Genomic DNA, 46,272 nt, shown 5'->3' on the forward strand with positions numbered 1-46,272 from the left:
TCTTCTTCTTTTTCTGACTCCTGACTCCTGACTCCTAACTCCTAACTCCTAACTCCTGACTCCTAACTCCTGACCGGTCACTGAGCGAAGTCGAAGTGCTGACTCCTGTTAAAAAAATTCTTGGAAAAATATATGGATATTTCAGGAATAGGCAGTTATAATGAGTTCTTAGATACAAAACGAAAATCATCTAATGTTCCTCCGTCCCACCCTACACCCCCTGCATCCCAACACCCTGAGTATCTAAAGTCTTTGAGTTTACCAGGGGAAGGGGCTAGTTAGTCCGACGTGAGAAACTATCAATTTACACCCTCAATATTTACCACCTAAAAATTCCCGAGTCAAACAGTAATTTTAGGTTTAGATTTAAAATATTTGTATCCAACTGGGTGTATAATTCGTAGTTTGATTTCAATATCACACTTGTAAACAAGCCATTTATCCGTCTGTAGAATATGACCAACGACATCGATCTGATCAAGCGTCTTGGCCCTAGTGCGATGGATCAGATCATGCTTTATCTGGCCTTCAGTGCCATGCGTACAAGTGGCCACAGGCATGGAGCATTTTTAGATGCAGCCGCAACAGCAGCCAAGTGTGCAATTTACATGACCTATCTAGAGCAAGGACAAAACCTGCGAATGACTGGTCATTTGCACCACCTTGAGCCGAAACGAGTAAAAATCATTGTTGAAGAAGTCAGACTTGCTTTAACTGAAGGCAAACTGCTAAAAATGCTGGGTTCACAAGAACCGCGCTATCTGATTCAACTTCCCTATGTCTGGATGGAAAAGTATCCTTGGATACCTGGAAGATCCCGCGTCCCCGGTACGAGTTTGACCAGTGACGAGAAAAAACAAATTGAACAAAAGCTCCCAGACAATCTTCCTGATGCTAAGTTAGTTACCTCATTTGAATTTATGGAGTTAATTGACTTTCTCCATAAGCGATCGCAGGAAGACCTACCTCCTAGCCATCAGATGCCCTTGAGTGAAGCATTAGCCGAACATATCAAGCGTCGTCTACTCTATGCAGGAACGGTAACACGCATTGATTGTCCCTGGGGAATGCCCTTTTATGCTCTCACCCGTCCGTTCTATGCTCCCGCCGATGACCAAGAACGTACATACACAATGGTAGAGGATACGGCTCGGTATTTCCGCATGATGAAATATTGGGCAGAGCGCAAACCCAACACAATGCGGGCTGTGGAAGAACTGGATATTCCACCTGATTGGATTGAGCCGGCAATGGAGGAATTAGACGAAATTATTCGGTCTTGGGGTGATAAATATCACAAAGAAGGCGGAGTGCCGATGATCTTACAAATGGTTGTTGGTAATAAAGATGAATAGAAAACAAAATTTTTATGTTGCGTAGGGTGGCATATTTACCAACCCTACCTTGTGAATCTATTTACTCATGGGAATTGAGGGTCAAGGCGAAGGTCTACGGCTTAGACTTTGTAGACACAGCCCCAAAACCACTAGATCCTTCACTGGCACTAATACAAGTATTTAATGCTTGAGCAGGACTCAAATCAATTTCCCGACGTAAACCAACTACACACTCAGCAAAGGTTACTGGTAACAAACTGCGACCACAGGATGTTAAAGTAGCTGAATTTTCTGAACCCTGATAACTTTTACTAATGCTAACTACACAGGTTGCTAAATCCTGTGGACTGCGAGCCTGACGACAGGAAGAAAGGGCATCCACAGGTGTGATTTGTGTAAGCTTATGAATTTTTGCGACACATGAAGATAACTCTCGTGGGCGAATTGTTGAAGCACAACTTTGAGATGCTGATGTAGCTGTGACTCCCACACTCAATAGTTGAGCAGCACAAACCCGATAGTCATTCTCGTATGAATCCGTAACAGCCAGAGTAGGTAAACTACTGATTAGTAATCCACCTATAGTTATAAATGATGCTGTAAATCCTCTGAAGGAATAACTGTTTTTTTTGTTCCCAAAGTTACTCATTTTTTTTTCGCTTTTTAACATAACCGTTTTCGATTCCACCAAGGTTATGCTACCGTAGAATCTAGTCCCAATTTTCTACCATCAAGGAATGTCGGTGCTTTTCCCCAAAAATCCACCGAAAAGTGGTGAATTCGACGGATTAATTTCTTTGAATATTAGCGGTAAATAAAAGACAATTTAGCTATAAAATGTCTATGCTTTTGGGAAATATGCCATAATGGTAGGTCTGAATAAAATTTTAGAAGGATTAAATTAAGGAAACTCATGTCCCGATATAGAGGACCCCGCCTCAGAATTGTCCGTCGTTTAGGCGAATTACCAGGCTTAACTCGCAAGAGTGCTAGACGTGCTTATCCCCCAGGACAGCATGGACAAAACCGTAAAAAGCGCTCTGAGTATGCTATCCGTTTAGAGGAAAAGCAAAAACTCCGTATGAACTACGGTTTAACTGAAAAACAAATGCTGCGTTATGTCCGTAAAGCTAGACGAGTATCTGGTTCTACCGGACAGGTGTTACTGCAATTGTTAGAAATGCGCCTGGATAATACCGTTTTCCGCATGGGTATGGCTCCGACAATCCCCGCCGCCCGTCAATTGGTAAATCATGGTCATGTAACTGTTAATGGCAAACCAGTAAATATTGCCAGCTATCAATGTCGTCCTGGTGAAGAAGTGGCTGTGAGAAACAGAGAAGCTTCTAAGAAGTTGGTGGAAGCTAACTTGCAATATCCCGGTTTGGCTAATCTTCCTAGTCATTTAGAGTTTGATAAAACTAAGTTGGCTGGTAAGGTCAATGGTGTAATTGAACGGGAATGGGTAGCACTACAAGTTAATGAACTACTCGTGGTGGAATACTACTCACGTCAAGCGTAATAGTCAGTGGTCAGTGGTCAGTGGTCAGTGGTTATTAAAAAAGCAACAACTGACAACGAACAACTGACTAATGACTAGCCGCCAATTTGCGACATGGTACGGGTGTATGTGCCGACAGTACCAGAGTCGCGTTGCTTAAAGTTTATTTCTGATTTGATATTTAAAATTTGTCTGACTTGTGATTGTAATTCGGTGTTGCTAATACCAGCACGCAAAGCGGTTTTTAAGTCAATTTGACCTGTTTCGTTTAATAAGCAGGGACGTAGCCAACCATCGGCACTTAAACGCATTCGATTACAGCGATCGCAAAAACATTCTGACATTTGGCTAATAAATCCTATTGTACCTTTAGCGCCAGGAATTTGAAATACATCGGCAGGTCCGTTACCACAAACTTGGGATTCTGTCAACCCCCAACGTTGCCGAATTGATTGACGTAAATCGGCTGAAGATACCCAACCGCGATTTTCAAATAAGTCTCCGTCACCAATCGGCATAAATTCAATAAATCGGACGTGCCATTGTTTATCAATAGTTAAAGCAGCTAAATCTAAAATTTCATGGTCATTAACGCCAGGAATGACGACTACATTTAATTTTAACGGGTCAAATCCTACATTATACGCGGTTTGGATACCTTGCCATACTTGTTGCCAACGTCCGCGCCCATGATTACCAGTAATTTCTTCAAATATATGTGAATCTAAAGAATCTAAACTAATATTAATTCTTGTTAAACCTGCATCATAGAGGCTTTGAGCAATGGGAGCGAGTAAAAACCCGTTTGTGGTTATTGCTAAATCTTCGGTTTGGGGAAGATGAGCAATTTTTTCAACTAAATCAACTATATGGGGACGGAGTAAAGGTTCACCACCAGTTAAGCGAAAACGAGTAAAACCGACAGGGATAAATACTTCTTGAATGAGGGTAAGCAGTTCTGCATCAGTTAACAATTGTTGCTTGACAATATAATCAAGTTCTGCACCTGATGGCATACAATATTGACAACGAAAATTGCAGCGATCAATTAAACTGATGCGGAGATAGTCCACCTTGGTTATAATGTCGCTAGTTGTCATATTCAAAAAAGGGTTACAAATCAAACTATTTTATTATAGAGCCTTAATCATAAAATGTCAGATCCCCGACTTCTTAGAGAAGTCGGGGATCTAATAATAATTTGAATATATAATGATCTTGGATAATTTATATTTTTTTAATGGGCATTACTCAAAATAAGAAAATGGAAAATAATAATTTTCAGGTTCAAGAATACGTTAACCAAATGTCTTTACTATTGGATTTACCAATAAATGACGAATACAAAGATGGAGTAATTGCCAATTTTGATAAAATCACAGATATTGCTGAAATTGTTAATAACTTTCCCTTACCAGAAGAAATTGAAATTGCACCCATTTTTGAACCATAAATGAACCATGAAAGATGCTGTATCTATTGCCGAAAATGTGTTATCAGGTCAAGTTAGCGCAGTGGATATTACCCAAGCTGCATTAACCAGAATTGCTGATAGAAATAATCAATTAAATTGCTTTACAAATATCACCGCAGAAACAGCTTTACAAGATGCAGCCAATATTGATCAAGAAATTGCAGCAGGGAAAAATCCCGGTATTTTAGCTGGTGTCCCTTTTGCGGTAAAAAACCTTTTTGATATTGCTGGTTTAACAACATTAGCAGGTGCAAAAATCAATGCCGAAAATCCTCCTGCTACCCAAGATGCAACCGCAATTCAGAGATTGAAAAAAGCTGGGGCGGTATTAGTTGGGGCGTTGAATATGGATGAATATGCTTATGGATTTGTCACAGAAAATGCCCATTATGGTGCAACCCATAACCCCCATGATTTAAACCGAGTTGCGGGAGGTTCTTCCGGTGGTTCTGCTGCTGCGGTTGCTGGGGGTTTAGTTCCTTTTACTTTGGGTTCAGATACTAATGGTTCTATTCGTGTTCCTGCGGCTTTATGTGGTGTTTTTGGGTTTAAACCTACTTATGGAAGATTGTCTCGTGCAGGTGTAAAATTATTTTCTAGCAGTTTAGATCATATCGGTCATTTTGCCAATTCAGTCCGAGATATTGCCACAATTTTTGATGTTTTACAAGGTGAAGATGAAAAAGATCCAGTTTGTACAAAACGTCCAGTTGAACAATGTTTACCACAACTAAATCATGATATATCTCATATTAGAATTGCCGTTGCCGATGATTATTTTACCCAAAATGCCGAAATAGAAGCTTTAGAAGCCGTTCAAAAGGTTGCTAATGCTTTAAATGTAAGTAAATATGTAACTATTCCAGAAGCAAAAATTGCCCGGGCTGCGGCTTTTATCATTACCGCTTGTGAAGGGGCAAATTTACATTTAGATCAATTAAAAACTCGTCCCCAAGACTTTGATTTTGCAACGCGAGATCGTTTTTTAGCAGGTGCATTAATTCCTAGTAATTGGTATTTACAAGCGCAGCGTTTTAGAAGCTGGTATCGAAATCAAGTTAGAGAACTATTTGAAAATGTAGATATAATTATTGCCCCAACTACACCCATTACTGCGCCCTTAATTGGTCAACAAACTATGATCTTAAATGGTGAAGAAATTCTGATTCGTCCTCATTTAGGTTTATTCACTCAACCATTATCTTTTATTGGTTTACCTGTTTTATCTGTTCCTATTCAACAAGAAAATTCTCTACCTTTAGGAGTACAATTGATAGCATCGCCCTATAATGAAGCTTTAATTCTACGGGTTGCAGCAACTTTAGAGAGACAGGGTTAATTTCTGTATAAATCCTAAATATCGCTATTATGAAAACTTACGACTGGATTGTTATTGGTGCAGGAATTACTGGTGCTGCACTTGGTTATGAATTAACGAAAATCGGATTTTCTGTCCTTTTGTTAGAACAAGATCAAATATCCCAAAATGCTACTCGTTATAGTTATGGAGGAATTAGTTTTTGGTCAGGAAAAACACCAATTACACAACAATTATGCGAAGAAGGGATTAACCGTCATCGTATTTTATCACAGGAATTAAATGCAGATACTCAATTTAGAGAATTAGATTTATTAATGACTATTCCTGTGGATATGAATCCCGAAATCATGGTTAAAGCTTATCAAGAAGTTTTAATTCCTCCTCGTTTAATTACTACTCAAGAAGCTTGTGAATTAGAACCTTTATTAAATCCTCAAGTCATATCTGGTGCATTAACTGTTAAACATGGTCATGTTCACCCAGAAAAAACTACCCAAGCTTACATCCAAGCTATGGTAAACTTAGGAGGAGAAATCCAATTTGGGAAATCTTTAGAATTAGTAACTACTCCCACAAAAAAATGTACAGGTGTAAAAACAAATACTACTACTTTTCATGGTGATAATGTTGTTGTTTGTGCTGGGGGAATTACTCGTAAATTACTAAAATCAATGGGTATTACTACAAAAATATATTTTTCTCATGCAGAAATAATTGAAACACCTCCTATAGATATGCAATTACACAGCTTAGTATCACCAGCAAATCTGCAAAGATTTCAACTAGAAATAGAATCTACTCAAATTGATGAATTATGGGATAATCCAGATTATGAAATAGTACCGCCTATTTTAGATGCTGGTGTGGTGCAATTTCTTGATGGTAGTTTACGCTTAGGTCAAGTTAGCAGATTTTTAACAAATCCGCAAGGGGAAATTAATTCAGAAGCGAGTGAACAATGGTTACGAGAAAGTATTACAAAAATATTACCAAATTTAGGAAATTTACCAGGAACATGGCATCATTGTTTAGTCGCATTTACTCAGGATAAATTACCTTTAATTGGTGCTATTTCTGAATTTTCAGGATTACATCTATTTTCTGGTTTTAGTAGTCCTTTTATCTTTGTTCCTCCTTTAGCTGTGCGGTTTGCTAAGTTTGTATCTGGTGCAGAAGATGAGATAATTAAACAGATGTCTCCTTACCGTTAGTCTTTTTCGACTATATAGGATTTTAAAAATTGAATATTAACTCTGTTCTTATTTTCTTTCTTCGTGTTCTTCGTGTCTTTGTGGTTCATTTAATTCGTAATTTTCGGACGCAAAGGGAATTTTCATGAGTTTTGCAGCTTCTTGTAATAGTGCTTTTTGTTCATTGTGAATAACTTCTAACCGTTGGGAAATTTCGGCTAACCTTTGTTGTTTACTGTGAGTTTTCTTAATTGGGAAAATTCCGAATTTAGGAAATGTTATCCAGAGAGTTTTTAATAATTTTTGTAGTAATATAAAAGGAATTTTAAAAATTGACCAACTAGCCGTTTCTATAATTTTAACAATTGCTTTGATAATACTCCAAAGTACAGCAATTGTAAATAATAAAATTATTACACCTCTGACTGGGTGATTTATTCCCCATGTGAATATTTCTAATATTTGGAAAAACCAGGGATATTGTGATAAGAAATCATGAATAGCAGTATTAATATTTTTTTGGATTACTTCTGATGTATTGTTAGTAATTTTCTCGACATTTTGCCAATTATTTTCTAAATAAGCTTTAGTATGATCTGTTGTTTGTGTGGCTTTTTGTTGTACAGATTGGGTGAAATTATTAACACCATCTTTTAGCATTTGCCAATTTTTAGTAACTCTCTCTGGTAAGTTTGGATTTAGCTGCATAGGCTTCAAATATATTAAATTCAGATCCCCGACTTCTTTAAGAAGTCGGGGATCTAGGATCTGGTATAATTCTAATTAGCAAATAGGTCTAAATCGGTAACTGCACCTACACTGCTGGAGGATACCAGTTTGGCATATTTGGCAAGTACGCCTTTGGTATATCGAGGTGGAAGTGGTTGCCAATTGGCGCGACGAGTGGCTAATTCTGCGTCTGATACATTGAGTTGTAACAGGCGATTATTGGCATCTATGGTAATGCTATCACCTTCTTGGACTAGGGCGATCGCACCGCCTACAGCCGCTTCTGGGGCAACGTGACCGACTACCATACCGTAAGTACCACCGGAGAAGCGTCCGTCGGTAATTAAGCCTACGGAGTCTCCTAAACCAGCACCAATAATGGCGGAGGTGGGGGCTAACATTTCTCTCATACCGGGGCCACCTTTGGGTCCTTCGTAACGGATAACGATGACATCACCGGCTTTGATTTTTCCAGCGAGGATGGCATCTAAACAGGATTCTTCTGATTCAAATACTCTGGCAGGTCCGGTAATGACGGGCTTTTTGACTCCGGTAATTTTGGCTACTGCCCCTTCTGTGGCGAGGTTGCCTTTGAGAATGGCTAGGTGTCCCTGGGCATACATAGGATTACTCCAAGGACGAATTACGTCTTGGTTTGTGCGTGGTTCGGCGGGGATATCTGCTAGGACTTCGGCGACAGTTTGCCCGGAAATGGTGATACAGTCTCCATGAAGTAAGTCATGGACTAGAAGCATTTTCATGACTTGGGGAATACCGCCGGCTTTGTGTAGGTCTGTGGCGACATATCTACCACTGGGTTTTAAATCACAGATGACGGGAACTCGTCCACGAATGGTTTCAAAGTCGTCTATGGTTAATTCTACTCCAGCAGCGCGAGCGATCGCTAGAAAATGTAATACTGCATTGGTTGAACCACCTACCGCCATAATCACGGAAATGGCGTTTTCAATGGATTTACGGGTGATGATTTGCCGAGGTAATATCTGCTTGCGAATAGCTTCAACGAGGACAACGGCTGATTGTTCCGTACTGTCGGCTTTTTCTGGGTCTTCGGCGGCCATGGTTGAGGAATAGGGTAAACTCATGCCCATTGCTTCAAATGCTGAAGACATGGTATTGGCTGTAAACATCCCTCCACATGACCCTGCACCGGGACAAGCGCCGCGTTCAACAGCTAACAGTTCATTTTCGTCAATTTTGCCGGCACTGTATTGGCCAACGGCTTCAAAGGAACTGACAACGGTTAAATCTTTACCCTCATAATGTCCGGGTTTGATTGTTCCACCGTAAACAAAGATAGCAGGGATATTCATCCGCGCCATTGCTAACATTGCCCCAGGCATATTTTTATCACAACCGCCAATTGCTAATACACCGTCCATACTTTGGGCGCTACAGGCTGTTTCAATGGAATCAGCGATGACTTCCCGTGATACTAGGGAGTATTTCATCCCTTCTGTTCCCATAGAAATCCCGTCACTGACAGTAATTGTGCCGAAAATTTGGGGCATTGCGCCGGCGGCTTTTACAGCAGTTTGCGCCCTTTGTGCCAGTTCGTTAATCCCCATGTTACAGGGTGTGATGGTGCTGTAACCATTGGCAACACCGACTATGGCTTTGTTAAAGTCTTCATCTTGGAAACCGACAGCCCGCAGCATAGCCCGATTAGGCGATCGCTGCACCCCTTGTGTGATAGCTTTACTTTTAAGATTTTCTGACATCTATTTTTTTCCTTCTTTACTGTTATTGCTTAGTCTTCAGTATTCCTTATACCAAATTAAGATGTAGCTGCATAGAATCAGATTTTCGGATTTATTAAACGCAGATAAACGCAGATAAACGCAGATAAATATGGATTAATTTTTGGATTTTATGAGTCTGTGCAGTTTTACATATACAACAAATTGCAGATTAATGAGGTAAAGGTTCTAAATTCAAAGCCAGACAGTAAGTCAGTTTTACTCCTTCTTCCTTCTTCCTGACTCCTGACTCCTGCCATTAAAAGGGCAAAAACTGTAACAGGACTGAACCTAGACTCCCTGCAAAATCCATAAAGCTGGGTTTGCCTGTATTAATTGTTTCTGAATAAGCTGTTTTTAATTCTAAAATAAATGCTTTGGCTGTTTGTGTTCCTTCACTATTCTTTTCTTTTTCAAATAGTTCTATTGCTTTTTGAGCATCTTGTAAAGCGTTTTTTCTGTCTAAACTTTGGTAACTAGCAACACCACGAGCTAAATATGCTCCGGCATAGTCTGGTTTAAGTGCGATCGCTTGGCTAAAATAATCAATAGCTGGTTTAAGATTCCCCCTTTCTGCTGCTGCTACACCCCAAGCATAAAAATCCTCTGATTTAGCAATTTGCGAAGGTATTCCTACCGCACCTTGAAAATTTGTGCCTGTAATATTCGCACCTTTCAATTCGGCATTCATTAAATAGGTATCTCTTAAATCAGCACCAGTTAAATTTGCACCACTGAGTTTAGCCTCACTTAAATTCACACCAAATAAACTTGCACCGCTTAAATTTGCACCCCGCAAATCCGCACCAGCTAAATTTGCCCGACTTAAATTCGCACCCACCAGATTAGCGCCGTTTAAATTTGCCCCAGCTAAATCAGCCATTACTAATCCAGCGTTACCAAGAGAGCATTTTGGACACTTTTTACTTGCTAATAACTGTCTAATATCCTCATAACTTGCAGCTTGAACTGCACCTGATAAGCTCACACTGAGTAAAAATACAGATGTTGCCAAAATTTTACTGTTCATAATTTATTTTTGTATTCATCCAAGTTTTTGGTTTAGCATGGTCAGTTGTTAGTTGTCAGTCGTCAGTTGTCAGTTGGTAATTATTTCCCCCTGCCCTATTCAGCCAAGTTTAAACCAATAATACCGATAATTATAAAAGACATAGAGATAATTTTTACAACCGTAAAAGACTCATCAAACCACATCACACTAATCGCAGCAATTATCAGAGTACCCAAACCTGACCAAATAGAATAAACTATACTCACCGGAATAGTTCTCAGAGAAAGAGTTAAAACGTTAAACAAAGTCCATAAAACACAAAAATAAAAATTGAGGGGATAACCTTAGTAAATTCTTCTGAAAGTTTCATACAAGTTGTCCCAGAAACTTCAAAAATAATTGCTGCTATCAGATAAAGCCAACTACTTAACATAACCGTTATCTCACTTCTGTTAAATGGGAATATTTACTGAATAAATTTTGCCAAAACAAAAATTAAATTCTCAATTCTTTCGTGATAAAAGTTATAAATATTTCAGAGAGAACAAGAAGCAACAGAGAAGAGAAAAACTCATGTTTAAACCTAAGATTTAAACTGGTGTAAATTAGAGTTTCTTATCTGTTCCCTGTTTTCCATTCCTTTTTTTTTGTAAACTTTAAATTTTAACGATATATTTTAACCAAAGGCATTATTTCAAAACCTGGAAACAATTGCTGTTTTCTCCGCTAGTTGATAAAATCACATTGCTAGTTATTTACCTTTGACAAATGTTCAAAATTTTTACTCATTTTCGCAATTTAGCAATTGTTAGCTTTATCTGCCTGATATTAAGCTGGTCACTTCCCGTCCAAGCTCAGACTAAAATAGACCCCCAACTAGAAAAACAAGTTCTAGAAATTATCCGCAAAAACCCACAAATCATTATTGAATCTGTGGGAGCATATCAGCAGCAACAGCAACAGAACGTCCAAAAATCACGGCAAGAATTTATCAATAATTTTCAAGCAAATCCTCAATCCGTAATTGGTAATTCTCCTACTATTGGTGCAACCAAATCAAAAACGGTATTGATAGAGTTCTCAGATTTTGAATGTCCTTATTGTGCCGAAGCACATCAAACACTCAAGGATTTATTGGCAAAATACCCGAATCAATTCACCTTAGTTTATAAACATTTTCCCCTGTATCAAATTCATGATCAAGCATTACCCGCAGCTACAGTAGCTTGGGCAGCATATCAACAAGGTAAGTTTTGGGAATATCATGATGCCCTGTTTACCAATCAAAAACAATTGGGTGAAACTTTATATTTAGATATTGCCAAAAAGCTCAATTTAAACCTCATAAAATTTGACAATGATCGCAAATTAGCTAATAACGCCATTCAAAAAGACCTATTATTAGCTCAACAATTAGGATTGGGTGGCACACCATCTTTTATTATGACTAGTCCAAATTTTGCTGGGCCTGTAAAACTCACAGAAGTAGAAGAAATATTGCAAGGTAAACAATAAAATCTGATTTTAGGTAATAATTTATACCAGTTTTATGGTTGTTGCCAACAAATCTGCACCTTTAGCTAGAGGTGGCACGTATTGATTAACTGTTCTAATTGCAGTAAGTGTAAGGAGTAGTCTTATGAGAAGTGATGAGGATAACTTTTCGCTTCTCAATTCCTATTTTGAGATGACAATAATCTAAATTTTTTGCCGTTTCAGGAAGAGAGAAATTCAAAACCTGTCTAGGATGGAGAAAAGAAAAAGCATGGATCGAGAAATATAATGTGATTTATGACACCGCTGCACCTGCGGGACATTTACCCATTGTGGGACACATTGGGGAGATTAATGGGAGTGCTATTCTTTTCTCTCGCATCTAAACTAAACTTGTAAACTTTAACATCTCAAGCTTTCCGTATTTCACTACCTAGCACTGCGGAGTTATTCCTTTTCTGTCACTTTAGCTTACCCTCGTGAAAACGGGAGTTAAAAATAAGAAATTAAATCATTTTTTATTCTTCTTCAATGTAATTTTTTTAGAAAATAAATTATTAGTTAAAATAGAATCAAAGAAATTATTTTCTTATTTGAAGAAGATGATGAAAGTAAGTAGGTGTGCATAATAAAAGCGACATTTATTACGTTTTGTAAAATGGCTAAAACTCAATCAGAATCTCGCGTTGAGATAACTTTACATACCGTTACATACCTTTAAATTTTCCTGTTTACCTACTTAGTTAGCTTATTAAAGAAGTTAATCAATCAATTTTTATTCAAGCCAACAGCAATATAAACACTCACGCCACTTTATCTTTTTTTTGAAGTTGGTTAAAAGTATATCTAGCTCTAGTTTTGAGAATGATAAATCTGTCCCAGTAATTTGTCCAAAGTTTCAGACTCTTCATTTGATAATTTAATTTATTGTCAGCATTTTTCATTAATAAACTCAATGACTTGAGGTACAACATCGTACTAATGAGGAATTGCTAAAAACCTCATTAATAACTCTTTTTATTATTCACCACCAGAAAAAAACACTGGTAAAATAAACGCTGCTATAATTCCCCCTAAGACAATCACCTCAATTATTTTCAATAATAAACCACTCGTCATGAACTGATTAATTTCTTCCTTAAGATTATTGGAAAAATTGCCCAACCAAACACAGAGACGACTATACCAGTTAGCAGGACTATCTTCTGGGCGGAACTTCCAGGATAATATTGATAATAATAATGGCACACCACCAACTTTAGCTGACATCAAAATATGAATTGCTAAACACAAAATTATGATTACCCAAGCTATGAGATGAGCATAATACCAAATATGATCAAGTTCTCCTAGTGGTAGCCATTCTTCCTTCATCATTCTCCCAGATACCACCACCAAAACAGCAGCAAGCAACATTTTAGTATTTACTAAACGTTGTAGACTTACCCACCAAATTGGGTTACCAAATTGACTTAGGTTTTGGATGGAATCTGGTTGTAATAGTCGTCTTTTTCCAGCATGAAAACTATAAACAGCAAAAAATGGGAATAAAATCAAGAAAAATACTGCCAATGTCCCATGAATATCCTGTATAGGATTGATTTTAGGAATCGGTATATATCCAAATCTTTTATCAAAAGTATTGTAAACTAAGAATCCGCTAATAATTGCACCAATTCCTAAAATCCCGCTTATACCATGCAGGATTCGGAATATTAATGGTTGATAGGGGGCTGAACGATTCATAAGTTAATGTAGTAAGGTTTCCAAAAAGCTAATTTTAGCTGAGTATATTAAAACATAGGATTTATATTACAGCAAATTGCAGATTAATTAGGCAGAGGATCTAAATTTAAAGCCGAATAGTAGGTTGGGTTGAATGAAGTGAAACCCAACATTAGCGGTAATATAGTAAGAGTTGTTGGGTTTGGTTGCGTCAACCAAACCTACAATAAATGTTGTTTTACTGAATCCTGAATTCTGCTATATTCCCTCTGGAAACTCAAATAATATGAATATCAAAAGTCCTCTCCGTTATCCTGGTGGAAAATCAAGAGCAATTAAAAGCATCGCTGAATGTCTACCAAAAAAGTTTTGCGAATTTAGAGAACCTTTTGTTGGTGGTGGTTCAGTTTTCATTTATCTCAAACAACAATTTCCCAATTTAAAGATTTCTATTAACGATTTAAACCCAGAATTATTTTTATTTTGGTATTTTGCAAAATCTGATTTATCAAAATTAGTTTCCGCAGTTCGTCAAGTTAAAGAAAATTCTCAAGATGGAAAATTACTTTTTGCCAAATTAGCTCATGTAAATGTTAACACATTATCAGACATAGAAAGAGCAGTCCGGTTTTTTGTTCTGAATAGAATTACATTTTCTGGAACTATAGAATCCGGTGGATTTTCTTTAGAATCCTTTCATAAAAGATTTACAAATTCATCAATAGATAGACTAGAAAAACTAGAAAATATCCTAACAAAAGATATCCAAGTTACTAACTTAGATTATAGCCATCTGATTAACGAACCAGGAAAAGAAGTATTCATATTTTTAGATCCTCCTTATGTTAAAGCTGAAAAATCTAAATTATATGGTAAAAAAGGAGATTTACATACAGGATTTGATCATCAAAGATTTGCTTCAAATTTAAAACAATGTCCCCATAACTGGTTAATTACATACGACGATTGCCCAGAAATCAGAGAAAACTTTAAATGGGCAAATATCATTGAATGGGAATTACAATATGGCATGAATAATTATCAACAGAAAAAAGCTGCAAAAGGCAAAGAACTATTTATTAGTAATTATTAGTAATTATCAGATCCCCGACTTCTCCAAGAAGTCGGGGATCTAAACCTCTAAACCTGATAAAATCACATCCAGTGTCAAAAAAAGCCGAACAATGGATTCTACTATTTGGTCTAACTTACTCAAACAATTATTAGAACGTCAATCATTATCCCGGACTCAAGCCGCAGAATTGATGCAAGGATGGATAAATGAAACGATTCCCCCAGAACTATCAGGGGCAATTTTAATGGCCTTGAACTTTAAAGGCTTATGTGCTGAAGAATTAACAGGAATGGCCGGAGTATTAAAATCTCTGTCTTCCGTACCCATAAATAAGGGCGGGGAAACCCCGCCCCTACGGTTAATTGATACTTGTGGTACAGGTGGTGATGGGGCATCAACCTTTAATATTTCCACCGCTGTCGCCTTTGTAGTGGCTGCTGCGGGTATACCTGTGGCTAAACATGGTAGTCGTTCTGCTTCCAGTCTGACAGGAAGCGCGGATGTTTTAGAAGCCTTGGGAGTAAATTTGACTGCTGCCAGTGATAAAGTCCAAGCAGCAGTACAAGAGGTAGGAATTACATTTTTATTCGCCCCTGGGTGGCATCCAGCCCTGAAAGCCGTTGCCCCATTACGGCGAAATCTCAAAGTGCGGACTGTGTTTAATTTACTAGGACCTTTAGTAAATCCCCTGAATCCTACTGGTCAGGTAATTGGTGTTTTTGATCCTCAACTGATAGAAACTGTTGCTGAAGCTTTAAATCTCTTAGGGACACAAACAGCAATGGTTCTGCATGGACGAGAAAAATTAGATGAGGCTGGTTTGGGCGATATTACCGATTTGGCAACTTTAAAAGATGGTAAAGTATTGCTAACTACTGTTGATCCCCAGGAAGTGGGTGTGATTCCTGCTACCATTACCGCTGTTAAGGGTGGTGATGCACAAGAAAATGCGGTGATTCTTAAAAAAGTTTTGCAAGGGAAAGGCACACAAGCGCAACAAGATATAGTGGCGTTAAATGCTTCCCTGGCATTGCAAGTAGCTGGTGCTGTTCCCTGGTTAAATCATGGTCAAGGGGTGACTGTAGCTAAAGAAATTTTACAAAGCGGTAGCCCTTGGACAAAGTTGGAACATTTAGTGGATTTTCTGAAGGATTAGCTTCTGAGTGGGATTGGGGACGAAATTCGACGACGTTACGTTTGATAGTGACATCGTAATTACCGAAGAAGTCATGTCCTAAAAGTCCTGTTTCTAGTTCTGTACCAGCGATCGCTACTGGGACCCTATTTACTGTCATACCCCCGGCTTCCATAGACTCAAGATAGCCAATAGGAAATTCCACAGCTTTAGCACTGGCGGTATTTGCTGTAGCCTTGCCGACAGTGACTACACCTAATGCCGCTGCTATCTTCTGGGTAATTACAGTCCCACTCGCTCCCGTATCCACAATCATCTCAAACCGCTGTGTCCCATTGAAAGTAACTTCAATAATTGGTGTACCACCAAGTCGCCGTTTAATTGGGGCAATAAATACCTCATGACGGCGAGGGAGGATGGGTGGTGGTGAGAAACTAGGCTTAGATAAGGATGGTTTTAGAGCTTTATCAGCGGGACGGAGGGAAACTATCACAGTAGTCTGTGGTTTGGGAACATCAATCACCACTGATTGCGGCTGAGTTACAGAAGATGCTAAATTTTTGGGGTAAGCTTTCCGGCGAGCTAAGGCAACTTGACGGCGATATTCAATGATTTGACGTTGAGCAAAGGCAAAATTGCTACTATTGCGCCTAACTTGCTTCATCAGAGCGATAGCGAAGCGCTGCTGCAAGCAGTTCGCATCTTGCCACTGACTCACCACCAACTTCCAATCATCCACAGATACAGCAGATTGGCTGATACTTTTAGCACCAGCAGCTTTATCTAGTGCCATTTCCAAAGGACTTAATTGGGTGGAAGCAGATGCTCGTGGCGTTGAATTTGGACTAGCTAACAGTTGTTTACGTTGACTGGAAGAACGGATAGCCGCCAAACTCCCAGTTGACAAAGACCGTTTAGACTCACCAGTTATCGTTGTCTGCTGATCTTGATCACAGGCAACAGTCAAAACCGTTAAACTAACGGAACAAAAAATGAGGGCTGTCCGGGACAAAAAATACTGAAGCATAGTGAATGTTTTAACCGCCCTGGCTGCTCTTCCCAAGTGTACTCCCCCCACCCAATTAAAAATGCTTGACTATTGAATCATTTAATTTTTTATTAATTCCCGTCAAAAATCTAAAAGCCTCAACTCATGGGATAATAAACAGTCGCAGTCGGACACCGGGAAAAAAATTAATTCAAAATTGGGAACAAGTGACTGGGAATGTGTGATTACTCCTCACCCCCTGCCTCCCCTGCCTCCCCTGCCTCCCCTGCCTCCCCTGCCTCCCCTGCCCCTTTAACCTATGTCCCTATCTGACGTAATACCTGCTCTACTTGTCTTAGCAGACGGTTCTGCTTATCGCGGTTGGTCCTTCGGTGCTATGGGAACCGCCATTGGTGAAATCGTGTTCAACACTGGCATGACCGGATATCAAGAAGTGTTAACCGATCCTAGTTACTGTGGTCAAATCGTTATTTTTACCTATCCCGAACTAGGCAACACTGGTATTAATTCTGAAGACGAAGAATCAAATCAACCCCATGTTAAGGGAGCGATCGCTCGTAACATCTGTCATAAACCTAGCAACTGGCGTTCCACCCAATCCCTACCCAACTACCTCCAACAGCACCAAATTCCCGGTATTTACGGCATAGATACCCGCGCCCTCACCCGGAAAATTCGGATGTTTGGAGCCATGAATGGCGGCATTTCCACAACAATTCTCGATGAAACAGAATTGTTAGAAATGGTACAATCAGCACCCAACATGACAGGATTAAACCTAGTCAAAGAAGTCACCACACCAAACGTTTACGAATGGAATGAAGCCACAACCACCCCTTGGGAATTTAACCCCGAAGCAGTGGCTAAAATTGGCCAAACCTTCACTGTCGTCGCCCTAGACTTTGGAGTCAAGCGGAATATCTTACGCCGTCTCGCCAGTTATGGATGTCGCGTCATAGTTGTTCCTGCCGATACACAACCAGAAGAAATTCTCAAATACAATCCAGATGGTATTTTCCTCTCCAACGGACCAGGAGACCCCGCCGCCGTCACAGAAGGCATCACCACCACCAAAGCCTTACTAGACAGCCAAAAACCCATATTTGGCATTTGTATGGGACACCAAATTTTAGGTCATGCCCTGGGAGCAGAAACCTTTAAACTAAAATTTGGACATCGCGGTTTAAATCAACCTGCCGGCTTACAAGAAAGAGTGGAAATTACCAGCCAAAACCACAGTTTTGCCCTGAACCCAGACTCCCTACCCACAGCCACAGTTGAAATCAGCCATTTGAACCTCAATGATCTGACCGTAGCTGGAGTCCGTCACAAGACCCTACCTGTGTTTTCCGTCCAGTACCACCCAGAAGCCAGTCCTGGCCCCCATGATGCCGATTACTTATTTGAGCAGTTTGTCCTAAAAATGCAAGCAGCACGGCAATAAATTTTGGATTTTGGATTGCCGATTTGGGATTGAACTCGCATTTTAGATTCACAAATTTAGATTTATGCCAGCAGAGGTAAGGCATAAACCACAAAAAATCTAAAATCTAAAATCTAAAATTCCCCGGTCATGATGGACATTGGTAATTAGTAAAAAATTTTGCCAGTTCCCAACATAGACAAATTGCTCAAAAACCATCTATACTAGAACGTTTACTTTTAGTAAAAAGAACGAGGAGAAAATCATAGCTGAACCACTAAATCTAACCGTGAGCCTGAGAGGTACACGCGAAGTCCGCGATAGCTGTCAGCTATTCCGCCTCACAGGTTTATTAGACGCTTTCTCTGAGCCGACATTCACTAAAGTAATTGGCAGTAAAATTGAGGAAGGCCCAAAAAACATCATTTTGGATCTCTCACACATTGACTTTGTGGATAGTTCTGGCTTAGGTGCGCTTGTAAGACTAGCCAAACTGGCTAAACCTGAACCTGAAAGTAAAGGCAGTTTCCAAATTGTCACTAATGCTCGTGTCACCCAAACGGTTAAGCTTGTTCGTTTAGAAAAGTTTCTCTCCCTACAAGTTTCAGTTGATGCAGCCCTAGAAAACATCCCAGCAGATTGATTGCTTGAATGGAAAATCTAAATTAAGCTATCCGATGTCAAATCTGGATAGCTTAATTTTTGGATTATTATAGCTGTATGCACTTGAATGAGATACAGTCAACAAATCGTCAAGCCTGTAGGGGCGCAGGGCCTGCGCCCTAGATTATACTGCATCGCGTGATTACCGCCATACCAAAGAAGAACCCCTATTTAATGTATGATGTTGAGAGTAAAGCAGTTTTACCCCTGACTCGGTGAATTGGTAAATTCTGCTGTAAATATAATTTAAGTTGCTTTAGATAATGCCGGCAAAAATTGTCTCCCGATGTAGTGCTTTTTTAAGGAATGATTAATCTGTGAAGTCCAAGGAGGAAACAGGCGAACACGAAGAAGATGAAACCGCTACACAGCATTCATCAGAGATTTACCCTTGGTTGGTAAATGCCACGCAACTACCCCAGCAAATATCCCCATCTCAAATAAAACAGATATCTCCTTCAGCATTAGCCTACTTGGGGGATGCAATTTACGAATTATATGTTAGAATGTTTTATCTGTGGCCACAACAACGATTGGAAAATTACCATCGTTCCGTAGTGGATCAGGTAAGAGCAGAAACACAAGCGCTACATTTGCGAATGTTAACTCCTTACTTGAGGAGTAACGAATTAGAAATTGTTCGCAGAGGTCGTAACTCTGCTACGAGTCGTCATAAACGACTAAATCCCGAAATTTATCAACAGGCAACTAGTTTAGAAACCTTAGTTGGCTACTTATATCTTACTGATTACCCCCGTTTAACCGAGCTATTACAAAAACTTCCCCTAGAGAAATAGTGAGAAGCTACATCTGGCGATTGTTACTGATTTGTACTGGTTCATTAAATTGATGTCATCGGGCTGTTCACTCATTTAAATCAAATCTCAATACTGTTATGACAAGTCAACCAAAGAAAAATCATTCCGGCGGACAACCAAAACGTGGTCAGCCAGTAAAAATTAAGGGTAAGCGCGTTGTGCCTCAACCTAGCCGTAATCAAGGCAAAAGTGATGGTAAACCCATTTCCGTTAAACCCCGGACATCTCGCTATGGTTCTGAACCATCCCCAGAAGTGCGGGTAGACAGAGACGGTAAATCCTATTCTGCAAAACCTCGCTCTCGCTACGGTTCTGAACCATCCCCAGAAGTGAGGGTAGACAGAGACGGTAAATCCTATTCTGCAAAACCTCGCTCTCGCTATGGTTCTGAACCATCCCCAGAAGGTAGAGGAGACAGAGACGGTAAATCATTCTCCGTTAAACCTCGCACATCTCGCTATGGTTCTGAACCATCCCCAGAAGGTAGAGGAGACAGAGACGGTAAATCATTCTCCGTTAAACCCCGGACATCTCGCTATGGTTCTGAAACATCCTCAGAAATTACCTTAGCAAATGAAGGTAAATCCTTTACTGGTAGACATCGTCCTTCTTTTCAATCTTCCCAGCAACTTCCAGAAATTGCATCCACAGAAGAGAGTGATCTCATCTATGGTCGTCATCCAGTTTTGACGGCGTTGGAAAATGAACGCAGTATTAACCGTCTTTGGATTACTACCCGTCTTCGTTATGATCCCCGATTTCACCATTTGATCTTGCAAGCCAAGGATAATGGCGCTGTTATTGATGAAGTTGAACCAATGCGGTTAGACCAAATTACTGGTCGCGCTAACCACCAAGGGATAGCGGCTCAAATTGCTCCTTATGCCTATATTGAATTAGAAGACCTGATTGCTAAGTCCAAATCTATTACTGATCCTGTAATTGTAGTTGCTGATGGTATTACTGATCCCCATAACTTAGGGGCAATTATTCGCACAGCGGAGGCTATTGGCGCTCACGGTTTGGTGATTCCCCAAAGAAGAGCAGCGGGAATTACTTCTACTGTAGTGAAAGTAGCAGCAGGTGCATTAGAAACCTTTCCTGTATCTAGGGTTGTCAATCTGGGTCGCGCTTTAGAACAGTTGAAAGAAGAAGGTTTTTGGATTTATGGAACTGCGGTTACAGGTAGCGAACCATTACAAAGTGTAAAATTTAGCGGGCCTGTGGTTTTAGTTGTGGGTGGTGAAGGCGAAGGTCTGGGGATGTTGACACAACGTTCTTGTGATGTTTTGGTGTCTATTCCCTTACAAGGTAAGACTCCTAGCCTCAATGCTTCCGTGGCAACTGGTATGGCACTTTACGAAATTTATCGTCAAAAATCGCAGAATACACTGTATCTTGATAAAATACAGACAATTGCTTTGAAAAAACAATAGTACAAAAGCTGATCTCGTAGATATTTATCTGCGAAATCAGTAAATGTAAAAGACAATAAATTTAATCTATTTGCACACGGCCAGTTATCACGTTTATAAATCGGCGAAAACTATGACAGCAATTTGGCATAACTTCCAAGAGAGGTTAATTAGTACATTCAATGGACTCGGTCTTGCTTGGTGGGTAGAAGTTGTTACACAGAATCCCCGTTGTACATACTACTTTGGTCCATTTTTCAGTTCTGCGGCAGCTACTAAAGCCAGTAATGGTTATGTAGAAGATTTGGAGATTGAAGGGGCGCAGGGAATTATGGTAAATATCAAACGCTGTAAACCTACTGTTTTAACAATTGCTGAAGATTTGGGGGAATGGATAGACCGTAAAGTAAAGCCTGTCTTTAGCGGTCAAAATTAGTCTAATTACCAATTCCAGAGGCTGTTATCGTTCCTGGGCTAATCCTGGGAACGAGTTATGCCTAATTTAAACTTTCACGATTTGGGGGTTGGTTGCTAACCAATTATCAATATCTCCTAATAACTGTTGGGGTATTTCCCAAGGAAAGAGATGGGCTGTGTTGGGGTAACATTGCCATTTAGAGTTTTTTAGGTGTCGGGCTGTTTCTAAACTAGCATCAGCGTTAATGTGGCGATCTTGTTCACCAGCAAGCACTAAGCTGGGACATTGGATTTGCCAAAGGTCTGGGGTGCGATTATAACCCGCTCTAATGGCGCTGTAGAGGGCGTTGGTGGCGGCTGATGAGGTTTGTAAGTAGGCTGGTAGGGCATCCTTAGCTATGTAATTGTAGGCTGTGGATGTGTGTTGTTGAATTAGGTAGCGAAAGAGCGATCGCTTGCCAAAAGTATTAATATTCCATTGCCAACTCGGTTTTATATAGTTTAATATACCTGCAATGCCTGTATAAATATTGTCTTGCCAAGAAATTTGGGGATGATTGCCCCAAGGTCTAGCAGCTGTGGCTACTAAAATTAAGCCTGTGATGCGTTGGGGTAGGCGCATGGCCAGTTCCATTGCTAAAATGCCTCCTAGCGACCATCCCAATACTAAGCATTTTTCTATTTTTAACTGGTCTAAAAGGGCTTCTAGGTCATCTAAATGGTCTTGCATTGCAAATTTGCCCTGAAACCGACTTTTGCCATATCCGCGTAAATCTGGAGCAATGGTTTGGTAGTGTTGTGATAAATGATTTGTGAAGACGGAAAGGCTACGTCCCGAACCAGGATGACCATGTAAACCAAGTATGGGAAATCCTTGACCTTGGGTGTAGAAGTTAAGTGGTACAGTTCTAGGTGTGTGATTTCCCATAAATCTCTGTTGTATAGCTATATAAATTATGTTTCGCGCAAAGGCGCAAAGTAAAGGGCGCAGGCCCTGCGCCCCTACGGTTATCTATTTTTCGATGTAACCGCCAGCGTAAGTAATTACACACATAGTTCCATAGGTGATGTGATTGCCGTAAGCAACGCCAGTGGTTTGAAAAGCTGGGTTAAAAATGTTTTTTCGATGTCCACGAGAGGGAACTCCATCATCAATTATCAATTGCATGATAATATCCTGGGCAGTTTTTTGACCGTAGCTGATATTTTCGCCGGCGGTGGTTTGCCATTGACCATAACGATTTAAACGGGTAAAGGGATCACTGCCGTCACTACCATTATGACCGATTCCACCTTTTACGCCTTGGTCTTTGACGTGATCTTTTGCGGCTATAGACATTCCTGTAGAGGGATTTAAGACAATGATTGGAGTGGTAGACTTGAGGGAAGCGATCGCCTCATCAACAGCTATAACTCCTTCTCTGGTTTGTAAATAGGAATTTTCAGCGATTTTGATTTTTGTGCCTTCAAATTTCTGTTTCCAGCTTTCTAGAAGCGGTACATAAGCGGCAGGATTTGTCCGTACCAAGTTCATTTCGGCAATTACTTTCTGTTCTAAATCGGAGAAAATGGTCAAATTTGCCTCAGTCATTGATTACCTACAACTGTAAGATAGATGCTATGGGTTAATCATAAATCTTCCGTGCAAATCTTGAGAATCAGAAATCTATTTTTCTATATAACCGCCAGCATAGGTAATCACACAGATAGTTCTGTACTGTTTATGAAAACCGTAAGCCACACCAGTTACCCGAAAAGATGGATTAAAAATATTTGTCCGATGTCCACGAGAAGGTACACCATCATCAATTATTAGTTGCATGACAATATCTTGGGCTGTATTTGGTCCATAACTGATATTTTCGCCGGCGGTAGTTTGCCATTTACCATAACGATTGATGCGAGTGCTAGGTTTGCTACCATCACTACCATTATGACCTGTTGCTCCCTTTGGTCCTTGGTCTTTAACATGATCTCGCGCACCTAAAGACATTCCTTTCGAGCTACGTAATGCACCAACGGGACGGACGGATTTTAAAAAAGTTATAGCTTCATCAACAGGTTTTACTCCTTCCTGGGTGATTAAATAGGTATTGTAGGAAATTTTGACGCGATTCCCCTGAAACTGTTTTTTATAATTTTCTATAATAGGTATATATGAACGAGGATTGGTTCTAACTTTGTTAGTTTCAACAATTACTTGTTTTTCTAAGGTGGAAAGGTAACTCCCTTTTGTTAGTAAAGTTTGATGATTTTTCTTAGCAACTAGTGGCAGAGTAGATTCCAGTGGTTTTAGTAGTTGACTAGAAAAAGCAATTGCCAGTGTAATAGGCAATAATACCAAAAATCTCAGATAACCCATTCATAACCTCATTTTTTTTGGGTAATTTTTACAGTAGTTGTCTGTGGGAAAACTACTTGTTATCTGTTGTAATATTTTTGGCTATTAAATGTAAAGGTTTATTGGTAAATAAAATTGTACAATTCCTGAATCAGTTTGGGATTTTAGACTACAAAACCTAATTTATTATAAGTTTATTGACGATCAGTTTTACTCTCCCTAAATAGTTATGATTTTTCACAGATAACGATCATCGGAGGTAAAAAATGCGATTCCCAAATTTGTTCTTGTTACTGTTTATCTTTTCTACTGGATTTATTTTACCTGCTTTTGCACAAACTCCTTCTAGACCATTTCAAGACGAAGGTACTTGTACTTCTGGACCAACAAGCGGAACTGGAGGAGGACGTAAATCTTGCAATGGATCTGTTGTTTGGCCAGATACAGATGCAGAAAGACCTAGTGGTAAATACGCTATTGATGTCAACACAGTTCAAGTTACTACGACAGATAAGCGGGGTAGTGGCAGCGGTTGTAGTGCGCCTACATTTACCTATGAAGACGTTAAAGTTCAAGTACCGGGAATTGGAGAAACAAATGTAAGAATAGCCACAAAAGTTACAGTAAGTTATAATGCTCGTGGTAGTAGCGGAACTGGCACGCGAGGTAGAATTGCTTGCAAAATAACTGGGAAATATAATTCCTTATAACTGGAGTTTAGACTAAGACATGACAAAATGACCCAGAAGGACTGAGTTTACAAATTACATAGCTCAAACTAGAAAAATTAAGAGGTTAAGCCGATTTAGGTTGTTCCTTCTTTGGTCTAGGGGTAGTCTTTTTGACGGTAGGGTAGCGAATTCTGGGTAAGCGGATTCTCCCAGTAGGCCAGCCGGGAGACTTTCCACGTGGTTTGGGGGAAACAGCCGGTGTACCAATCGCGGCGAAAACTCCTCCCATGTACTGAGCAACCCTTCCAGGAGATAAATTGGTTTGTTTTTTCTGCCAAGGTAATGGATTATCAGCAACAACATCACGGGCTAACCGTTCGGCTGACGCTCACGGCGAAGCCAAAGTTGCCAAGTCATAAGTGGTAATAGGTCGCTCCACTTTTGGTGGGTCGTTAACCTCGACAGTTTCATCTGGTGTCCACCATGTACTTGAGTCATTCAACTTAAATTTTGCACCATGAGAACGGGGACGACCTTTGCCGCTATAAGGTGGTGGTGCATCATATACCACTCGATTGGGACCTAACCGCATTAATTTATCTGCTACGGGTTTTTTCTTGACATTGGTTGTTCTTGATGCTCATAGGTTCTGTCCTTTAACGTCGGTACATCTATTCTCGCCCAAGCTGTATTATCTCCCGCTAAGATTATTCTTTCTGTGGGATTGAGTTGTTCTATATACAATTTCATTAATTCTGTTCTTGGGGGATTGCCATCCTGTATTGTACCCACAATTGGTCAATTATGCTGAGGTCTAGGTGTGGGAAATTTAAGAGTTCATCACTTGTAAACCAGTCACCATACTCTTTACCTACAGCTTTAATCATGACGTTGTAAGGACTTGAATAAATATGGATTCTAAGCCATAATAAGTTCATGACATGGGAAATTTTATTTCATGACGAGTTTCTACCTGAATTTTCTGAACTAACTACAGAAGTACAGGAAGAACTTCTTGCACACACAAAATTACTAGAATCCGCCGGTCCACTGCTACGCAGACCTCATGCTGATACACTTAAAGGTTCTCGGCATAAAAATATGAAAGAACTTCGTTTTATGTAGATGATGGTGTATAGCGAATAGCTTTTGCTTTTGATCCAGAAAAGAAGGTAATATTACTTGTAGCTGGTAACAAAGCTGGAATAAGTGAAAAAAGATTTTACAAACAATTAATTACAAAAGCAGATAACCGATTTAACTCCCATCTTCAGGAATTAAAAGACAAAGGAGAATAAAAATATGGCAACAAAACTAACTGACATAATGGCACAATTACCACTTGAACGTCGGGCAAAAATTGAAGCTCGCGCTCAAGAACTTATTTTGGAAAATATGACACTTCAAAATATGAGAAAAGCCAGAAAATTAACTCAAGAATCTATGGCAGAATTATTAGGAATCCGTCAAGATAGTGTTTCTAGATTAGAAAAACGGGCGGATCTTTTACTTTCTACATTACGTAGTTATGTAAAAGCAATGGGAGGAGATTTAAAACTTGTGGCAGAATTTCCTGATAGACCATCTGTGATTATTTCTGCATTAGGAGAATTAGAAGATGAAGATTCTGTACTAGAATAATCGTCTTTTTCGGGGACAGTAAAAACGATTTACCCTAGAGGATGTTTGAAAAGTTTTTAATGTATAAATAAACCCCTCTCCAAACTTCTCTCCGACGCAGGGAGAGGCTTTGAAACCCCCATTTCCTTTAAATAGTATTATCTTCTTTATTTAACAAGTTGTGGTAAGCATTCAGTCGTCAGCTATCAGCAAGAATTGAATTGATAAGCATTCTGAAATTAATTACTGATGTCAGTCTCCCTATTTAAAAACCCCTAAAATCCAGTTTTAGCTGACTGCTGACCACTGATAGCTGAATGCTTACAAGTTGTGTCTGTTTCTTGTTAAAGATTATTCATAAACCATTGCCTTAACAGAACGGTATTATTTTGCGTCTTGTCTGTTTTCGTTGTATCAGTGGTGGTGGTTTCTGGGTTTTGTGTTATAACCCAGTTGTGAAAATGAACTCAAACGAAAGACTACTCTATGGAACCAGATAAGCTGGCGCGATTGAAAGAGTACGGTGAATTTATCCTCCGCAAAGTTGACTCAGTTCCCCAACGCCCTTCCCAGGAGGAAGATTGGGTTCCCACTAGTCTTGATGATTGTCTGTTGCGGTTGCGAGAGGCGGCACAGAAAACTGTGGAACTGGCCAACTCACCGGTGAAAATTGGTGTAATGGGGGAGTTTAGCAGCGGCAAAAGTTTGCTGCTAGGTAGTTTGATTGGTTATGCGGACGCTTTACCTGTGAGTGAAAATCCGACAACAGGTAATGTCACAGCTATTCATATTAAGCCCCAAGATGATTTTGCGACTACTCAGGTAGATAATTATACGGTGGAATATTTATCCCATGAAGGGGTAAATGAGTGCTTACACTTCATTCTCAAAGAAGCAAACCGTCGCGCTGTGTCTGCTGGGGTGACACCTTTACAGGTGGCTAAAATTAAAACTGGTAAGGATATCAGTATTTGGTGTGAGGAAGTTTGGAAAAGCTCAAATAATTTAGAGTTGCGTTATTTGGTGCGGGAGTTAGTGTTATTTTTGCGGGCTTATCAGGCTTATGGTGAGGCTTTATGCGGTCGCTTTTACCAAATTGATGGTATTACTGCCCGTGAGGGTTTACAACTGGCAGAAATGCCAATGGCGATTCAATCTCTCAAGTTTGAGGATTTACCAGCAGCGAATGTTCGCTTACCAAATGCGCCACAACGGTTAGGAACGCAATTATTACAAACCAGTTTTCCTTTAATTCGTCGCGTTGATATTGAAGTGAAGATATCACGGGAAATTTGGGATGTTACGGGTGCAGAAGAGTTTGTGCTGTTGGATTTTCCGGGGTTGGGTGCTGCTAATTCTGGGGCTAGGGATACATTTTTATCGTTGCGAGAATTGGCACAGGTACAGACAATTCTAGTTTTACTTAATGGTAAATCGCCGGGGAGCGATCGCGCCAATAAAATTTTCACAATGATGCAGCAACAACGCCCAGGACAAGACCTCAAGGATTTAATTCTTGTCGGTGTGGGACGTTTTGATCAACTGCCTTTAGAAAGTGAAGGTGGAGAAAGAGAACTAGATTTATTAATTAATCATCAATCTAATGCTCAACCTTTACAAACAAATGCAGTTTTCCAAAAATTAAAAGTTCTCAAAACTATTATTGATGGGGCGGAAGCATTTACTAGTCAAAAAGACAGAATTGTTTTATTATCACCTCTGTTAGGATTAGCTGAATTAGCTAAACGTTCTGGTCAAGTGAAAGCAGGTTCTGAGGAATTTCTTGCTAATTTAGATTATCCAGAATATCTAGAAAGACCGAAAAAGTTACAACAGAAATGGGGTGATTTAAGTGAAGCTTTATTAGCAACAGATGGGAGAAATCAATTAGGCAAACAATTGGGTTATTTTGCTCAAGATGGTGGTATTAGTAAATTAAGAGAATTGATTCAAACTCATGTCGCTAATCACGGTTTAAAGCAATTATATGAAGATACCCGTCGGGCTGCTGATGGTATCCGTCAACAACAAGAATATCTCAAAGAAATTATTGCCGAAATTCACGAACAAGGTATACCCACAGTTGATACTCCGGCTTTACTAGAATTAAGAACAGCCATAGAAAGTTTAGATAGAACCTACAGAAACTTTCAGAAAGATTTAGGTAAAGAACAACTGAAAGATAGAAGAGGAATTGTAGTTAGTGATGTCATTAAAGATGAACTAACTTTAAAAGTTTTGAATTGGAGTCAGTGGACATTACTATTTAATAAAATCCAAAATGGCACAATTACCTTAGCAGAATTTAAAGGTGCAGCGGGGAAATTATTTGATAGAGGAAATCGGGTTAATACCTCCATACCGACTAAGAGTGATGACTTTTATCCAGCCTTTGAGAAAACAGTCAGAGAACTGGAGAATTTTGCGAGCGATCGCATTCGTCAAGCCGTGATAGACTTATTAAGCTCATTGGCACATGAAATTACCCTAGAACGGGAAAAACTGCAAACCATTCTTCAGCCAGAAATGGAACCAGAAATTGAATCAAAATTTGGACTTGAAGAAGCAGATTTATTTTATAAACTGTTATTAGGATCAGATCCTCGTCAATGGAAAGAAGCCATTATTGCCGAAATTAATAACCATAATCAAACCATCAAACCAGAAAGTATTTTTCCCCTAGCTAGACAAGACGAAAAACACAGTGTAGGACAAATTTTTGATTGGTCTCCCGAAAGAAATCAAAACCCATCCAGAAGTGCCAATCATCAACTTTTCGTATTACGACTGCGAGATGAAATTACCGCCAGTGCTAGTCTTCACCTTGTGCAATATGTCAGTGAAAGCAATCAGCAAGTAAATATAGAAATCAATGGAATTTTAGATCAAATTATTCCCAGCTTGCAAAACCTTTCCAAAAAAGAAGCACTACTAAGATATATTGCTGCAAGAGATTCACAAGCCGAACTAGCCATTCCCTCTTGGTTAGAAATCCTCACCGATATTGCCACAATTAATGAAGAAGAACTATTTACCTGCATTTAATTGGTACTTCCTTCTTCCTTCTTCCTTCGTGTTCTTCGCTTCTTCGTGGTTCATTTAATCCATATTCTTCTATTAACAAGAGAGTAAACCTTTAGTTATCAAATAAATTTAGGGAAATGCACTATCAATGAAATATTAACAAACAAAAAAGGAACATCAAAAATGCCTGTGGAAATTCAGCTTCTACCTAGCTTTAAATTAGGTGTGAAAGAAAACACACAGTTGCATCTACCCACCATCCAAATTGTCCCTATTAAAAGCAACATTCCCCACATTTCTCGGATTACCTGCATCGTGAGAGGTACACCAAATGAATTAGCAGCAAAAATTCAAAGCAGCTACAGACAATTTCACTCAGCTACACCCAAACAAATTTATAATATTTCTCAACTAGGACAATATCCCTGTCAGTTAGATGCACCTTTAATCACAATAGTTGATTGTATCTTAAAGGTAATTGTCGAATATTTTGATTCTGACACTGTAGGAAAACCAAATTTGTCCATATCTAATCATGTATGTGCTGAATGTGATCTTTGGTTTATACCCAATTTACAAACATCATCAAGTTCATCTACAAAAAATAATCCACCCATGAATACTTCACAATTTGATCACTATTTGCATAATTTAAGTCAACAACTCAGTGAAAAACTCAACGAAAAACAAAGAAAAAGATTTCCTGGTTGGTTAGCTTTAGATTTTGGTACTTCCAATTCTACAGTAACACTTTTTGACCCCATAGAAGTTCCCATTGCCGAAGTTTTACCCAGAGAACAAGAACTGAGATTAAGAGAACGTATGGCGGAATGGTTCAATTCCTCCCCAGATTTAGCCTTACCAGATGTTAGTAGTGGTGAGTGGGAAAAATTCCTGATTGATATTAGCAAAAACTTAGAAATAGAATCAGATCAATTAAGTGAAATTTTTGAAAGCGATAACAAAGAATTATTTTTAGAAGCAATTCGGCAAATTGAATTATGTCTAGGAACAAGTGATAGATTTCGGCGGGCTGTTAGCAAAAAACTTTATGCGATATATCATGAAGTTTTTCGTGTTCCCACATTAGAATCACAAAATTTAATTCCCGTAGTTTTAGATATTGACCGGCGCAGTACAGAAATTCCCAGTGAAATGGAAGTATCGCAATTAATCCCCTTAAAACTACGCATGGGTAGAGACGCAAGAGATAATAGAAAAAAAGCCATAGCCCAAGGAACAACTATTTCAGTTAAAGAAATTATTAGCAGATTTCACCATTCACCCAAACGCTATTTTGGACAAGATCGATTTTTCCCAATTATCTTAGAAGAAGATGAAGAAAACATTCAAGTTAATCGCCTCATTCAAGCAGCTTGGGCGCAATTAATTGAATTAACAGAAGATTATCGCCAACGGGCTAGACGCAGATTTTCGGAAGGCGATTTTTTAACAGCAGTTGTTACCTATCCCACCGTTGCCCCTCCCGTAGTTCGTAAAGAAATCAAGCAATTGGTACAGGAATTAGGCATTGATGATGTCCAAACAGCCTATGATGAAGCTGTGTCTGTCGCTATCTTTTTCCTGTGGCGAGAATTTGGCGGAAATCTGAATATTGGCATTGAATCTTTTAAAACTCGCTGTCGTCAAAATGGCAATAAATGGTCACAAAATGTCCTGGTTTTAGATATTGGTGGCGGTACAACTGACTTAGCTTTAATTGAACTTACCCTCGAAGATAAAACTCCATTTTTTGCAGATCATGAAGATCGAGGTTTAGGAGGACGTTACTACAAACTTACCCCCAAATTATTAGGTTCTTCGGGACATTTACAATTAGGTGGAGAATTAATTACTTTACGAATTTTCCGTTTGTTAAAAGTAGCAATTTCTGATTTTCTGCTTACCGCAGTCACGACAGGTGACATCGAAAGCGATAAATTAGAAGACTTAATTAACTCCGAATTAAACGACCGTTTTTTAGAAGATGGAAAATTTAAAACTGGTAGTTTGCTAAAATGTATAGATAAAGAAAATCCTGAAGGTGACGTTGCTTTTAAAGATGCCCTAGACACTGCCGAAAAAGTCTTACCAACTCGTTGGCAACAAGCACCCCAACGCCTACAAACCTTTTACACATTGTGGGATCATGCAGAAGCCGCCAAACTTAAATTAGGACAAAAAACAACCACAGATGGTTCTTTATTAACTTTCACTTTAAATGAACAACAAATTGGCGAACTGCTTGCCCAAAGTGCCATTAAATTTCAAGTGAGAAGTTCTGAATCTATTTATTTAACTTTAGATCATCAGCAATTTGAACGGGCAGCAACTTCGTCAATTAAAGAAGCAATTGGGATTGCTAAAGGTTTAATAGAAAGCCGTCTTAGTTCAGAACCTAATCAAAAAGTAGATTGGTTAATTCTTTCTGGAAAAACTTGTAGTCTTGATCTTGTGCAACAACAAATTTACGAAGAATTTAGTCAATCACCTTATTTTGTTTGGAATCCCGAACGAATTACTTTTGTTTTAGAATTTACTAAACTTGCCACTTCCGCCGGTGCTTGTTATGCCGAAAAACTGCGTCGTTTTCGATTTGATCCTGAAGAATCTAAAAGTCTATTACGCAAAGGTGCAAATCAATTAGAAATTGATGTCAAAAACCTGTTTTATTATCTTCCTTGCAACTTCAAACGCAAAACTCAAAGTAACGACCCACTAGCCATTTTTAGTGCTGGACAAGAACTATATCAACTTGCACCTTGGGACACCGTTGCTAAAGTGCGGACACCTTGGCAGGGGATACAATTAACTAATATTATCCATCGTCAAGATTATGAAAATGGAACTTTTCGCCTGTGGGGTAGTTTCGACGGTAAAATATTGATGGATAAATTGGGTATGGAAGAACAGGAATTTCTCAAAAAAATCAAAATCCAATTTGAAATAGATCAAGCTTTACAATTTAGTGTTTTACTATGTCGTGGTAATCCCCATTATTTAATAGATGTGGTTGGTATTGATATTAATTCAGTCATATCTAAATCTACTGAAAATGCCTTGTTTGCTGATGGTAATCTAAAGTGGAATATTGCCATAGAAAACCATCAACATAACTTAAATGATGGTGATATTGCTATTAATGTTTTAGAATCTGCCACAGTTGATCAACCTCATGCTTATCATTTAGTATTTGCAGTTGATAATAATGAAAATAAATCAATGGAAATATTTCATTATTTACAAGATGGTGTGAAGCAACCAGGAACAGGATTAATTAGTAAACCTTTGCCATCATTTCCTCAAAGTGGTCAACATACTTTCTACATTTATCAAACTGATAGTGAGACAAATACTAAAAAATGGCTACGGATTGGTACACTCAATAAACCAGATATCATCACAGATTATCCCTGTCAATATCATGTAACTCTTGATAATACAGGCATATTAAGAATGCACGCGGGGGCAGTTCCTTATTGGACATCTAATAATCAAGAATGTCTCGAACAAGAAGGATGTGTTTATCGGGCAGAATTGGAATTACAACCCAATGAAGTTGATAAAGAACGTGATCCTTTTTGCGGTATTCATTAAGTTCAAGATCCCCGACTTCTTGGAGAAGTCGGGGATCTAAAATCTTTTTTTTCATCCTGATAAAATTATGCAGAATCTACATAAACTATTAACTATAGAAAACTCAGAATTAGCCAAAATATTGCGGTTTAATTTATATGGATTAGCTGCAACTTTAACAAAAGCAAATCAAGAATATCCATTTGATGCCGGATGTCAGGTATGCGAAGAACTTCTACAAGAACTTCATCAATTATTAGAACCATCATTATCAGATCCCCGACTTCTTCAAGAAGTCGGGGATCTACAACCACTTCAGTTAACAAATGGATTAAAATTATTAAAATTACAAGAAACTTTTAATAGCGATTCAGAACTAAAATCTTATCTCGGTAATTCTTGTATTCAAGGTCAAACTGATGCGGAAATATGGAACGAAATTCATAGAAAACTGTTGCGAGTTCCTGAAGATGTAGCGACACTTTGGCGACATAAGGCTTTAGAATTAGCACAGGAAGTAGGGGCAGTTGTAGATAATATCAATCTGGATGAATTGCCATTTGTCCGTGATGAAATTATTTATCCAGGGTTGAGTGGTGCAGTTCAAGCTAAAGGACTATGTTTATCTCAAACAGCTTTAGTAAATGCAGAGATTTCCCAAACTCATCTTTCTGAAAATTTATATTTAATCGCCGGCTTTTTACTTTTATATATTAAGTTTATAGAAATAGATCCAGACTTACATCATGCTTTAAAAAGTGTTTTTAGCTTTGATGTAGTTTCTTTATCTGCCAAATTGGAACAACGTTATCAGTATATTGATGCTTTAAGCGATCGCTTGCACCGTATCCAAAAAATAGATGAAAATACTGATGCAGTTCTTAATTTATATGCTTGGATTGACATAGATGAAGCCATTCATTCCTTAGTATTTATCCCCCCCGCTGAACGTTATTCTTGGTGGGGAAAATTACAAAAAGAATCCCGTCATCTACTAAAAAAAGCCGCCGATAAAGCAGTGAAAGCAGGTAATGAAGTCCGACTCAAACAATTATCAGGACTGTATGCTGATGTTTGTGAATTTTCTAAAGATGACCTGCAATTAGACTGCGGTGGTAATCCTGGCGAGGTATTAACCTGTTTGCGAGTCTATGCTAAAATTAATCAGCAACAGTATCCAGGAAGGGTAATATTTCGGACTTTACGCTAAATAAAGAACTTTGTCCAAATTGCCCTGATATCTCCCACAAATAACCCTATATCATGATCAATTTTGCACCTATCTTTTTTTTACCGCAAATAAGCTATTTAGGGTTACTGCAATTGGGTTTTACATGGAAGTTGATATTATTAGTAGTTTTTGGGCTGCTAGGGTTAGTAATTGGCGGGATTTTTGCAGTATATTTGACCGTAATACTGGAATGGCTGAGTAATCGCAATTCTCCTCCTAGTGAATCAGGTTCAATGGGTGGAGTAGCATGGCTAGGTATTGGGCTAGTTTTGATATGTATAATTAGTCCCTTGATGGGAGCGATCGCTATCTATCTAACTGCTTTGTACCTATAGATTTAAAACTTATTTATTGACATAAAATTTATATTTCTATCTTGTTTACCTGTCATCGTTTATCTGTGCGAAAATACTGTTATCAAAACATTGATTTATTTAAAACTTATGCCTAGTCACACAATATATCTTGACGATGGAAAATACAATTATATCATGACAATTACACTTTCTGACTGTACAGTTAGTGTCACGACTGACGGTGTGGGATTCAATGCACACTCTTTTGAAAGCCATGATTTTGCAACTGAAACTGAAGCGTTAGAGTTTTATGAAACCACTATTCGTCGGGAGAATCCTAGTTATCAACCACCAACAGATTCATCATCTTCTGAAGAGATAGAGGAAGAGGAAGAAGAGTTAGAACTGCGATCATTTGATTTCGATTTACATGACAAAAATTTACCAACCGATGAATTAGTAAATCGTTTAGCAGTAGTGTTACCTGGTTTGGGAATTTATGAGTGTGAATCTGGGGATTATCCTTTTAAAACATTTGTTTGGAAAGTAGATGAACAAGGAGAGTTGACAATTGATAAACTGCTGGTGACAGGTGGATTTATGCAAGAGATTGAATGGAATGATTTTTTGCAAGCTGTAATCACTAACAGCAGCAATATCACCAGCGATTTGACTTTAGAACCAAACCTAACTCCAGAAGAAATTTCTCAAAAATGTCAAATGCTAGAAACTACAATGCGATCGCAATGTAAAACCATTTGTGTGTATAAAATTGTTCAATTGAATCCCGACTTACCTAATGATTACTTCGAGCAATTTTATATTATTGTAGGTGAAACCCATGATGGCTATTGGTTGGGAATTTCCCCACAAATCTGCGCTGATGACAATATCAGAACGGACACAGAAAGATTAGATATCTCCACAAACTTTACTCCTGTAGCCAGCAATCAAACATTAATTGATACCTTACAATCCATAGTAACTGGTTTAGAGTTTGCGACCACTCCAAACACAACTAATAGAGAATTTTACTTGATATCTGGTAATTCCAAAGAACAAACAATTTATCAATTAGTTGATGGAATTAATTTTGTAATTACTTGTACCTTTGCACCCTTTGGTTCAGTCGCAGAATCAGAAGATCCTCAATTTTTCCATTCTATACAACCCTTAGATCAACTATTGGAGTTAAATCTTTCTAATTTACGCGAATATGTAATCGGTTCTTATTCCACCTATTATCTTTACACAATTGGTAATACCCATAGTGGTGACTGGGTAGGAGTTTCAAACGTTGCTATCTGGTCTTAGAAAATGCGTTAAAACCTCCATTCCCTTGTAGGGGCGGGGAAACCCCGCCCTCGATACTATATTGATGCTACAATATATTTATCACCATCACTAACCAGATTATTTGTATGGTTATCACTCCTTTGAAACTAAACTTAAATACAGTTAATTTTACCGATGAACAGTTTTATCAACTATGTCAAAAAAACAGCGATTTAAAATTTGAACGCACATCTACCGGAGAATTAATTATTATGCCACCAGTAGGAGGAGAAAGTGGTAATAGAGAAGCTGATTTGATTACTGATTTAGGTATTTGGAATCGTCAAACAGGACTCGGTTACACCTTTAGTTCTTCCACTATATTTAAATTACCCAATGGTAGCGATCGTTCCCCTGATGCAGCTTGGATTAAAAAAGAACGCTGGGAAGCACTCACCCCCGAACAAAAACGCAAATTTCCCCCCATTGCACCGGATTTTGTCATTGAATTAAGGTCAGCAACAGATGATTTAAAAACTCTGCGTCAGAAAATGCAAGAATATATAGATGCAGGAGTGAAACTGGGATGGTTAATAAATCCTCAACAGCAACAAATAGAAATTTATCGTTTAGGAAAAGATGTGGAATTACGAGATTTGCCTACAGAATTATTAGGAGAAGAGATATTACCAGGATTTAGTTTGAGTTTAGATTGTTATTAAAATCTCAAGTAAAGTGTTATAATTTCCATACCTCAACTAGTGGATACAATCATGATTGACCAACTTCTCATCAAAACTGAAATTGATGATTGTGATGTACCAGATGCCAACCTGCTAGTCACTGAAGATGATACACCTGTGGATAATCTCGCATCTGAAAAACAACAACGCCTTTTAGTCGGTTCTCTTTACAGTTCTTTACAAAATCAGATTTTTTTAGCAGCAGCTAATGTTGGTGTTTACCATACTTATGGTGAACCTGCGATAGTTCCTGATGTATTTGTTAGTTTTGATGTACAAACTCCGCAAAACTGGTGGGAAAAACAAAATCGTTGTTATCTAGTTTGGAAATTTGGTAAATCACCAGAAGTTGTCATTGAAATTGTATCAAATCAAGAAGGTGCAGAACTAGATAAAAAGTTGCAAATTTATGAAAAAATGCGAGTTTCTTACTATATTGTCTATGACCCACATCAAAATTTAGGAGAAGAGATTCTCAGAATTTATTCTATCAAGGGTAGACGTTATATAGAAACTACAAATAATTGGTTAGAAGATATTGGTTTAGGAGTAACTTTATGGACTGGAGAATTTGAAGGTAGAAATGATTCTTGGTTGCGTTGGTGTGATCAAAATGGTAATATTTTACTAACCGGTGATGAACTCGCAAAAGCCGCAGAAGAACGAGCTAAAAATGCCGAAGCACGCACCAAAAATGCCGAAGCACGCGCTCAATTATTAGCAGAAAAGTTAAAGGCTTTGGGTGTAGATCCTGATAGTATTTAAATCTGACTTAATGATTTTTAGCAAAAGTAGCAAAAGTAGGGTGTGTTAGCGACAGCGTAACGCACCATTCCAGCTTAAATAAGAATTGCAGGTTATTAAATTTGCATTCATAAATACTAATTACAAAAAGTACAGGATTAAAGGATGAACAGGATTGGATTGAGAAAATGTATAAAAATTCTATTTGAGTCATAATATTAATAATATATGTATTGAAAAGGAGAATAGATGATTATGGTAATGACACCAATTAAAGAAGATGTATTAAAAAATTATTCCCTAGAAGATTGGATGCAAAGTTCCCCAGAGGGTACAGAATGGGTAAATGGGGAATTATTGGAGAAAGAAGAAGTGACACTGAAACATAGCCGCATACAGGGTAATTTATACTTTTACTGGAGAAGTTACAAAGATTCTAGTGGTCAAGGTGGAGAAGTGTATACAGAAGCACCCTGTCGCACAAATCAACAAGGCCGTCGTCCTGATGTTGCTTATATTACGCCAGAATTGATACAGCAGTTTGGTGAACCTGCTGTTTTACCCCAAAGTTTTCCCCTCGTAGCAGAAATTATTTCTCCCACAGATTTAGCAGAGGATATGATTGCTAAATCTCAAGAATATTTGCAATCAGGAAGTGAGGAAATTTGGTTAGTTTTTCCTGAAAATCGGTGGATTATTGTAATTACTAAAAATCAACGTCTTGTGTTTATTGCTGGTGAAATAGTGAGGACTCAAACTGTACTAACAGGTTTTAATATTGCAGTAGATGAATTATTGGGTTAAGACAACAGAATTGCATTTAGTTTGAGTTTCACGTCGGAGAGGGGTTGGGGAAAGCTTTATCGAACTCACTCACGTTGAGTTTAGATTGTTATTGAAATACTCAATTTAAGGATGTGATTTTTCAACCCAACGCTGAAATAGTTCTACTATTATTCTCCAGCGTCCCTGATTTTCTACAACGACATCATGACGTTTCAAAACTTCTAAAGCATTCTGTAAATCAGTTTCATCTATTCCCGTCAACTCAATTAATTCATTTATTGTTAATCCTGCGGTGTGTTTTGCCAGATGACTTAAAATTACTTGTTGAGTGTTATTATCATTTTCCCCAGCTTGACCCCAAACACCATTAAAGTAATTACTACCTCTTTGGAAAAACTCCGGTTTCTTGACAATTGCTTCCACATCTTCCACCGTAAAAACAGATTCGCGGAGTTTTCCTTGTTCAAAAACAAAATCATTATAGAGTCGGACCAAATGAAACCCTACCAACTGCACTAAATAAGGTTGTCCGTAGGTTAAATCATAAATTTTATCTAGCGCTTCTGGTGTGTAGTCTAATAAAAAATCTTCAATAGCTGGGTTAGCAAGAATTTGACCAGTTGCACCACGACTTAAAAAACCGACACGAATAGAAGAGCCAAAACAACAGAGAACATTTTTACAGTGTTAGTCACATCTGGAGGTAAACCCGTTGCGGTGATTTTATCTATTGCCATTTTAATTGTAGCAACTGCAATACCTATTGTGGCTGTGAAACTATCCCCAAGTCAAATCAATCCACCTACAAATAATTCCCATTTGATTCGGTGACTCCTAACTCCTACCATCATAAAAAACCTTGGCAAAACCTCGGAAAATATCAAGTCCTGCCAAGGTATTTAGTTATCAGTAATTACTATGAAATCCCAACTTTACAGCGATTTTTGCTCTTATGAGTTGCATCTTAGCCCCCTCATCGCTTGCGGGGAGGGGGTTGGGGGTGGGGTTCTTGGAATTAAACCAGAACAAACTGATTAGGATTAGCCACACTCAAAGCGATCGCTTGAATACCAGTTAAAGTGGCTAAAGTTTGACCACCAAAGATAACCGCAGTATCAGCACCAACTTGAGTCAAAGTTAGATTAGCTGTAGTGATACCTAAACTAGCAGCGCCCTTAATACCAATCACATCCGAACCAACTTGGAAATCTAGAACTGTGTTAGCGGCTTTTGGTAGTTCAGCGTTGACAATCCAGAATTGGTCAGCGCCAATACCACCAGATAACAGGTTGCCACCACCGAGTCCAACGTAGAATTTATCGTTACCACTACCACCTAATGCCCGGTCATTGCTACCTAAATAGAAAGTATCATCACCAGCGCCACCAGACATCCGATTCTCACCTTTACCATCTCTAGCATCAAATTCATCATTGCCATCACTGCCGAAGGCTCTGTCGTTGCGACTAACGTAGATTTTATCGTTACCGCTACCAGTGTCAATGATGTTGTTACGAGCATTGCTATTGAATGCTAAATCAACTTCATCGTTTCCTGCACCACTAAATACAGTGTCTTGAACCCCATCTATATTTTGAAGTGCAATTAAGGTATCTGCGCCAGTAGTTCCAGAAACAAAGTCTTCCTGATTAACTTCAGTTACTGAGGCAAACAAAGTTTTAGCAATGTGGACTTGATCAACGGTATTAGCAAGACCGGGGATTTGAAAACCGTAGGATTCAAAACCTGTACCGATTGAATTTGTTAGTGTTTCAGAGTCAACACCTTGATAGTAAACAGGGACAGGACGGGTGGTATGGGTTCCCCATTCGTATTTATCGGTGGCGCTAGTTCCCCAGAATTGCCCAGAACCAGAGATTGTGTCAATGGTAGTTAATTGTTCAGCACCGAGGTTTCTGACTAATGTAGGGTAGTCGCCATTAAGGGTAAGGTAATGGTCATGGTCAGCAGTAACGATCAGTTGGTTATCCGCCCAACCACCATTTTGGTTAATCCACTCAATGGTAGAGCCAATCGCTTTGTCAAAGTCTAAAATTGTGCCAATCAGGTTGTCAAGGTTGTTGTCGTGGGCTGCCCAGTCAATATCACCAGCTTCAACCATCAACCAGAAACCATCGGGATCTTTACCTAATACAGATAAAGCGGCTTTAGTCAGGTCATCAAGAGTTGGGTTTTCGTCAGTCTCTCTGGCAATGAACTGTGTATCTGTTTCACCAGGATTGAGAGGTCTCAGGGTATCTGGATTTAGACCCTTGGTTGAGTAGACGGTGAACATTCCCAAGCCAGTGGTGCTGTAGTCACCATCGGCAGAACTAACGGGCAAGTTACCATCTTGTCCACGCGCACCATAGAGACCAAGGAGGCGATCGCCTTTTTCGGGATCAAGTTGAGCCGCAGTATTCGCCAATACCTCAGCCGCATTTGCACCACGTTCCAAAAAGGTGTAGTCGTAAATGTTGCTGGTAGGCTTGGTACTTAACTCTGTATAGGTTGATTGAGAAATGTAAGTATTACTTCTAATGGAGTCTGGTTCAACACCTACTGGTAAAGGATTTCCTGGTGTAGAAAGAGGATGACCACCACCAAGGAGTACAGTTGGTTGGAAAATACGGAGTTCTTGCTGCAAGATGTTATCTAGTGAAGGAAATTCACCATCAAACTTGTTGCGATTATTGACATTTGCAGCAGCAGCAGCAGGAGTAGCATGATCAACAGGAACAGATGCCACTATACCAGTTGATTTACCAAGAGATGCCGCTCTAGAAAGCACACTTTCAACAGGATTTTCAAAAATATCAACACCAATAGCGGCGTTATAGGTCTTAATCCCTGAATAAAGGGTGGTAGCTGTGTTAGCAGAGTCAGGATAGCTGTACTTAATATACTCAGCATCAATACCTGCCGTCCAAGGATTTATACCACCTCTAACTGGATCGTAACCCACAAGGTTGCCAACAACACCATTGTTAGCGTTTGCTCCTCCATTAGGGGTAGTTCCAGGGTTAAATGTGGGATTAAATTCAAACCCAGGACGGATAGGTGCTGTACCTGTCACATTAGTGAAGGTATTACCATTGAGGGCTGAGTTTGATACGTTATATATACCGTTACTACCTGCAATTGTAGTTCCGTAGGTAGTTGCTTGTGTATAACCTGTCAAGGTTTGGAAATTAAGCCCTGTTCCCTTGCCAGATGTATAAAAGTCATTGAGGGTTGTACCAGTCTTACCTTCACTGATTTGTTGGTAGATAGCCGCAGCGCGAGCCATTTCCCAGCCTAAACCGTCGCCGATCATGATAATTGTATTCTTAGCCATAAAACTCTTTAATTCCCTTGATGATACTTACTGAATGAATAAATCCTGTTTTTGCAAACTTAGGTAAATCTAATTTGCTGAGTATGAATATTACGCTTTCTCAGAATTTCACGTAAAAGTTAAGCTAGGACTATGATTTAACAATTTATTGATTAAAAAATTGGTTTTAAAATTAATTTTTAGTTATGAAAAGATTATTTTATTAAACTTTAAAATTTACCCTATAAACATACAGCAGCCTACATTTTATTACGTAAACTTTTGTAAAAATCACTTACAACACCGCACCTATAATACCTATTGTGGCTTTGAAACTATCCCCAAGTCAAATCAATCCACCTACAAATAATTCCCATTTTACTCTGTGATTCCTAACTCCTACCATCATAAAAAACCTTGGCAAAACCTCGAAAAATATCAAGTCCTGCCAAGGTATTTAGTTATCAGTAATTACTATGAAATCCCAGCTTGAATTAAACTAGAACAAACTGATTAGGATTAGCTACACTCAAAGCGCTGGCTTGAATACCAGTTAAGGTGGCTAAAGTTTGACCACCAAAGATAACCGCAGTATCAGCACCAACTTGAGTCAAAGTCAGATTAGCGGTAGTGATGCCTAATTTAGCAGCACCAGAAATACCAATTACATCAGTACCAATTTGGAAATCTAGAACTGTGTTAGTAGCTTTGGTTAATTCACCAAAAACAATCCAGAATTGGTCAGTGCCAGCACCACCAGATAGGGTGTGACCACCACCAAGACCAATTTCAAAGGTATCATTACCATCACCACCCAAGGCACGACCATTAGAACCATTACCCAGGAAGAACAGATCATTACCAGCGCCACCGGAGGCACGGAAATTACTGGCTTCATCTCCAAAGAATGTGTCGTTATCAGCACTACCAAAAGCGCGATCGCCATTGGCAAGGAATATTTCATCAGAACCACTACCAGCATCAATAATGTTATTGCTGGCAAGAGCGCCCGCGGCTGGACTATCAATCTTGTCATTACCAGCACCAGTAAAGACGACATCGTTAATACCACCAAAGCCAGGAGTTTGCTTGGCTACAATTGTATCGGCATTAGGTGTACCAGCAAAGAATTGGGTGTCCTGAATAAGATCTGCATCAGGAGCAACTAAGAAGGATAACTGACCACCACGGACGAGGTTTTCGTTAGCAGTTGGAGTTCCATCCCCATTACCATCAATGTTAGTTGCGGTGATGATTGTGCCATTGTTAAGTGTGCCAGCTTGCACATCAAAAATGAATAATTCACCAGGCTTATTCCCAAACAAATTGGAAACATCAAGAATACCAGAAGTTTCCCAGTTACCCAGGTCAGCAGGGTTAGAATCAACCTGACCAGAAGGAATACCTGAGCGATCGACTTGTCCAATCCGGGTTAGGGTAGAAGAAGGGTTAGCGGCTGAAGGATCGAGGCTATAGATGGAAGTTTCTTCCTTAGAAGTTGCACCAAATAGAGTAGAAGAAATAGCGCGATCTTCTTGGATGTAGATTTTGCCATCGTCAGCCCAATCGAGGTTATCAGGGCTACGCAGACCGAAATCTTTCTTATCAGCTTCGTTACCATCGTAGAGGATGTCTAATCTGGCACTGATATCATCTGTATTGATATTATTGAAATTAACATCAATTTTGTAAGTAGTTCCCCAAGTATCAGCACCACCAAAAATAGATTCCCGACCTGTAGAAGCTAGTACCGCTTGTGTACCGTCTTGAGGGTTGGTGGCAACATCTTCAGGACGAGAAAACAAGAATGCTTTGACATCTGCGGCTAATTTATCTTGCTGTGCTTGGGTGGCAAAGCCTTGAGCATCATAACCAAGTTCATTTTGAATGCTTGTATCTGAGTCTGGTCCATCAACAGCAGTATTAGCAAGAGCAGGGTCATAATATTTGATCTCTACAAACTTACCAACGGTAGAGTTGTTTGTACCTTTGAAGTCTCTAGGATCAGCTTCGATCGCATCAGTAGCATTACTGGGGTCATCAGCAACCCAAACATAGAGCTTACCTTGTCCAAGTCCATTCCGGTCTAAGAAACTACCATCATTCTTGGCATTCTTGTCACCAATATAGAGAATCAGAGGTGCAGGTCCGCGATCATCACCAATTAAAAAAGCAACTTTGTCAGTGCGGCCTGTGTTCAACTCAGTGACGTTTTCCCATGCAGCCCGACCAAACCAAGGAAGAGTATATAAGACATTGGTTTTGGTATCTAAAGCAAATTGTGTCCCACCATAGGTTTCTTCACCAGAGAAGAAAATACGATCAGCTAAACCAATACCCGCACCAAACTGGTTGGCTTCAAACAAAGCAGCAGAACAAAAACGTTGAATACCACCAAATTCTAAGTCAGCAGCAGCATCAACAACTTCACCTTTGCGGTTGATAATGGTGTCATAGGCTAGTCCAGAATTAGTAATCTGGAGTGTGCGCTTATCAACATCAAAGAAGCTAACTCTTGCACCGGGAAGTTTTGTGTTGTTTTTAAGAGTGTATTCATAACCAACCGTACTACCTAGCTCGTGGTTAACAAGCAAACGCACAGTGGTGTCGTTGAGTGAGAAAGCACCAATACCATCAAGAATACCGGGAGGAACATAGTCACCAATTTTGTCACCAACGGTAAAAATTGGGTCAACTGTGTAACCATTTAGCCCTTTTACTTGAGACGGTTGAGTTGTATCGAATGGTGTGTTAGCCATAGAATCCTTCAATTTTCTTTGTAATGCTGACTGGAATCAATACTTGGTAAATTTAGGAAAACCTAATATTTACTGAATATGAATATTACTCTTCAGTAAAGTCTCACATATAGGTTAAGAAGGAACTATGATTTAGCTATTTCTTGATTAAAAATTCATTCAAAGGTTAATTTTCGGTTATGGAAAGATTATCTATTTATTAGGTACTATGCCAATATTAAAACTAATACACACCCGATCCTCATCACTCATATTCATTTCCACACCATGTAACAGCCAACTAGGAAATATTAACATTGTTCCTGCCCGCGCTTTATAAGTTATTTTGGGGAAGTTCCAAAGATTAAACTCTATGGAAGGTGGGATAATCATCTGTGAAGCTGGTCGCGGGTCAGAGAAAAATATGCCACCACAATTTTCAGGAGTTTTCAGATAATAAACTCCACTTAAAATTGAATTGGGATGATTATGTACAGAATTTGAAGCAAGTTTACGATTAATAATTGCCCAACAAGTTGTAATTTTGAGGCTAAATTTTTGTAAATCCCATTGCAAAAATGTGGCAACTTCTAAGACATTTTCATTAATGATTTGTGTCAGGTTATTAAAACTATCCATTTCATGCAACCTGTCCGCACTATGCCATCCTAGTATATTTGACCACTTCTCACCCTGACTATCTCGACGTTCTTCCCCATAGATAGCTTCTAAAAGTGGAGAATTTAATTGTTGATAATTTTCTACAGAAAAATGCCACACAGAAGTGGGAAACCAATCATTTCTAGAACCAGCCATAATTTTGATTTATGTTTATAGTAGGGAACAGGGAACAGGGAACAGAATTAAAAGTCTTTTGGTGTATTGTTTTTTAGATAAATCCGGGATCTCATTCAAGTGCATACCGCTTTATATTGACTTGTAATCTCTGTAGTTGAGAAAAAACATGGACAGCTAAAAACAAAAAAAGCTGAAGTCCTGTTAAGCTCAATAGGTAACTTTTCCGAACTGAACTGTTTTATGCACCTACCTTCCTTTCTATGGTTATGGAAAATAGCCGCTTGGTCAATGGGATTATCTTTACTAGCCTATTTATTTTTAGCCATAACTGGTATTTGGATGTTACGGGTCAGAATAAACCCAGAATCCTTCGGTATGCTCTTATCCTGGTATCGTCAGCAAGTGCGATCGCTCCATTATATAATCGGCATAACTATGGTTAGTCTAGTATTATTACTTCTAGCCGTTGGTATCGTTGGTACATTAGGACACTTTGGTTCATTAGGACATTCACCACATTTACTCGCTGGGTTAATAGTCGTCATCTTAGTTTTAGTATCCGCTTTTAGTGCCACTCAAATTAGTACCATAAAACCTTGGGCTAGACCATTACATATTGGTTGTAATCTCTGCTTATTACTAGGATTCGCTTGGGTATCCTTCAGCGGTTGGACAGTAGTGCAAAAATATTTACCTTAATTCTCAGTTTCCACCATGCTTCTGTTATGTCTGGGAAACTGTACAGACCACACACAAATAACTTATCCTGTCAATCTTGAAAATCCTAATTCTGACAATTTTAACCCTTGACAAAATTCTCAGTTTCGATTACACTAATGTTATTCGTGGGAAAGTGTGCGCCCATATATATAAGGTTTTTATTTATCAAACTATTCAAAGCAGTAAAACCAACATTCATAAATGATTCATACTTTCAAAAATTTGGGTACACAAGACATTTTTGATGGTAAAGATTCTAAAGCTGCTCGAAAAACCTGTCCCTCATCCCTTTGGAAGCGTACAATTCGTAAACTAGATCAGTTAGACTCAGTTACAAGCCTAGAAGATTTAAAAATTCCCCCAGGTAATTGTCTAGAAGCATTAAAAGGTGATAGAGAAGGTCAGTATAGGATTCGGATTAATTATCAATATCGAATTTGCTTTTTTTGGCAAGAATTAGGGGCAGATGCTGTAGAAATTGTAGATTATCATTGAGGTATTAATCACATTTATGAAAATCCCAACCCATCGTCCTCCTACCCATCCTGGAGAAATGTTATTAGAAGAGTTTATAATTCATCAGGGTTTAACACCCCAAAAAATAGCTGAATCTATAGGTGTTACAGAACAGCAAATTATAGATTTAATCGCAGGTAAACAGCATATCACACCCAGTTTAGCACTGCGGTTATCCAGGTTTTTTGGCATATCTGTTGATTTCTGGATGAATTTACAAGTTCGCTGGGATCTATATTATGCTCAACAAGCAGAAGCAGAATTTCTGAATACAATTAATCCTTTTGTCGCTTAATTGTCTGAATCAGGATTTTCAGGATTTAAGGATTTACAGGATGTGATTTAAGGATTGTTTTTGAGGAAGTGGTGATTTTTTTGT

The 46,272-nt window shown here is 38.9% G+C and carries 45 protein-coding genes and 1 pseudogene; 29 read left to right on the plus strand and 17 right to left on the minus strand.

The genetic code is table 11. The features are described from left to right. Positions 1–455 precede the first annotated feature (455 nt). A complete protein-coding gene (hetR, locus tag FJR05_RS06395) occupies positions 456–1,355 on the plus strand; it encodes a heterocyst differentiation master regulator HetR (RefSeq protein ID WP_168643346.1) in 900 nt (299 codons plus the stop codon). 94 nt (positions 1,356–1,449) lie between these two features. Here the strand turns inward: hetR and FJR05_RS06400 are convergent, their stop codons facing one another. Then, a complete protein-coding gene (locus FJR05_RS06400; RefSeq protein ID WP_168643347.1) occupies positions 1,450–1,986 on the minus strand; it encodes a hypothetical protein in 537 nt (178 codons plus the stop codon). 264 nt (positions 1,987–2,250) lie between these two features. On the opposite strand from FJR05_RS06400, the gene rpsD reads away from it, so the two are divergent. After that, positions 2,251–2,859: a 30S ribosomal protein S4 gene (gene rpsD, locus FJR05_RS06405; RefSeq protein WP_096668263.1), complete on the plus strand. Its 609-nt coding sequence runs from the start codon at positions 2,251–2,253 to the stop codon at positions 2,857–2,859. Positions 2,860–2,933: 74 nt separating this feature from the next. Here rpsD and moaA read toward each other — a convergent pair whose 3' ends face one another. After that, complete coding sequence (gene moaA / locus FJR05_RS06410; RefSeq protein ID WP_168643412.1) at positions 2,934–3,920, minus strand: GTP 3',8-cyclase MoaA; 987 nt, start codon at positions 3,918–3,920, stop codon at positions 2,934–2,936. 182 nt (positions 3,921–4,102) lie between these two features. Here moaA and FJR05_RS06415 point away from each other — a divergent pair, with 182 nt between their 5' ends. From FJR05_RS06415 to FJR05_RS06425, 3 genes are read left to right on the plus strand one after another with little or no spacing between them, the layout of a single operon-like run. Then, positions 4,103–4,291: a DUF4089 domain-containing protein gene (locus FJR05_RS06415; protein WP_168643348.1), complete on the plus strand. Its 189-nt coding sequence runs from the start codon at positions 4,103–4,105 to the stop codon at positions 4,289–4,291. A 7-nt stretch (positions 4,292–4,298) separates the two neighbouring features. Further along, positions 4,299–5,651: an AtzE family amidohydrolase gene (locus FJR05_RS06420; protein WP_168643349.1), complete on the plus strand. Its 1,353-nt coding sequence runs from the start codon at positions 4,299–4,301 to the stop codon at positions 5,649–5,651. 29 nt (positions 5,652–5,680) lie between these two features. Continuing rightward, a complete protein-coding gene (locus FJR05_RS06425; RefSeq protein ID WP_168643350.1) occupies positions 5,681–6,844 on the plus strand; it encodes an FAD-binding oxidoreductase in 1,164 nt (387 codons plus the stop codon). A 48-nt stretch (positions 6,845–6,892) separates the two neighbouring features. On the opposite strand, the gene FJR05_RS06430 is transcribed toward FJR05_RS06425, so the two are convergent. From FJR05_RS06430 to FJR05_RS06445, 4 genes and pseudogenes are all read right to left on the minus strand, one after another. Next, positions 6,893–7,531 (minus strand): hypothetical protein, encoded by a 639-nt coding sequence (locus tag FJR05_RS06430; protein WP_174783603.1) that lies wholly within the window; start codon positions 7,529–7,531, stop codon positions 6,893–6,895. Positions 7,532–7,602: 71 nt separating this feature from the next. Beyond that, positions 7,603–9,294 carry a dihydroxy-acid dehydratase gene (gene ilvD, locus FJR05_RS06435; protein WP_168643351.1) on the minus strand — a complete coding sequence of 564 codons (1,692 nt, stop codon included), beginning with the start codon at positions 9,292–9,294 and terminating at the stop codon, positions 7,603–7,605. A gap of 277 nt (positions 9,295–9,571) precedes the next feature. Continuing rightward, positions 9,572–10,342 (minus strand): pentapeptide repeat-containing protein, encoded by a 771-nt coding sequence (locus FJR05_RS06440; protein ID WP_168643352.1) that lies wholly within the window; start codon positions 10,340–10,342, stop codon positions 9,572–9,574. Between the two features lie 95 nt (positions 10,343–10,437). Continuing rightward, positions 10,438–10,757, minus strand: a pseudogene (locus tag FJR05_RS06445) (multidrug efflux SMR transporter). A gap of 335 nt (positions 10,758–11,092) precedes the next feature. On the opposite strand from FJR05_RS06445, the gene FJR05_RS06450 reads away from it, so the two are divergent. After that, positions 11,093–11,839 (plus strand): DsbA family protein, encoded by a 747-nt coding sequence (locus FJR05_RS06450; RefSeq protein WP_168643353.1) that lies wholly within the window; start codon positions 11,093–11,095, stop codon positions 11,837–11,839. Positions 11,840–12,838: 999 nt separating this feature from the next. Here the strand turns inward: FJR05_RS06450 and FJR05_RS06455 are convergent. Further along, complete coding sequence (locus FJR05_RS06455; protein WP_168643354.1) at positions 12,839–13,564, minus strand: cytochrome b/b6 domain-containing protein; 726 nt, start codon at positions 13,562–13,564, stop codon at positions 12,839–12,841. A gap of 265 nt (positions 13,565–13,829) precedes the next feature. Here FJR05_RS06455 and FJR05_RS06460 point away from each other — a divergent pair, with 265 nt between their 5' ends. Together FJR05_RS06460 and trpD are read left to right on the plus strand one after the other, a co-directional pair. Further along, complete coding sequence (locus tag FJR05_RS06460) at positions 13,830–14,636, plus strand: DNA adenine methylase (RefSeq protein WP_168643355.1); 807 nt, start codon at positions 13,830–13,832, stop codon at positions 14,634–14,636. A 91-nt stretch (positions 14,637–14,727) separates the two neighbouring features. Next, positions 14,728–15,774 carry an anthranilate phosphoribosyltransferase gene (trpD, locus tag FJR05_RS06465; RefSeq protein ID WP_168643356.1) on the plus strand — a complete coding sequence of 349 codons (1,047 nt, stop codon included), beginning with the start codon at positions 14,728–14,730 and terminating at the stop codon, positions 15,772–15,774. Here trpD and FJR05_RS06470 read toward each other — a convergent pair. Continuing rightward, positions 15,704–16,780, minus strand: a complete 1,077-nt coding sequence (locus FJR05_RS06470; protein WP_168643357.1) for a TIGR02281 family clan AA aspartic protease — start codon at positions 16,778–16,780, stop codon at positions 15,704–15,706. The genes trpD and FJR05_RS06470 overlap by 71 nt on opposite strands. Before the next feature lie 280 nt (positions 16,781–17,060). Here FJR05_RS06470 and carA point away from each other — a divergent pair, with 280 nt between their 5' ends. From carA to FJR05_RS06495, 5 genes are all read left to right on the plus strand, one after another. Next, positions 17,061–18,206, plus strand: coding sequence for a glutamine-hydrolyzing carbamoyl-phosphate synthase small subunit (gene carA / locus FJR05_RS06475; protein ID WP_168643358.1), 1,146 nt, complete (start codon positions 17,061–17,063; stop codon positions 18,204–18,206). 268 nt (positions 18,207–18,474) lie between these two features. Further along, positions 18,475–18,828, plus strand: coding sequence for an STAS domain-containing protein (locus tag FJR05_RS06480; RefSeq protein ID WP_371416846.1), 354 nt, complete (start codon positions 18,475–18,477; stop codon positions 18,826–18,828). A 337-nt stretch (positions 18,829–19,165) separates the two neighbouring features. Next, entirely contained in the window at positions 19,166–19,645 is a 480-nt protein-coding gene (locus FJR05_RS06485) for a ribonuclease III domain-containing protein (protein ID WP_168643359.1), read from the plus strand. Between the two features lie 224 nt (positions 19,646–19,869). Continuing rightward, positions 19,870–21,102, plus strand: a complete 1,233-nt coding sequence (gene rlmB / locus FJR05_RS27875; protein ID WP_371416850.1) for a 23S rRNA (guanosine(2251)-2'-O)-methyltransferase RlmB — start codon at positions 19,870–19,872, stop codon at positions 21,100–21,102. A 112-nt stretch (positions 21,103–21,214) separates the two neighbouring features. Beyond that, complete coding sequence (locus FJR05_RS06495; protein ID WP_168643415.1) at positions 21,215–21,517, plus strand: DUF1816 domain-containing protein; 303 nt, start codon at positions 21,215–21,217, stop codon at positions 21,515–21,517. A 66-nt stretch (positions 21,518–21,583) separates the two neighbouring features. Here FJR05_RS06495 and FJR05_RS06500 read toward each other — a convergent pair whose 3' ends face one another. The 3 genes from FJR05_RS06500 to FJR05_RS06510 form a co-directional block, all read right to left on the minus strand. Beyond that, entirely contained in the window at positions 21,584–22,426 is an 843-nt protein-coding gene (locus tag FJR05_RS06500) for an alpha/beta fold hydrolase (protein WP_168643360.1), read from the minus strand. An 84-nt stretch (positions 22,427–22,510) separates the two neighbouring features. Continuing rightward, positions 22,511–23,089: a CAP domain-containing protein gene (locus FJR05_RS06505; protein WP_168643361.1), complete on the minus strand. Its 579-nt coding sequence runs from the start codon at positions 23,087–23,089 to the stop codon at positions 22,511–22,513. A gap of 75 nt (positions 23,090–23,164) precedes the next feature. Then, positions 23,165–23,860 (minus strand): CAP domain-containing protein, encoded by a 696-nt coding sequence (locus tag FJR05_RS06510; protein WP_168643362.1) that lies wholly within the window; start codon positions 23,858–23,860, stop codon positions 23,165–23,167. 245 nt (positions 23,861–24,105) lie between these two features. On the opposite strand from FJR05_RS06510, the gene FJR05_RS06515 reads away from it, so the two are divergent. After that, positions 24,106–24,549 (plus strand): hypothetical protein, encoded by a 444-nt coding sequence (locus FJR05_RS06515; protein ID WP_168643363.1) that lies wholly within the window; start codon positions 24,106–24,108, stop codon positions 24,547–24,549. A gap of 349 nt (positions 24,550–24,898) precedes the next feature. Here FJR05_RS06515 and FJR05_RS26840 read toward each other — a convergent pair whose 3' ends face one another. Both FJR05_RS26840 and FJR05_RS26845 read right to left on the minus strand, forming a co-directional pair. Next, positions 24,899–25,102 carry a hypothetical protein gene (locus FJR05_RS26840; RefSeq protein WP_217385537.1) on the minus strand — a complete coding sequence of 68 codons (204 nt, stop codon included), beginning with the start codon at positions 25,100–25,102 and terminating at the stop codon, positions 24,899–24,901. 11 nt (positions 25,103–25,113) lie between these two features. Continuing rightward, a complete protein-coding gene (locus FJR05_RS26845) occupies positions 25,114–25,302 on the minus strand; it encodes a hypothetical protein (RefSeq protein ID WP_217385538.1) in 189 nt (62 codons plus the stop codon). 144 nt (positions 25,303–25,446) lie between these two features. On the opposite strand from FJR05_RS26845, the gene FJR05_RS27880 reads away from it, so the two are divergent. From FJR05_RS27880 to FJR05_RS06570, 11 genes are all read left to right on the plus strand, one after another. Then, positions 25,447–25,635, plus strand: coding sequence for a type II toxin-antitoxin system RelE/ParE family toxin (locus tag FJR05_RS27880; RefSeq protein WP_371416848.1), 189 nt, complete (start codon positions 25,447–25,449; stop codon positions 25,633–25,635). Positions 25,636–25,685: 50 nt separating this feature from the next. Beyond that, complete coding sequence (locus FJR05_RS27885) at positions 25,686–25,808, plus strand: hypothetical protein (RefSeq protein WP_371416851.1); 123 nt, start codon at positions 25,686–25,688, stop codon at positions 25,806–25,808. Between the two features lie 4 nt (positions 25,809–25,812). Continuing rightward, positions 25,813–26,151 (plus strand): helix-turn-helix domain-containing protein, encoded by a 339-nt coding sequence (locus FJR05_RS06530; RefSeq protein WP_168643364.1) that lies wholly within the window; start codon positions 25,813–25,815, stop codon positions 26,149–26,151. Positions 26,152–26,616: 465 nt separating this feature from the next. Next, entirely contained in the window at positions 26,617–29,175 is a 2,559-nt protein-coding gene (locus FJR05_RS06535; protein WP_168643365.1) for a dynamin family protein, read from the plus strand. A gap of 162 nt (positions 29,176–29,337) precedes the next feature. After that, positions 29,338–32,751 (plus strand): virulence factor SrfB, encoded by a 3,414-nt coding sequence (locus FJR05_RS06540; protein ID WP_168643366.1) that lies wholly within the window; start codon positions 29,338–29,340, stop codon positions 32,749–32,751. Between the two features lie 67 nt (positions 32,752–32,818). Further along, entirely contained in the window at positions 32,819–33,940 is a 1,122-nt protein-coding gene (locus FJR05_RS06545; protein WP_168643367.1) for a hypothetical protein, read from the plus strand. Between the two features lie 53 nt (positions 33,941–33,993). Beyond that, on the plus strand, positions 33,994–34,296 hold the full coding sequence (locus FJR05_RS06550) for a hypothetical protein (RefSeq protein ID WP_168643368.1): 303 nt from the start codon (positions 33,994–33,996) through the stop codon (positions 34,294–34,296). Between the two features lie 108 nt (positions 34,297–34,404). Continuing rightward, a complete protein-coding gene (locus tag FJR05_RS06555; protein WP_168643369.1) occupies positions 34,405–35,571 on the plus strand; it encodes a nuclease A inhibitor family protein in 1,167 nt (388 codons plus the stop codon). Between the two features lie 107 nt (positions 35,572–35,678). After that, entirely contained in the window at positions 35,679–36,254 is a 576-nt protein-coding gene (locus FJR05_RS06560; RefSeq protein ID WP_168643370.1) for a Uma2 family endonuclease, read from the plus strand. A gap of 51 nt (positions 36,255–36,305) precedes the next feature. Further along, positions 36,306–37,040, plus strand: a complete 735-nt coding sequence (locus tag FJR05_RS06565) for a Uma2 family endonuclease (RefSeq protein WP_168643371.1) — start codon at positions 36,306–36,308, stop codon at positions 37,038–37,040. Between the two features lie 234 nt (positions 37,041–37,274). Further along, entirely contained in the window at positions 37,275–37,823 is a 549-nt protein-coding gene (locus FJR05_RS06570) for a Uma2 family endonuclease (protein ID WP_027401422.1), read from the plus strand. 105 nt (positions 37,824–37,928) lie between these two features. Here FJR05_RS06570 and FJR05_RS06575 read toward each other — a convergent pair whose 3' ends face one another. Then, positions 37,929–38,300 (minus strand): hypothetical protein, encoded by a 372-nt coding sequence (locus FJR05_RS06575; protein ID WP_174783605.1) that lies wholly within the window; start codon positions 38,298–38,300, stop codon positions 37,929–37,931. A 189-nt stretch (positions 38,301–38,489) separates the two neighbouring features. Between FJR05_RS06575 and FJR05_RS06580 the strand changes: the two genes are divergently transcribed. Beyond that, complete coding sequence (locus FJR05_RS06580) at positions 38,490–38,636, plus strand: hypothetical protein (protein WP_168643372.1); 147 nt, start codon at positions 38,490–38,492, stop codon at positions 38,634–38,636. 184 nt (positions 38,637–38,820) lie between these two features. Here the strand turns inward: FJR05_RS06580 and FJR05_RS06585 are convergent, their stop codons facing one another. The 3 genes from FJR05_RS06585 to FJR05_RS06595 form a co-directional block, all read right to left on the minus strand. Next, complete coding sequence (locus FJR05_RS06585; RefSeq protein ID WP_168643373.1) at positions 38,821–41,142, minus strand: alkaline phosphatase; 2,322 nt, start codon at positions 41,140–41,142, stop codon at positions 38,821–38,823. Between the two features lie 473 nt (positions 41,143–41,615). Continuing rightward, the gene (locus tag FJR05_RS06590; protein ID WP_168643374.1) at positions 41,616–43,880 is read right to left on the minus strand and encodes an alkaline phosphatase PhoX; all 2,265 of its coding nucleotides are present in this window, start codon (positions 43,878–43,880) and stop codon (positions 41,616–41,618) included. Positions 43,881–44,072: 192 nt separating this feature from the next. Continuing rightward, entirely contained in the window at positions 44,073–44,675 is a 603-nt protein-coding gene (locus FJR05_RS06595) for a TIGR02466 family protein (RefSeq protein WP_168643375.1), read from the minus strand. Between the two features lie 222 nt (positions 44,676–44,897). Between FJR05_RS06595 and FJR05_RS06600 the strand changes: the two genes are divergently transcribed. The 3 genes from FJR05_RS06600 (at position 44,898) to FJR05_RS06610 (ending at position 46,188) form a co-directional block, all read left to right on the plus strand. Then, a complete protein-coding gene (locus FJR05_RS06600) occupies positions 44,898–45,356 on the plus strand; it encodes a DUF4079 domain-containing protein (RefSeq protein ID WP_168643376.1) in 459 nt (152 codons plus the stop codon). 222 nt (positions 45,357–45,578) lie between these two features. Continuing rightward, positions 45,579–45,872 (plus strand): type II toxin-antitoxin system RelE/ParE family toxin, encoded by a 294-nt coding sequence (locus FJR05_RS06605; protein WP_168643377.1) that lies wholly within the window; start codon positions 45,579–45,581, stop codon positions 45,870–45,872. 16 nt (positions 45,873–45,888) lie between these two features. Then, entirely contained in the window at positions 45,889–46,188 is a 300-nt protein-coding gene (locus FJR05_RS06610) for a HigA family addiction module antitoxin (RefSeq protein ID WP_168643378.1), read from the plus strand. Positions 46,189–46,272 lie beyond the last annotated feature (84 nt).

The organism is Dolichospermum sp. UHCC 0259, from assembly GCF_009711935.1.
Lineage (GTDB): Bacteria > Cyanobacteriota > Cyanobacteriia > Cyanobacteriales > Nostocaceae > Dolichospermum.

Coding starts and splice junctions, on each gene's coding strand:
- hetR (WP_168643346.1), top strand. CDS start 456: ATGACCAACGACATCGATCTGATCAAGCGTCTTGGCCCTAGTGCGATG.
- FJR05_RS06400 (WP_168643347.1), bottom strand. CDS start 1,986: ATGAGTAACTTTGGGAACAAAAAAAACAGTTATTCCTTCAGAGGATTT.
- rpsD (WP_096668263.1), top strand. CDS start 2,251: ATGTCCCGATATAGAGGACCCCGCCTCAGAATTGTCCGTCGTTTAGGC.
- FJR05_RS06415 (WP_168643348.1), top strand. CDS start 4,103: ATGGAAAATAATAATTTTCAGGTTCAAGAATACGTTAACCAAATGTCT.
- FJR05_RS06420 (WP_168643349.1), top strand. CDS start 4,299: ATGAAAGATGCTGTATCTATTGCCGAAAATGTGTTATCAGGTCAAGTT.
- FJR05_RS06425 (WP_168643350.1), top strand. CDS start 5,681: ATGAAAACTTACGACTGGATTGTTATTGGTGCAGGAATTACTGGTGCT.
- FJR05_RS06430 (WP_174783603.1), bottom strand. CDS start 7,531: ATGCAGCTAAATCCAAACTTACCAGAGAGAGTTACTAAAAATTGGCAA.
- ilvD (WP_168643351.1), bottom strand. CDS start 9,294: ATGTCAGAAAATCTTAAAAGTAAAGCTATCACACAAGGGGTGCAGCGA.
- FJR05_RS06440 (WP_168643352.1), bottom strand. CDS start 10,342: ATGAACAGTAAAATTTTGGCAACATCTGTATTTTTACTCAGTGTGAGC.
- FJR05_RS06450 (WP_168643353.1), top strand. CDS start 11,093: ATGTTCAAAATTTTTACTCATTTTCGCAATTTAGCAATTGTTAGCTTT.
- FJR05_RS06455 (WP_168643354.1), bottom strand. CDS start 13,564: ATGAATCGTTCAGCCCCCTATCAACCATTAATATTCCGAATCCTGCAT.
- FJR05_RS06460 (WP_168643355.1), top strand. CDS start 13,830: ATGAATATCAAAAGTCCTCTCCGTTATCCTGGTGGAAAATCAAGAGCA.
- trpD (WP_168643356.1), top strand. CDS start 14,728: ATGGATTCTACTATTTGGTCTAACTTACTCAAACAATTATTAGAACGT.
- FJR05_RS06470 (WP_168643357.1), bottom strand. CDS start 16,780: ATGCTTCAGTATTTTTTGTCCCGGACAGCCCTCATTTTTTGTTCCGTT.
- carA (WP_168643358.1), top strand. CDS start 17,061: ATGTCCCTATCTGACGTAATACCTGCTCTACTTGTCTTAGCAGACGGT.
- FJR05_RS06495 (WP_168643415.1), top strand. CDS start 21,215: ATGACAGCAATTTGGCATAACTTCCAAGAGAGGTTAATTAGTACATTC.
- FJR05_RS06500 (WP_168643360.1), bottom strand. CDS start 22,426: ATGGGAAATCACACACCTAGAACTGTACCACTTAACTTCTACACCCAA.
- FJR05_RS06505 (WP_168643361.1), bottom strand. CDS start 23,089: ATGACTGAGGCAAATTTGACCATTTTCTCCGATTTAGAACAGAAAGTA.
- FJR05_RS06510 (WP_168643362.1), bottom strand. CDS start 23,860: ATGGGTTATCTGAGATTTTTGGTATTATTGCCTATTACACTGGCAATT.
- FJR05_RS06515 (WP_168643363.1), top strand. CDS start 24,106: ATGCGATTCCCAAATTTGTTCTTGTTACTGTTTATCTTTTCTACTGGA.
- FJR05_RS26840 (WP_217385537.1), bottom strand. CDS start 25,102: ATGCGGTTAGGTCCCAATCGAGTGGTATATGATGCACCACCACCTTAT.
- FJR05_RS27880 (WP_371416848.1), top strand. CDS start 25,447: ATGACATGGGAAATTTTATTTCATGACGAGTTTCTACCTGAATTTTCT.
- FJR05_RS06530 (WP_168643364.1), top strand. CDS start 25,813: ATGGCAACAAAACTAACTGACATAATGGCACAATTACCACTTGAACGT.
- FJR05_RS06535 (WP_168643365.1), top strand. CDS start 26,617: ATGGAACCAGATAAGCTGGCGCGATTGAAAGAGTACGGTGAATTTATC.
- FJR05_RS06540 (WP_168643366.1), top strand. CDS start 29,338: ATGCCTGTGGAAATTCAGCTTCTACCTAGCTTTAAATTAGGTGTGAAA.
- FJR05_RS06545 (WP_168643367.1), top strand. CDS start 32,819: ATGCAGAATCTACATAAACTATTAACTATAGAAAACTCAGAATTAGCC.
- FJR05_RS06550 (WP_168643368.1), top strand. CDS start 33,994: ATGATCAATTTTGCACCTATCTTTTTTTTACCGCAAATAAGCTATTTA.
- FJR05_RS06555 (WP_168643369.1), top strand. CDS start 34,405: ATGCCTAGTCACACAATATATCTTGACGATGGAAAATACAATTATATC.
- FJR05_RS06560 (WP_168643370.1), top strand. CDS start 35,679: ATGGTTATCACTCCTTTGAAACTAAACTTAAATACAGTTAATTTTACC.
- FJR05_RS06565 (WP_168643371.1), top strand. CDS start 36,306: ATGATTGACCAACTTCTCATCAAAACTGAAATTGATGATTGTGATGTA.
- FJR05_RS06570 (WP_027401422.1), top strand. CDS start 37,275: ATGGTAATGACACCAATTAAAGAAGATGTATTAAAAAATTATTCCCTA.
- FJR05_RS06585 (WP_168643373.1), bottom strand. CDS start 41,142: ATGGCTAAGAATACAATTATCATGATCGGCGACGGTTTAGGCTGGGAA.
- FJR05_RS06590 (WP_168643374.1), bottom strand. CDS start 43,880: ATGGCTAACACACCATTCGATACAACTCAACCGTCTCAAGTAAAAGGG.
- FJR05_RS06595 (WP_168643375.1), bottom strand. CDS start 44,675: ATGGCTGGTTCTAGAAATGATTGGTTTCCCACTTCTGTGTGGCATTTT.
- FJR05_RS06600 (WP_168643376.1), top strand. CDS start 44,898: ATGCACCTACCTTCCTTTCTATGGTTATGGAAAATAGCCGCTTGGTCA.
- FJR05_RS06605 (WP_168643377.1), top strand. CDS start 45,579: ATGATTCATACTTTCAAAAATTTGGGTACACAAGACATTTTTGATGGT.
- FJR05_RS06610 (WP_168643378.1), top strand. CDS start 45,889: ATGAAAATCCCAACCCATCGTCCTCCTACCCATCCTGGAGAAATGTTA.